At 44.3% G+C, this 57,671-nt stretch carries 60 protein-coding genes and 2 pseudogenes (1 of these 62 cut by a window edge); 57 read left to right on the top strand and 5 right to left on the bottom strand.

Annotation, left to right across the window (positions count from 1 at the left end):
• Positions 1 to 127 precede the first annotated feature (127 nt).
• The 27 genes and pseudogenes from NAF01_RS23900 to ftsZ all read left to right on the top strand — a co-directional run bounded on the left by NAF01_RS23900 (position 128) and on the right by ftsZ (position 24,929).
• Positions 128 to 574: a GNAT family N-acetyltransferase gene (locus tag NAF01_RS23900; protein WP_048010933.1), complete on the top strand. Its 447-nt coding sequence runs from the start codon at positions 128 to 130 to the stop codon at positions 572 to 574.
• 177 nt (positions 575 to 751) lie between these two features.
• Positions 752 to 1,795 carry an L-threonylcarbamoyladenylate synthase gene (locus tag NAF01_RS23895; RefSeq protein WP_250801371.1) on the top strand — a complete coding sequence of 348 codons (1,044 nt, stop codon included), beginning with the start codon at positions 752 to 754 and terminating at the stop codon, positions 1,793 to 1,795.
• A gap of 113 nt (positions 1,796 to 1,908) precedes the next feature.
• A complete protein-coding gene (locus NAF01_RS23890) occupies positions 1,909 to 2,460 on the top strand; it encodes a manganese efflux pump MntP (protein ID WP_048010930.1) in 552 nt (183 codons plus the stop codon).
• A 167-nt stretch (positions 2,461 to 2,627) separates the two neighbouring features.
• Complete coding sequence (locus NAF01_RS23885) at positions 2,628 to 3,068, top strand: low molecular weight protein arginine phosphatase (RefSeq protein WP_226618745.1); 441 nt, start codon at positions 2,628 to 2,630, stop codon at positions 3,066 to 3,068.
• 16 nt (positions 3,069 to 3,084) lie between these two features.
• Positions 3,085 to 4,380, top strand: coding sequence for a methyl-accepting chemotaxis protein (locus tag NAF01_RS23880; RefSeq protein ID WP_226618744.1), 1,296 nt, complete (start codon positions 3,085 to 3,087; stop codon positions 4,378 to 4,380).
• Between the two features lie 103 nt (positions 4,381 to 4,483).
• Positions 4,484 to 4,924, top strand: a complete 441-nt coding sequence (gene rpiB, locus NAF01_RS23875) for a ribose 5-phosphate isomerase B (RefSeq protein ID WP_048010927.1) — start codon at positions 4,484 to 4,486, stop codon at positions 4,922 to 4,924.
• Between the two features lie 23 nt (positions 4,925 to 4,947).
• Positions 4,948 to 5,514, top strand: coding sequence for a TIGR01440 family protein (locus NAF01_RS23870; RefSeq protein ID WP_197246484.1), 567 nt, complete (start codon positions 4,948 to 4,950; stop codon positions 5,512 to 5,514).
• Positions 5,515 to 6,157: 643 nt separating this feature from the next.
• Positions 6,158 to 7,678: a sigma-70 family RNA polymerase sigma factor gene (locus NAF01_RS23865; protein WP_250801369.1), complete on the top strand. Its 1,521-nt coding sequence runs from the start codon at positions 6,158 to 6,160 to the stop codon at positions 7,676 to 7,678.
• Between the two features lie 176 nt (positions 7,679 to 7,854).
• The gene (gene glyA / locus NAF01_RS23860) at positions 7,855 to 9,096 is read left to right on the top strand and encodes a serine hydroxymethyltransferase (protein WP_197217584.1); all 1,242 of its coding nucleotides are present in this window, start codon (positions 7,855 to 7,857) and stop codon (positions 9,094 to 9,096) included.
• A 430-nt stretch (positions 9,097 to 9,526) separates the two neighbouring features.
• Positions 9,527 to 10,156 (top strand): uracil phosphoribosyltransferase, encoded by a 630-nt coding sequence (gene upp, locus NAF01_RS23855; RefSeq protein WP_035327952.1) that lies wholly within the window; start codon positions 9,527 to 9,529, stop codon positions 10,154 to 10,156.
• 84 nt (positions 10,157 to 10,240) lie between these two features.
• Positions 10,241 to 10,393, top strand: a pseudogene (locus NAF01_RS23850) (UDP-N-acetylglucosamine 2-epimerase (non-hydrolyzing)); the annotation flags it as partial.
• A 15-nt stretch (positions 10,394 to 10,408) separates the two neighbouring features.
• A pseudogene (locus tag NAF01_RS23845) lies at positions 10,409 to 10,639 on the top strand (UDP-N-acetylglucosamine 2-epimerase); the annotation flags it as partial.
• 478 nt (positions 10,640 to 11,117) lie between these two features.
• Positions 11,118 to 11,714, top strand: a complete 597-nt coding sequence (locus NAF01_RS23840; RefSeq protein WP_222499239.1) for a hypothetical protein — start codon at positions 11,118 to 11,120, stop codon at positions 11,712 to 11,714.
• An 88-nt stretch (positions 11,715 to 11,802) separates the two neighbouring features.
• Positions 11,803 to 12,042, top strand: a complete 240-nt coding sequence (locus tag NAF01_RS23835) for a hypothetical protein (protein WP_076257111.1) — start codon at positions 11,803 to 11,805, stop codon at positions 12,040 to 12,042.
• Positions 12,043 to 12,208: 166 nt separating this feature from the next.
• The gene (locus NAF01_RS23830) at positions 12,209 to 13,498 is read left to right on the top strand and encodes a serine hydrolase (protein WP_163144272.1); all 1,290 of its coding nucleotides are present in this window, start codon (positions 12,209 to 12,211) and stop codon (positions 13,496 to 13,498) included.
• Positions 13,499 to 13,575: 77 nt separating this feature from the next.
• Positions 13,576 to 15,843, top strand: coding sequence for a S8 family serine peptidase (locus tag NAF01_RS23825; protein WP_250801367.1), 2,268 nt, complete (start codon positions 13,576 to 13,578; stop codon positions 15,841 to 15,843).
• Positions 15,844 to 16,137: 294 nt separating this feature from the next.
• Complete coding sequence (locus NAF01_RS23820; RefSeq protein WP_135149312.1) at positions 16,138 to 16,359, top strand: AtpZ/AtpI family protein; 222 nt, start codon at positions 16,138 to 16,140, stop codon at positions 16,357 to 16,359.
• A 5-nt stretch (positions 16,360 to 16,364) separates the two neighbouring features.
• Positions 16,365 to 16,739, top strand: a complete 375-nt coding sequence (locus NAF01_RS23815; RefSeq protein WP_197217595.1) for an ATP synthase subunit I — start codon at positions 16,365 to 16,367, stop codon at positions 16,737 to 16,739.
• A 21-nt stretch (positions 16,740 to 16,760) separates the two neighbouring features.
• Positions 16,761 to 17,474 carry a F0F1 ATP synthase subunit A gene (gene atpB / locus NAF01_RS23810; RefSeq protein WP_048007942.1) on the top strand — a complete coding sequence of 238 codons (714 nt, stop codon included), beginning with the start codon at positions 16,761 to 16,763 and terminating at the stop codon, positions 17,472 to 17,474.
• A gap of 75 nt (positions 17,475 to 17,549) precedes the next feature.
• Positions 17,550 to 17,762: a F0F1 ATP synthase subunit C gene (gene atpE / locus NAF01_RS23805; RefSeq protein ID WP_009332220.1), complete on the top strand. Its 213-nt coding sequence runs from the start codon at positions 17,550 to 17,552 to the stop codon at positions 17,760 to 17,762.
• A 149-nt stretch (positions 17,763 to 17,911) separates the two neighbouring features.
• The gene (locus NAF01_RS23800) at positions 17,912 to 18,433 is read left to right on the top strand and encodes a F0F1 ATP synthase subunit B (protein WP_048007943.1); all 522 of its coding nucleotides are present in this window, start codon (positions 17,912 to 17,914) and stop codon (positions 18,431 to 18,433) included.
• Complete coding sequence (locus NAF01_RS23795) at positions 18,430 to 18,966, top strand: F0F1 ATP synthase subunit delta (protein WP_035327929.1); 537 nt, start codon at positions 18,430 to 18,432, stop codon at positions 18,964 to 18,966. The genes NAF01_RS23800 and NAF01_RS23795 overlap by 4 nt, the downstream gene beginning before the upstream one ends.
• Positions 18,967 to 18,990: 24 nt before the next feature.
• The gene (gene atpA, locus NAF01_RS23790) at positions 18,991 to 20,499 is read left to right on the top strand and encodes a F0F1 ATP synthase subunit alpha (protein ID WP_035327926.1); all 1,509 of its coding nucleotides are present in this window, start codon (positions 18,991 to 18,993) and stop codon (positions 20,497 to 20,499) included.
• Positions 20,500 to 20,582: 83 nt separating this feature from the next.
• Positions 20,583 to 21,440 carry a F0F1 ATP synthase subunit gamma gene (locus tag NAF01_RS23785; protein ID WP_048007944.1) on the top strand — a complete coding sequence of 286 codons (858 nt, stop codon included), beginning with the start codon at positions 20,583 to 20,585 and terminating at the stop codon, positions 21,438 to 21,440.
• A gap of 258 nt (positions 21,441 to 21,698) precedes the next feature.
• Entirely contained in the window at positions 21,699 to 23,120 is a 1,422-nt protein-coding gene (gene atpD / locus NAF01_RS23780) for a F0F1 ATP synthase subunit beta (RefSeq protein ID WP_048007945.1), read from the top strand.
• A gap of 22 nt (positions 23,121 to 23,142) precedes the next feature.
• Positions 23,143 to 23,550, top strand: coding sequence for a F0F1 ATP synthase subunit epsilon (locus NAF01_RS23775; RefSeq protein WP_035327916.1), 408 nt, complete (start codon positions 23,143 to 23,145; stop codon positions 23,548 to 23,550).
• Between the two features lie 212 nt (positions 23,551 to 23,762).
• Positions 23,763 to 24,929 (top strand): cell division protein FtsZ, encoded by a 1,167-nt coding sequence (gene ftsZ / locus NAF01_RS23770; RefSeq protein ID WP_048007946.1) that lies wholly within the window; start codon positions 23,763 to 23,765, stop codon positions 24,927 to 24,929.
• Positions 24,930 to 25,326: 397 nt separating this feature from the next.
• Here the strand turns inward: ftsZ and NAF01_RS23765 are convergent, their stop codons facing one another.
• Positions 25,327 to 25,515 (bottom strand): hypothetical protein, encoded by a 189-nt coding sequence (locus NAF01_RS23765; RefSeq protein WP_048007947.1) that lies wholly within the window; start codon positions 25,513 to 25,515, stop codon positions 25,327 to 25,329.
• A gap of 452 nt (positions 25,516 to 25,967) precedes the next feature.
• Between NAF01_RS23765 and NAF01_RS23760 the strand changes: the two genes are divergently transcribed.
• Positions 25,968 to 26,195 carry a hypothetical protein gene (locus NAF01_RS23760; protein ID WP_163142322.1) on the top strand — a complete coding sequence of 76 codons (228 nt, stop codon included), beginning with the start codon at positions 25,968 to 25,970 and terminating at the stop codon, positions 26,193 to 26,195.
• Positions 26,196 to 26,257: 62 nt separating this feature from the next.
• On the opposite strand, the gene NAF01_RS23755 is transcribed toward NAF01_RS23760, so the two are convergent.
• Positions 26,258 to 26,980 (bottom strand): LysM peptidoglycan-binding and 3D domain-containing protein, encoded by a 723-nt coding sequence (locus NAF01_RS23755; protein ID WP_197246492.1) that lies wholly within the window; start codon positions 26,978 to 26,980, stop codon positions 26,258 to 26,260.
• Between the two features lie 532 nt (positions 26,981 to 27,512).
• On the opposite strand from NAF01_RS23755, the gene NAF01_RS23750 reads away from it, so the two are divergent.
• From NAF01_RS23750 to spoIID, 15 genes are all read left to right on the top strand, one after another.
• On the top strand, positions 27,513 to 27,887 hold the full coding sequence (locus NAF01_RS23750; RefSeq protein WP_035327896.1) for an NADH-quinone oxidoreductase subunit A: 375 nt from the start codon (positions 27,513 to 27,515) through the stop codon (positions 27,885 to 27,887).
• Entirely contained in the window at positions 27,878 to 28,390 is a 513-nt protein-coding gene (locus tag NAF01_RS23745) for a NuoB/complex I 20 kDa subunit family protein (RefSeq protein ID WP_035327895.1), read from the top strand. Before NAF01_RS23750 ends, NAF01_RS23745 begins: the two co-directional genes overlap by 10 nt.
• Positions 28,391 to 28,393: 3 nt before the next feature.
• Positions 28,394 to 29,641 (top strand): NADH-quinone oxidoreductase subunit C, encoded by a 1,248-nt coding sequence (locus tag NAF01_RS23740; protein ID WP_250801365.1) that lies wholly within the window; start codon positions 28,394 to 28,396, stop codon positions 29,639 to 29,641.
• 3 nt (positions 29,642 to 29,644) lie between these two features.
• Complete coding sequence (locus NAF01_RS23735) at positions 29,645 to 30,745, top strand: NADH-quinone oxidoreductase subunit D (RefSeq protein ID WP_197246495.1); 1,101 nt, start codon at positions 29,645 to 29,647, stop codon at positions 30,743 to 30,745.
• The gene (gene nuoH, locus NAF01_RS23730; RefSeq protein ID WP_250801364.1) at positions 30,745 to 31,752 is read left to right on the top strand and encodes an NADH-quinone oxidoreductase subunit NuoH; all 1,008 of its coding nucleotides are present in this window, start codon (positions 30,745 to 30,747) and stop codon (positions 31,750 to 31,752) included. Before NAF01_RS23735 ends, nuoH begins: the two co-directional genes overlap by 1 nt.
• 415 nt (positions 31,753 to 32,167) lie before the next feature.
• Positions 32,168 to 32,587, top strand: a complete 420-nt coding sequence (nuoI, locus tag NAF01_RS23725) for an NADH-quinone oxidoreductase subunit NuoI (RefSeq protein WP_035327886.1) — start codon at positions 32,168 to 32,170, stop codon at positions 32,585 to 32,587.
• Positions 32,584 to 33,105 (top strand): NADH-quinone oxidoreductase subunit J, encoded by a 522-nt coding sequence (locus NAF01_RS23720; RefSeq protein ID WP_048007953.1) that lies wholly within the window; start codon positions 32,584 to 32,586, stop codon positions 33,103 to 33,105. Before nuoI ends, NAF01_RS23720 begins: the two co-directional genes overlap by 4 nt.
• On the top strand, positions 33,102 to 33,416 hold the full coding sequence (nuoK, locus tag NAF01_RS23715; protein WP_227888411.1) for an NADH-quinone oxidoreductase subunit NuoK: 315 nt from the start codon (positions 33,102 to 33,104) through the stop codon (positions 33,414 to 33,416). Before NAF01_RS23720 ends, nuoK begins: the two co-directional genes overlap by 4 nt.
• A gap of 147 nt (positions 33,417 to 33,563) precedes the next feature.
• Positions 33,564 to 35,432 (top strand): NADH-quinone oxidoreductase subunit L, encoded by a 1,869-nt coding sequence (gene nuoL, locus NAF01_RS23710; protein WP_227888412.1) that lies wholly within the window; start codon positions 33,564 to 33,566, stop codon positions 35,430 to 35,432.
• Complete coding sequence (locus NAF01_RS23705) at positions 35,429 to 36,946, top strand: NADH-quinone oxidoreductase subunit M (RefSeq protein WP_197246497.1); 1,518 nt, start codon at positions 35,429 to 35,431, stop codon at positions 36,944 to 36,946. The genes nuoL and NAF01_RS23705 overlap by 4 nt, the downstream gene beginning before the upstream one ends.
• 6 nt (positions 36,947 to 36,952) lie before the next feature.
• On the top strand, positions 36,953 to 38,473 hold the full coding sequence (gene nuoN, locus NAF01_RS23700) for an NADH-quinone oxidoreductase subunit NuoN (RefSeq protein WP_250801363.1): 1,521 nt from the start codon (positions 36,953 to 36,955) through the stop codon (positions 38,471 to 38,473).
• A 527-nt stretch (positions 38,474 to 39,000) separates the two neighbouring features.
• Entirely contained in the window at positions 39,001 to 39,252 is a 252-nt protein-coding gene (locus NAF01_RS23695; protein WP_035327878.1) for a DUF1146 family protein, read from the top strand.
• A gap of 272 nt (positions 39,253 to 39,524) precedes the next feature.
• Entirely contained in the window at positions 39,525 to 40,265 is a 741-nt protein-coding gene (locus NAF01_RS23690) for a YwmB family TATA-box binding protein (RefSeq protein WP_197246503.1), read from the top strand.
• 33 nt (positions 40,266 to 40,298) lie between these two features.
• Entirely contained in the window at positions 40,299 to 41,609 is a 1,311-nt protein-coding gene (gene murA, locus NAF01_RS23685) for a UDP-N-acetylglucosamine 1-carboxyvinyltransferase (RefSeq protein WP_048007958.1), read from the top strand.
• 470 nt (positions 41,610 to 42,079) lie between these two features.
• Positions 42,080 to 43,111: a stage II sporulation protein D gene (gene spoIID / locus NAF01_RS23680; RefSeq protein ID WP_250801361.1), complete on the top strand. Its 1,032-nt coding sequence runs from the start codon at positions 42,080 to 42,082 to the stop codon at positions 43,109 to 43,111.
• A gap of 33 nt (positions 43,112 to 43,144) precedes the next feature.
• On the opposite strand, the gene NAF01_RS23675 is transcribed toward spoIID, so the two are convergent.
• On the bottom strand, positions 43,145 to 43,564 hold the full coding sequence (locus tag NAF01_RS23675) for a VanZ family protein (RefSeq protein ID WP_250801360.1): 420 nt from the start codon (positions 43,562 to 43,564) through the stop codon (positions 43,145 to 43,147).
• A 143-nt stretch (positions 43,565 to 43,707) separates the two neighbouring features.
• On the opposite strand from NAF01_RS23675, the gene NAF01_RS23670 reads away from it, so the two are divergent.
• The 7 genes from NAF01_RS23670 (at position 43,708) to NAF01_RS23640 (ending at position 50,864) form a co-directional block, all read left to right on the top strand.
• The gene (locus NAF01_RS23670; RefSeq protein ID WP_163142345.1) at positions 43,708 to 44,637 is read left to right on the top strand and encodes a stage II sporulation protein SpoIIQ; all 930 of its coding nucleotides are present in this window, start codon (positions 43,708 to 43,710) and stop codon (positions 44,635 to 44,637) included.
• A 357-nt stretch (positions 44,638 to 44,994) separates the two neighbouring features.
• Complete coding sequence (locus NAF01_RS23665) at positions 44,995 to 45,600, top strand: pyroglutamyl-peptidase I (protein WP_250801358.1); 606 nt, start codon at positions 44,995 to 44,997, stop codon at positions 45,598 to 45,600.
• Positions 45,601 to 45,896: 296 nt separating this feature from the next.
• Positions 45,897 to 46,079, top strand: a complete 183-nt coding sequence (locus NAF01_RS23660; protein WP_048008002.1) for a hypothetical protein — start codon at positions 45,897 to 45,899, stop codon at positions 46,077 to 46,079.
• A 148-nt stretch (positions 46,080 to 46,227) separates the two neighbouring features.
• Positions 46,228 to 46,530, top strand: a complete 303-nt coding sequence (locus tag NAF01_RS23655) for a DUF4212 domain-containing protein (protein ID WP_250801356.1) — start codon at positions 46,228 to 46,230, stop codon at positions 46,528 to 46,530.
• A 91-nt stretch (positions 46,531 to 46,621) separates the two neighbouring features.
• Positions 46,622 to 48,292, top strand: coding sequence for a sodium:solute symporter family protein (locus NAF01_RS23650; RefSeq protein ID WP_048007963.1), 1,671 nt, complete (start codon positions 46,622 to 46,624; stop codon positions 48,290 to 48,292).
• Positions 48,273 to 50,180 carry a DUF294 nucleotidyltransferase-like domain-containing protein gene (locus NAF01_RS23645; protein ID WP_434964690.1) on the top strand — a complete coding sequence of 636 codons (1,908 nt, stop codon included), beginning with the start codon at positions 48,273 to 48,275 and terminating at the stop codon, positions 50,178 to 50,180. Before NAF01_RS23650 ends, NAF01_RS23645 begins: the two co-directional genes overlap by 20 nt.
• A gap of 18 nt (positions 50,181 to 50,198) precedes the next feature.
• Complete coding sequence (locus NAF01_RS23640; protein WP_163142351.1) at positions 50,199 to 50,864, top strand: 3'-5' exonuclease; 666 nt, start codon at positions 50,199 to 50,201, stop codon at positions 50,862 to 50,864.
• An 89-nt stretch (positions 50,865 to 50,953) separates the two neighbouring features.
• Here NAF01_RS23640 and NAF01_RS23635 read toward each other — a convergent pair whose 3' ends face one another.
• Positions 50,954 to 51,586: a LysM peptidoglycan-binding domain-containing protein gene (locus NAF01_RS23635; RefSeq protein WP_250801354.1), complete on the bottom strand. Its 633-nt coding sequence runs from the start codon at positions 51,584 to 51,586 to the stop codon at positions 50,954 to 50,956.
• Positions 51,587 to 52,277: 691 nt separating this feature from the next.
• Here NAF01_RS23635 and spoIIID point away from each other — a divergent pair.
• The 7 genes from spoIIID to NAF01_RS23600 all read left to right on the top strand — a co-directional run bounded on the left by spoIIID (position 52,278) and on the right by NAF01_RS23600 (position 57,244).
• Positions 52,278 to 52,550 (top strand): sporulation transcriptional regulator SpoIIID, encoded by a 273-nt coding sequence (spoIIID, locus tag NAF01_RS23630; protein ID WP_009332173.1) that lies wholly within the window; start codon positions 52,278 to 52,280, stop codon positions 52,548 to 52,550.
• 518 nt (positions 52,551 to 53,068) lie between these two features.
• Positions 53,069 to 54,070: a rod shape-determining protein gene (locus NAF01_RS23625; protein WP_048007967.1), complete on the top strand. Its 1,002-nt coding sequence runs from the start codon at positions 53,069 to 53,071 to the stop codon at positions 54,068 to 54,070.
• A 206-nt stretch (positions 54,071 to 54,276) separates the two neighbouring features.
• Positions 54,277 to 55,116 (top strand): flagellar hook-basal body protein, encoded by an 840-nt coding sequence (locus NAF01_RS23620; RefSeq protein ID WP_250801352.1) that lies wholly within the window; start codon positions 54,277 to 54,279, stop codon positions 55,114 to 55,116.
• Between the two features lie 34 nt (positions 55,117 to 55,150).
• Positions 55,151 to 55,978 (top strand): flagellar hook-basal body protein, encoded by an 828-nt coding sequence (locus tag NAF01_RS23615; RefSeq protein WP_250801351.1) that lies wholly within the window; start codon positions 55,151 to 55,153, stop codon positions 55,976 to 55,978.
• A gap of 18 nt (positions 55,979 to 55,996) precedes the next feature.
• Positions 55,997 to 56,266, top strand: coding sequence for a DNA-directed RNA polymerase subunit beta (locus NAF01_RS23610; protein WP_159346421.1), 270 nt, complete (start codon positions 55,997 to 55,999; stop codon positions 56,264 to 56,266).
• 124 nt (positions 56,267 to 56,390) lie between these two features.
• Entirely contained in the window at positions 56,391 to 56,819 is a 429-nt protein-coding gene (fabZ, locus tag NAF01_RS23605) for a 3-hydroxyacyl-ACP dehydratase FabZ (protein WP_048007971.1), read from the top strand.
• Between the two features lie 134 nt (positions 56,820 to 56,953).
• Positions 56,954 to 57,244: a hypothetical protein gene (locus NAF01_RS23600; protein WP_048007972.1), complete on the top strand. Its 291-nt coding sequence runs from the start codon at positions 56,954 to 56,956 to the stop codon at positions 57,242 to 57,244.
• A 19-nt stretch (positions 57,245 to 57,263) separates the two neighbouring features.
• Here NAF01_RS23600 and NAF01_RS23595 read toward each other — a convergent pair whose 3' ends face one another.
• Positions 57,264 to 57,671, bottom strand: the 3' portion of a protein-coding gene (locus NAF01_RS23595; RefSeq protein ID WP_197217663.1) for a YwpF-like family protein. The gene runs 51 nt beyond the window's last position; only the last 408 of its 459 coding nucleotides appear in the window; its start codon lies beyond the right edge, outside the window — the gene reads right to left on this strand; the stop codon is at positions 57,264 to 57,266.

Below are 57,671 nucleotides of genomic sequence, written 5' to 3'. Positions count from 1 at the left end.
CAGCTGCCGTGTTTTATGTTTAAATCATAGTGTTTCGTCAAGGTGCTTCTGCTTTTCCGAAAATCTAGTTCTACTTTTTCTATTTTTTCATATTCATAGAGTGACAATAAAAAAATGGGGTGAAGAAATGGAAACAGGTGTAGTGAGATGTGCTCACGCTTCAGATGTGGAGAATCTGGCATCATTTCTGGAATCGGCAAACTTAAGTACGGACGGGATAAAGGAAGCAATTGAATACTTTTTAATTATGGAGAATGATTCCGGGGATATTAAGGCTACCCTGGGAATTGAACCCCATGGAAAGGTCGGTCTTTTGAGATCGCTTGTGATGACATCCACAGCAACTGAAAAAGATTTATTTATTTTGTTTGAGCAAATATTAATGCTGGCCAGGGATCGGGGCATGGAGGCATTGTATCTCGCATCGAATAAACGAAATTCGCTGGCCTTTTTCAGCCTGCTTGGTTTTAAAGAGGAAGAAACAGCACACTTGCCGGAAGTATTATTCAAGTCAGAGCATGTTAAACACATCCTGACTGTGGATAACTCTTTCTTTTTGAAATTATCCATGTGAATTGTGGGTATCTTGCCAAAGTTATACACAAATCCGTCTTATTTATACACAATTTGTGGATAAGACTTGAGTTATCCAGCTTCTTCTACTATACTTTCCAAAGGAATGTTCAAAAAAAATGTCGAAAACATAGGAATTTTGACAGTAAAAAAACATTTTTTATGAAGGTGGATAACAATGATTACAAAAAGATGGCCGGTGGATAACAGTGTGGATAAAGAAGATAGTTATTCACAGTGTTCACAGGCTGCCGATCTGCTGAAAAATAATGAAGTGGTCGCTTTTCCAACAGAAACCGTATATGGATTAGGCGGGAATGCGAAAAGTGATGAAGCGGTCAGTAAAATATTCGAGGCAAAAGGACGTCCGAGTGATAATCCACTGATTATCCACATTGCTGATAAAGCTCAGCTGAACGCTTTTATAACGGAAATTCCGCAAAAGGCGCAGACGCTGATGGAACAATTTTGGCCGGGACCGCTTACGCTCATTTTTACTCATAAGGAGGGCGTTCTTTCCCAGTATGCAACAGCGGGTTTATCCACAGTGGCTGTAAGAATGCCGGATCATCCGGTGGCCCTTGCGCTGCTGAAGAAAACAGGACTTCCCATTGCGGCACCAAGTGCGAACCGGTCCGGAAGGCCAAGTCCGACAACGGCTGACCATGTCTGGGAAGACCTGAATGGAAGAATTGCCGGATTAGTGGATGGAGGTCCGACTGGTGTTGGTGTGGAATCAACCGTTGTGGATTGTACGGGAGAAGTGCCGGTTATCCTAAGGCCGGGCGGCATTACAAGAGAACAGCTGGAAGAGGTTGTAGGAGAGGTCAGTGTTGACCCTGCATTAACGGATGAAAGCCAGGCGCCGAAATCTCCGGGCATGAAGTACCGTCATTATGCGCCGGATGCACCTCTTTATTTAGTAGAAGGAACAAGAGAGGATATCCAGCACTTTGTTGAGGATAAGAAGCAGGAAGGTCTTTCAGTTGGCGTTCTGACGACAGAGGAAAACCGGGAATTCTATCATGCTGATTATGTGTATGCCTGCGGGCAGCGAGAAAAGCTTGAAACCGTGGCAAGCGCTCTCTATGAAGCGTTAAGATATTTCAATACAACTGATGCTGATATTATTTTCTGTGAGATGTTTCCGGGTGAAGGCGTCGGGCATGCCATCATGAACCGCCTGATGAAGGCAGCTGGACACAGGATCATTAGCAGATAAACAAAGAAACCGTTTCGTCATGAAGCGGTTTTTTGTTTTGTAAAAAGGCAATAGCATTCTAAATCCGCCTGGACGTGCATATGCTGAATTAGCAAGTCCAAGGGGGCGGAAAAATGTCTGCAATGATTGGCGAAATTTTAACACTGGCTTTAATGGCATTCGCATTGGGAATGGATGCCTTTTCAGTAGGTCTTGGCATGGGGATGTACAAACTCCGCCTCAGACAAATAGCTAAAATCGGCATCACCATTGGACTTTTCCATGTCTGGATGCCTTTATTGGGAATGATAGCAGGCAGATTCCTTTCAAATACATTTGGAGCCATTGCCGGATATGTTGGCGGGGGGCTGCTCCTTTTATTAGGCGTGCAGATGATTTGGTCAAGCTTCAGGGATGAAGAGGACAGCTTAATTACGCCAGTGGGCATAGGGCTGCTGATTTTTGCATTGAGCGTCAGCCTTGATAGTTTTTCAGTCGGCCTAAGCCTTGGAATATACGGAGCTAAAACCTTCCTGGTACTCGTCTTCTTTGGAGCCGGTGCCACTATTCTAACATGGGCAGGCCTCCTCACCGGCAGAAAAGTCCAAAGCTGGATCGGCTCCTACAGCGAAGCTCTCGGTGGTGCCATCCTCCTCGCTTTTGGGGTAAAGCTCTTATTTTTATAAATTGTTTAAATGTTAATATTTTGTGAAAAATGAAAAGGGTGCCGGCTGCCCTTTTTCTTTTTTTGTATGGGGACTATAGGTGTTATAGGAAAATTGTCTTATAATGTAAGAAAAGTTTGGATAAAGTTTATTGAGTTTAAACCGATATAAAGGGAGGGAGAGTTTCTATGGCAAATGTATTATTTGTTTGTACGGGAAATACGTGCAGAAGCCCAATGGCAGAAGCCATTTTAAAAAGCAGATTGATTCCCGGTGTGGAAGTGAAGTCGGCTGGCGTATTTGCGGCAGATGGCAGTGAGGCGTCCGCGAATACGAAAAGTGTGCTGGAGGAGAACGGAATTTCGCTTCAGCATCAATCATCCAGTATGAGTGAAGATTTAATAGACTGGGCGACCTATATTTTAACGATGACTGCCGGCCACAAAAATACGATTCTGTCCATGTTTCCTGGTGCCGAGGGCAAAACCTTCACATTAAAAGAGTTTGCCGGAGCTGCGGGAGATATTATTGATCCATATGGGGGGCCGGTTGAGATATATAGAAGTACATTTAAAGATCTGAATGAAGCGATTGAACAAATCTTGGATCGCGTCAAGAGAGAAGATTAATCAGGGGGACAACATAATGGGGGAGAAAAAGGGCTATAAATTCGGCCTTAGGAAAAAGCTCGTATTATTCATCACATCGCTGGCCATCATTACATACACAACAAGTGCTGTATTTCTTTACTTTTTATTTCCAAGAATTGAAGAGATGCTTCCATTCGGAGAGGCTGTTTTTACTTTTTTAACCTTAGCAATGGGGATTTTCTGGTCAGGTGTTCTAGCCTTTTTTGCTGCAGGCTTTATTATCAAACCATTGCAGAAGCTTGAAAAAACGGCCCTCATGGCCGCCAATGGCGATATAGGCCAGGATGCAGAGCTTTCCAAGTCAGATGATGAGATCCGTTCATTAGGCATTGCATTCAATCATATGCTTTTCAATTTAAGGGATATGGTTCAAAAAATTGACGAGAACTTCAAAGAAACGAATGAAAAAGTCATCGCGATGTCTTCCGAGTCCTCAGCAGCTGCAGAGCAGGCAGACTCGATTGCCAGAACCATCAGCGAGATTTCCCAGGGAGCAGATAGTTCTGCCGTGTCCATTCAGTCAACAGCTGAATCCATGGAAGATGTCCTGCGCATTGCCCAGGAAGTCCAAGAAACAGCAAAAGCATCACAAAATGTTTCCGGTGAAATGGTTCAGGACCTGATGGAATCAAAGAAGGTGATCCATTCACTTATTTCCGGCATAGAAAAACTGGCCCAGGATAATGAGGAATCACTTCAGACAGTAAAGCGTCTTGAGCAAAATGCCGTAAAGGTAGAGCAGATTATACAGCTGGTCGGTGACATTGCAGCCCAGACGAATCTTCTTGCTTTAAATGCTTCCATTGAAGCAGCCCGAGCGGGTGACCATGGCAAAGGATTTGCCGTAGTCGCTGAAGAAGTGCGGAAGCTTGCAGATGAGAGTGCTAAAGCGGTCCAGGGCATCTCGGAGCTGATACAGAACATACAGGAAGAGGTCCGCAATGTTGTCACGCAAATCTCTTATCAGGTGGAGACTGCTAATAATGAAGTGAAAAAAGGCACGAAAACAAATGAAGTGATTGAGGAAATGGCGAAAGTGGTCAATGAAATGGCTGCTTCAGTGTCTGCCATTTCAGGACTGGTGGATTCCCAGATGGAAGGCATCCAGCATACATCCACCCAATCTCAGGAAGTAGCAGCCATTGCGGAAGAAACATCAGCAGGCGCACAGGAGGTTTCAGCTGCCACTCAACACCAGACTGCTGTCATCGGCAATGTGGAAAAGCTCGCCATCGAGCTAAAAGAACAGGCAGAAAAACTAAATAGCACCATAACGAAATTTAAATTATAAGGGAGCCCAAAATGCGGCTCCCTTTCTTTATATTTTCAAGGTTTTGTGTCAAAATAAGAGCATAATGTCAAAATAAAGCGGCTTCAAACTGGAGGGTTTCATTATGAAAATTGCAATCGCATCAGATCATGGCGGACTTAATCTCCGCGAAGAAATAAAAAGCTTAATGGATGAAATGGGCATTGAATATGAAGATTTCGGCTGTGAGTGCGAAACTTCAGTAGATTATCCGGATTATGCATTGCCAGTTGCCGAAAAGGTTGCAGGCGGCGAATTCGATAAGGGCATTCTGATCTGTGGAACCGGAATCGGAATGAGCATCTCTGCCAACAAAGTAAAGGGAATCCGCTGTGCGCTGGTGCATGATGTATTCAGTGCAAAAGCAACCCGTGAACATAATGACAGCAATATCCTTGCGATGGGTGAACGAGTAATTGGCCCCGGCCTGGCCCGTGAAATCGCAAAAGTATGGCTTTCAACAGATTTTGAAGGCGGCCGCCATGAAAACCGTGTTGGAAAGATTACTGCTTACGAAACGAAGTAAATCTTTCGAAGGGGGGAGCTTTTTTGATTGAACAATGGAAAACAGAACTTGATACAATCATACGTGAATTCAGCGAACAAGTTCCTTTAAGTGAGAAGCATCTTCTTGTAGTCGGCTGCAGCACGAGTGAAGTCGCCGGGAAAAGAATAGGCACAGCCGGAACGGAACAAGTGGCTGAATTGATTTTTGAGCGTCTGGACAAGCTCCGCCAGGACACCGGGGCTGAACTGGCTTTTCAATGCTGCGAGCATTTGAACAGGGCATTAGTCGTGGAGCGGGATGTAGCCGAGGCAAGAAATCTGGATGAAGTGGCCGTCATCCCTCACCGTGCGGCCGGCGGCGCGATGGCGACATACGCCTATGAACACTTCAAAGATCCCGTCATGGCCGAGTTTATCAAGGCTGATGCCGGTATCGATATCGGCGACACACTGATCGGAATGCATCTGAAGCATGTGGCAGTTCCAATCAGGACCTCCCAAAAATCAGTCGGCGAGGCCAACGTCACCATGGCTAAAACCAGGCCGAAACTCATCGGCGGGGCCCGGGCGATTTATGAACGGAACTCTGATAACGAATCTTGCAGATGATTTAATAATATTTTGCTGCCCCAATCACCTGGTGATTGGGGCTTTATTCTCCCGATTGGATCCTTGATTAGTTTCCGCCACTGGACGCCTGTTCGGACTGAAAAACCATAAATTATGGATTCAGAGTCCGAAGTCAGGTCACCTTCGGACACAGAAAGTAGAAATTGAGGATTCAGAGTCCGAAGTCAGGTCACCTTCGGACACAGAAAGTAGAAATTGAGGATTCAGAGTCCGAAGTCAGGTCACCTTCGGACACAGAAAGTAGAAATTGAGGATTCAGAGTCCGAAGTCAGGTCACCTTCGGACACAGAAAGTAGAAATCGAGGATTCAGAGTCCGAAGTCAGGTCACCTTCGGACACAGAAAGTAGAAATTGAGGATTCAGAGTCCGAAGTCAGGTCACCTTCGGACACAAAAAGTAGAAATCGAGGATTTAGAGTCTGAAGTCAGGTCAACTTCGGACAGAGAAAGCAGAAATCGCTGATCCTGAGTCCGAACCCATCATGCCATTTGGGTGACAGGCACCTATACCACTTAAGCAAACTGGTATAGGTGCCTGTCACTTTTTTTATATAACGTGTAACATTCAAGAAGGAAGAACGTGTATATAGTGCAGCTTTTAGTGAGAAAGGGGGGAGAAGCCGTTGAAGGAGAGCAGGCGGGATCGGCTGGATGATTTATATCGTCATTATGCCAGACCGCTGTATTACTATTTATATAAGATGTCAGGCTCTAAAGAAACAGCTGAAGATCTAACGCAGGAAACATTTATTAAGGCAACGGTTTCTCTCTCATTCTACAAACAGGAAGATGTAAGGGCATGGCTTTTTAAGGTAGCAAGGAATGCTTATTTGGATGAATGGCGGAAACGGCAAAGGAGAAATAAGATTCCTTTTGCCGGCTATTTATTTTCAAAGGGAGAAATGACCAGCCCTTACGGAATGCCTGAGGATTCAGCACTAAAGAAAGAATCGAATGAAAAAGTCGCAGACCTAATGAGCTGTCTGCCGGAACAATATCGTTCTATTTTATATTTAAGAGAATTTGAGTCTTTTAGCTATAGTGAGATCCGGGAAACATTGGATCTATCAGAAAATCAAGTAAAGGTGACACTGATCGGGCCCGGAAAAAGCTTGCTCAGCTTGCCGATGAACAATGGAGGGAAGAACATGACTGACTGGAACAAAGACCGCGAAAAGAAAATCATGGCTAAATACCGGTTTACCTTAACATTCAGAGTGGTTAAAGTGCTCGCTGCCTGCTTGTTTCTCTTCTGGGCATATATGATGGCCGTAAATATACTGTCAGACGCTGCCAATAGTGAAAGAAAGCATGCTTTTTACAGTAAGGTGGCACTGGATTGGAAGCACCCAAACATGCATGAGGATTTCGGAGGCATGATGAATAAAGAAGTAACGCCATTTCTGACACAGAAAATATCCTATCCGATCGCACGGAAAATTGGCCGGGAGTATCAGACAATTGGAGAGGTGAAGGTTGAGAAAAGGCTATTAAATTCATATTCCACCTTGAGTATTCAGGAATTTCAGCCGCAAAATGAAAGCATTTACCGTTTTTCCCTGCCTGAAAATCCGAATAGCGGAAAAAGGCTGGCAGCTGAAGGGGAACCTGCGGTCTGGACTTCTCTTGAAAAAATACACGAGGGGACAGTGGCGGAACTGGCATTTTCCACCCAGTCATTCATGAAGCCGGAAGAACTGCTGGAGCTTTTAAAGCCATATGACCTGGAAGTCCTTTGGATGCCGCTCTATACAGGAGAACTGAAAGAATTTAAGACGGGTTACGGCAACGGAGGAAACTCAATTGAATTAACTTCCATTTATGGTTTGGCCGGAGGAAGGAAAGCAGGCGATGATTATATGTCTGAATCGAAATTAGCCCTTAATGAGGAATTTATGGATGAAAATAAAAAGGTGATGCTGAAACAGATGGAGGGTCTCTTAAAAAATGAATCTCAAAGCTATTATGAGAACTTCCTCGGTCTTGACCAACTGAAAGAACGTCATCAATACCTGAAGAAAAATGGATTCATTGTCTATGGAGCAGTGGTTACCGGCCCGGTAAAAGAACTATTAAAGCTTAAAAAAGAAAAACAAATCCGTGCTCCATACCTTGGGGAGAAGGATTATTGGAACTGGGATTAAAAGGATGGTGACAGGTACCCATACCAATCTGCAAAACTGGTATAGGTACCTGTCGCTTTTCCGTAAAACATGCTAAAATAGAAAAGAATTTTCACAAAAAGATCGATACATAAAAATGGAGAGCTCTAGAAGGCTTTCCTTTATTAAAAGTGTGTTGGAGAAAAGGGAGGATTCTTATGAAGCATTTAGCACAGCAGGATGAGCAGGTTTTCAAGTCGATACAAGAAGAATTAGGACGCCAGAGAACAAAGATTGAATTAATCGCTTCTGAAAACTTTGTCAGTGAAGCGGTAATGGAAGCACAGGGTTCTGTTTTAACAAACAAGTATGCAGAAGGCTATCCAGGCCGCCGCTATTATGGCGGATGTGAGCATGTGGATGTAGTCGAAGATTTAGCCCGTGACCGTGCGAAAGAAATTTTCGGTGCAGAGCATGTGAATGTACAGCCGCATTCAGGTGCACAGGCAAACATGGCCGTATACTTCACTGTTTTAGAGCAGGGAGATACTGTTCTCGGTATGAATCTCTCACATGGCGGACATTTAACGCACGGCAGCCCTGTTAACTTCAGCGGCGTGCAGTACAATTTCGTCGAATATGGCGTGGATAAAGAAACACACCGCATTGATTACGAAGATGTCCTTGAAAAAGCCCGCACGTCTAAGCCGAAATTAATTGTAGCGGGTGCAAGTGCCTATCCGCGTGAAATTGACTTCAAGCGTTTCCGTGAAATTGCCGATGAAGTCGGTGCCATGCTGATGGTAGATATGGCTCACATTGCAGGCCTTGTAGCTGCTGGGCTTCATCAGAATCCGGTTCCGTTCGCAGACTTTGTTACAACTACTACTCATAAGACATTGCGCGGACCGCGCGGCGGCATGATTCTCTGCAAAGAAGAATATGCGAAGAAAATTGATAAATCCATTTTCCCTGGAATCCAGGGCGGTCCTTTAATGCACGTCATTGCGGCAAAAGCGGTTGCCTTCGGCGAAGCACTTCAGGATGATTTCAAAACCTATGCAGGCAATATCATTTCGAATGCCAAAAAGCTGGCTGAAGCATTGCAGGCTGAAGGAATTGATCTTGTATCACAGGGTACAGACAACCATTTGCTACTGGTTGATCTCCGCTCCCTTGGCCTAACAGGGAAAGTAGCAGAGAAAGTCCTTGATGAGGTCGGCATTACAGTCAACAAAAACACGATTCCTTTCGATCCGGAAAGCCCATTTGTCACAAGCGGCATCCGCATCGGTACAGCGGCTGTTACATCCCGCGGATTTGGCGAAAAAGAAATGAAGGAAATTGCATCCATCATTGCCTTCACACTTAAAAATCACGAAGATGAAGGGAAGCTTCAAGAAGCAGCTCAGCGCGTAGAAGCCCTAACAGGCAGCTTCACTTTATATCCAGAACATTAATCAATCAGCCGGTCTCAGCTTGAGGCCGGTTTTTGTGTGGTTATACAAGAAAATTTTTCAACTTCAAGAACTGTCTAGCTCCAGCGCCTACCCCCTCGAGGTCACAAGCTTGTCTAGTTGCGGCTCCTAGGGACTCGGGGTCATAAGCCGTTTCCTTCCAGAAGGAAAAACGCCTTCTTAAAGGAACCGTCTTATGCCTGTCGTCCCTGGGCAGTCGCCTCCACATTTCGGGCAATCCCCCAAAAGGCAAAGAACGCCTTTCCGGAGGCTCGTCTTGTGCTTGTCGGGGGTGACCAAGGCGCTTCCGCTTTTCTTATATAATGACTTTTATTTTACAAATACGAATCATAGTTGCCGATGGAATTGTTTTTCTGTAAAATTAGACGAAGTGTGGTTCGACTAATCTGCATAATGAAAAGGAGAGATACTCATGGCAAAGGTTTACGTTTTTGATCATCCATTAATTCAGCATAAACTTACATACATTCGTGAAAAAAGCACGGGAACAAAGGAATTCCGCGAGCTTGTCGATGAAGTAGCAACACTGATGGCATTCGAAATTACCCGCGATATGCCTTTAGAAGAAATCACAATTGATACACCAGTCAGCACGATGAAGTCCAATGTGCTTGCAGGTAAAAAGATAGGGATCATTCCAATTCTGCGTGCAGGAATTGGAATGGTTGACGGCATCCTGAAGCTGATTCCAGCTGCAAAAGTGGGCCATATCGGTTTGTACCGTGACCCGGAAACCCTGCAGCCGGTTGAATACTATGTGAAGCTTCCAAGTGATGTGGAAGAAAGAGATTTCATCGTAGTTGACCCTATGCTTGCAACGGGCGGCTCTGCGGTTGAAGCCATCCATTCTCTTAAAAAGCGCGGAGGCAAAAACATTAAATTCATGTGCCTGATTGCAGCTCCTGAAGGCGTAGAAGCTGTGAAGGAAGCTCACCCTGACGTTGACATCTATATCGCAGCATTAGACGAAAAATTGAACGAAAAAGGCTATATCGTCCCTGGATTGGGCGATGCAGGCGACCGTTTATTCGGAACAAAATAATTCCTTTTTGAAGCACCTTATCCCTTTTTTAATCATAGAAAGATAAGAGGTATTTATCTTTTATGTAAGGGGAAGGTGCTTTAAATGTTTTCCTCAATAAGAGTAATGACAATTTTCGGGACAAGGCCGGAAGCCATTAAAATGGCCCCTCTTGTTCTTGAACTTCAAAAACATCCTGAGCATTTTGAATCGATTTTGACTGTGACGGCACAGCATCGCGAAATGCTTGATCAGGTATAGCGTGATACAACGGAAAGGCCTGAAGGAATTGAAGCAGGTACCCTTAAGCTTGCCGGCATTGAGGAACAGCCAATTTACGAACTGGCAATGGAACTTCTGACTGATGGGGCAGCTTATGAAAAAATGGCTAAAGCTGTAAACCCATATGGAGACGGAAATGCTTCCAGGAGAATTTGCGATGCTATCCGCTACCATTTTAAACAGACGAATGATCGGCCGGAAGAATATAAACCGCAAAACTAATAGAAATGCACCTCTCTTAAGTCGAGGTGCATTTTTCTGTTCTATTTTCAAAAAGGGGAGGGGAGAAGCGGGCCTCATTACCTGAAAAACAACATGGTTGATATGTTGGTGGTTGGATGGTTGAAATTGAACAGAGAAATCTATTTTATTTTTATGTTAAAAGTCTCTTTCCCCGTAAAGCTGGAAAAGTTATGATAGAGTATAGAAGAAACAGAAAACAGGTACGAACAGAAATAGTAAGCGGTTAACAGGTTGATGGTTGGATGGTTGTTTCCAAAATGTTGATATATCCACGTTTCCAAAGAGTTTAGAGTGATCAAATGACGTACTCATGGTTAAAGAAATGGCGGCAGTAATGACATCGTTAATCGCAGAAAATGACCATGGTGGTTTTGTTGGCGGTTAGGTGGTTAGTCATGGGTAATGCCCGGCAGGAGCTGGGTGATCGGCAAGATACCAAGAAAGGTGCTGAAGGACGTTGGCAAATCAGTATTTGACAATGAAGGAGCTTAAAGAGGCACTTCCGGACATACCTGAGAATAGCTTAAAGCGTTATTTGCAGGAGCATGCAGAATACATAAATTATCGGAAGGAACATAATCGCTATAAAATCCAGGCTTCCGAAATCGAAAAGCTTAAATTTATCCGGAAATTATATTCAGATGGGCTTAAAAAAGAGGAAGTTACAGCAAAGCTTGAGGATGCAGGAATTCCGGTTATCATTACTGTGGAGGATGAGGAAGAAAGCAGCTCCACCTCGCTGATGAATGTGAATTCCGAACTGACAGATATGAAAAAGCTTGTCAGCTTCCTTGTGCAGCAAAACGAGCAATCCCGTCTTACCCAGAATAAAATCAGGGAACAAAACAAACAGCTGATACATGAGGTGCACGAGTTAAAACTCACAATTGAAGATTTAAGAAATGCCCATGCACAAGGCTATGAAAAAGAGAGCGAAAAAGTTACTTCCCTCTATGAAAAACTGATGGCGACACAAAAGTCTGTAGAAGAAGTAGCCGGCGCATTAGAGGCTGAAAAAAGCAAAAGCATCTGGCAGAAGATATTTGGAAAGTGAAGGAATGCCCAAATTGCAAGATTAACGTTTAGACTGCTGTCTGCGGGGTATTGGCATAATGATTTTATATACCCGGGAGGTCGAATAAATGAGAGCATTAGCCGTTTTAGAAGGAGCATTGATTGTCTGGATCATCATGCTTGTGGGTTCATTAATGGGAACCTTCATGTCTGAAGGTTTTATCGCCCTGGTATTTAAGCTGGCAGAAGGAAAAGGAATTCTGCTTACAGTATTACTGATAGCCGCGACTATAGCGGATATGTGGAGAGATAAAAAGCGGGACCATTTAATTCAAAAAGGAAAACTGGAACCGAATCAGCTGTTTTAATACATAAAGGGAGAAAGCCATCATTCATTTGATGGCTTTTTTTATAATCTTAAAGTACTATTTTCTGAAAATACTAAAAACTATATTGATAATCAATTGGAAGATAGATAGAATTAATTATACAGAATATTGTATATTGGTCAGTTTTTTAAAAGGAGATGAAGATTTGAAAAGGTTAAGGTTATTGTTAATCGTATTCACATTAGTTTTAAGTTCTGCAGCTTTTTCTGGAAATTTCGTGAATGCCAAGGAACGGTCCGGACAAAAATTAAGTCAAGCCCATCCGCAAAAGGCGGGCTTTGATCCGGAGAAATTGAAGGGTATTGATAAAGCCGTTACGGAGGCTATTGCGGATGGTGTTACACCTGGTGCAGTAGTTCTTGTAGCCAAGGATGGAAAGATTGTCAAAGAGGAAGCGTACGGATATGCACAAAAGTATGATATGGGGGAATTACTCGAGAACCCCAGAAAAATGAAAAAGAAAACAATGTTCGACCTTGCTTCCGTTACGAAGGTAATGGGAGCAACCCAGGGCATTATGAAACTTGTCAATGATGGGAAACTCTCAGTAAATGACAGGGTATCTGATTTTATTCCTGAGTTTGCCCAGCATGGGAAACAGGATATTACAGTAGCTGACCTGCTGACACACACCTCTGGTTTAACTCCCTGGAAGCCGACATACCTTTACGCTGATAATTCGGAAGAGGTACTGAATTATATAAACAAGTTGCCCCTTGAATACCCGACTGGCACAGACAGAAGATATAGCGATTTTAGCTTTATGATGCTGGGTTTTTTGATTGAAGAGATCAGTGGACAGAAATTGGATAAGTACTTAGAAGAAAATATTTATAAGCCCTTAAAAATGCATGATACGATGTTTACTCCACCGGACCATTTCAAGAAAAAGATTGCAGCTACCTCATGGGGAAATCCTTATGAGTATAAAATGATTGATGACCCTAATTTCGGGTACTATGTTGAAGAAAGCCCGGACATGTTCAAATACTGGAGAAATTACACCTTAGTCGGAGAAGTTAATGACGGGAATAGCTTTTATGGAAATAAAGGGGTTGCAGGCCATGCCGGTTTATTTTCGACAGCAAGGGACCTTGCTGTATTGGGCCAGACCATGTTAAATGGCGGAACATATGGGAAAACAAAAATGTATGATCAAGAAGTGATTGATACCTTTACCTCTCCTCAGCGCTTTGGCCAGGGATATGGCTGGGAGCTGGATAAAAGCTGGTATATGGGAGATCACTATTCTGACAAAGCTTTTGGCCATACTGGTTTTACTGGAACACAGGTTATTATCGATCCAGAGGAAAACCTTCAGATTATCCTGCTGACAAATAAACAAAACAATGGCCCTTTACCAAGCGGATCATACCGGAGCACAGGCGCTCTTTCCAAAGAAGTAGCCAATATTGTTTATGAATCCTTGAACTAGCCGTAATATTATATAGATTTACGCATACAAGGCATCTATTCAGCCCACCCTAAAACAAAAAGAGGGTGGGTTTTCTAATGAAAATATTCTTACTGTCCATAACAGTCTTATCCTTGTTTTGGAGTCAAACTCCCGTTTCAGCACGGACACTTTCACACCCGCCTATACCGGAAGAGTCACCTGATATAGAAAAAGTGGCCATTGTAGTACTGAAGGATCCAAAAAATGAACAGGAAATAAAACAAATGATAGAACAAAATCCTGATCTGCAAATCAGGCATACATTCAATCAGGCATTAAACGGCTTTTCAGTAAAAGGAAAGCCATCAGCACTGCTAAGCCTGAAAAGAATAGAGTCAGTCTCTGCTGTTTCACCGGTTAATACCTATCATGTTCATTCCAATGACAATATTAAGCTGATTGGCGGCCTGAATGCCAGAGGCTATTATGATGAAAATAATCAGCGCCTTACAGGCAAGGGTGTGAAAGTAGGCGTGATCGACACCGGCATTGATTATAATCATCCTGACCTGCGGCGAAGCTATGGCGGCGGTCGCGATTTGGTGGATAATGATAGAGATCCGATGGAAACAAAGGCTTCCGGGGGACAAGGCACACTGCACGGCACTCATGTCGCGGGCATCATTGCGGCAAATGGCAGGATCCAAGGGGTCGCACCTGAAGCAACCATCATCGCCTACAGGGCTCTTGGACCAGGCGGAAGCGGAACAACAGAACAGGTGATTGCGGCCATCGAACAGGCCATAAAGGATAAAGTGGATGTGTTAAACCTTTCATTGGGAAATAACGTAAACGGGCCTGACCTTCCGATAAGCATGGCCCTGAATAAAGCAGTTGAAAAGGGAATAACGGCTGTCACTTCATCAGGCAATTCGGGACCGAATATTTGGACGGTCGGTTCTCCGGGAACAGCGTCGAAGGCTATTTCTGTCGGAGCCTCTACACCAACAATAAAGGTGCCATTTTTAAGCATAAACGGACGTGAAATCCGCCTTGATCTGCTGCAGGGTTCAAAGGAATGGGAATTTGACCGCTCCTATGAAATGATTGATGGAGGACTGGGACATCCGGATCAATTGAAGAATGCGGAAGGAAAAATAGTACTAATAGAAAGAGGGGAATTGACGTTTACAGATAAAGCTGTCCAAGCCATGGAAGCAGGAGCAGAGGGTATCATTATCTATAACAATACAAAAGGCAGGTTCTTCGGAAATTTGGACAGCGAGGTTCCCATTCCGGCAGCGGCGCTTTCAAAGGAAGAAGGAGAGGAGCTCAAGAAGCTCATGAAGGAAGGAAGGCTCCTTGCCCGGACATATATAATAGAAGAAAGGGACATACTGGCTGACTTTAGCTCACGCGGACCTGTTACATCCACTTGGGAAATTAAACCGGATGTCGTGGCACCGGGAGTCGCCATAAATAGCACCATTCCCGGCGGCTACCTGCCGCTTCAGGGAACAAGCATGGCCGCACCGCATGTAGCAGGTGCTTGTGCGATCCTCAAACAGGCTCACCCCGACTGGGGGCCGGAACAAATCAAGGCGGCACTTATGAATACTGCTAAACTTATTAAGAACGCGGATGGACAAACATATAGAACTTATGAGCAGGGGGCCGGCAGGATACAGCTTGATCAGGCGCTGACAGCAGAAACGCTTGTCTTCCCGGCATCCATGCAATTCGGGAAATTTCAGATCGCAGACAGGCTGCATGACCACAGCAGTTTCATAACGGTTGAAAATATAAGTGAAAAAACGCAGTCTTATTCCTTTTCCGTACCCTATAAGGAGCAGGGCATCAATTGGGAAATGCCTATGACTTTTCAATTGAACCCGGGTGAAAAGAAAAAGGTCGAAATAAAAATGTCAGCTGATCCGACCCTTTTACAGAAAAAGATCCATGACGGGTACCTTCTATTGAAAGCAGGTGCAGAGAGTATTCATATTCCATACCTCTATGTGCTTGAAGAGCCTGATTACCCAAGGGTGATGGGATTCGGAATCGGCAAAGGAGATAAGCCCGGCACGTATCGCTATGAGGTGTATCTGCCTGGCGGGGCGGAAGAATTCGGAATTGCGATGTTTGATTCGGAAAGTCTCCGGTTCATGGGATTTCTGGATTGGAAAAGAAATACCGGCAAGGGGCAGCTGCTGCAGGAAATCCCTGCTGAAAAGCTGCCCGGTCCTGGGCTGTACCTGGCAAAAGTGTTTGCCAAAAAGGCCGGAAGGGAAGACTGGATCGAAACTTATCTATTTGTGAGACCGGATGGCCAGCTGGGGGACCCGGAGCCTTCAGCAGAATCAGAAGAGAGTACAAGTAAGTAGAAATAAAGCGTTTTCAGGGGCGATGCAGAGTCTCGCTCCTTTTTCAATAGAAATCCGAAAATTAAATGTGATAAATATGTGAACATACCATATTTTTACCTTTTTGTTTGTGAACTTTTTCACTCCAAACGCATTGACATTGACAAAGCCCTATTGTATGCTTACAAAGGGTAAAAGATGATAGGGTTTTCAAAATGTTTTTGCAGACATATTTCCCACTTCTGCATGATGTTTATATGTTTATTTACGGCCTCAAACCCTCTTACCATTCTCTTTAAGGGAGGATGCGTTTTTATGCGTCAAAAAGACCGCAACCCATTTAAGGCGATGGCCTTAATGTCCGCCATTCTTTCCCAGTTAGTAGGTTCCACGCTCATTGGCATTTTTGCTGGAAGATGGCTCGACACCAAGGCAGGAACTGAGCCTTTATTCCTTTTAATCGGCTTGTTCATTGGGCTGGGCGCCGGGATTTACGCCATGCTTCGCCTAATCCAACATTTTTTCACAGGAGAATGAACATCATGCCGGAAATCAAAGCAACTTTTCAGAGACAGCGAAATTACATATTCCTTTTGTTGTCTGTATATGTTCTCGGCTGGGGTTTTACACCTTATCAATCTATTTTTCTTGGCTTGATCTTTGGTACAAGCTTAAGTCTGTTCAATTTGTGGCTTATTTCACGGAAGGCGCTGCAATTTGGAGAGGCGGTCGAGAGAGGCGAGAAGGTGCGTTCACTTGGAACGGTATCCAGGATGGCTACAGCAGTATTTGCTGTCATGATCGCTCTGGAATATCCTGAAAAGATGCATCTGATCAGTGTGGTATTTGGATTAATGACATCCTATATTGTCATTATGATAGATTATTTTCTTCAATCTTTTCATTTACGTAAATAGCGGGAAGAGAGGTGAACACTATTGCATCATGAAGCTCCTATAGTGGACTTTTTAGGATTGAATTTTAACTTATCAAACGTACTGATGATTACAGTGGCAAGTGCTATTGTCTTCATTATTGCTTTGCTTTCAACCCGTCGATTGGCCATGAAACCAACGGGGATGCAAAACTTCTTCGAATGGGTTATGGATTTTGTTAAGAATATCATTAACAGTACGATGGACTGGAAGACAGGCGGAAGATTCCATATCCTTGGATTAACCCTGATCATGTATATTTTTGTTTCAAACATGCTCGGACTTCCGTTTGCGATCACTTATGATCACACTTTATGGTGGAAATCGCCAACAGCCGATCCTGTTATCACCTTAACATTAGCGGCAATGGTAGTCGGGCTTTCGCATTACTATGGCGTAAAGCTTAAAGGAGTAGGAGAATACGGCCGGGATTTTATCAGGCCAATGCCTTTCTTGTTCCCATTGAAAATCATTGAAGAGTTTGCAAACACTCTGACATTGGGACTTCGTCTCTACGGTAACATCTACGCAGGTGAAATCCTGCTGACGTTGCTAGTCGGAGGACTCGCACATGCCGGTATAGGCGGAATGCTTGCCGCAGTTATACCAACACTCGTATGGCAGGGATTCTCAATCTTTGTCGGATCTATCCAGGCATTCATTTTCTGTATGTTAACAATGGTTTATATGGCACACAAAGTGAGCCAGGACCATTAATATATACCTGTTCATTTTATGGACAAAACATTTTAAACAAATAAATTTTCATACAATTTAAGGAGGAACTCAATAATGGGTCTTTTAGCAGCAGCAATTGCAATCGGTTTAGCAGCACTAGGTGCCGGTATCGGTAACGGTCTTATCGTATCAAAAACAGTTGAAGGTATGGCTCGCCAGCCAGAAGCTCGCGGTATGCTTCAAACTACAATGTTCATCGGGGTAGCACTAGTTGAGGCCGTTCCGATCATTGGCGTTGTTATCGCGTTCATGGTTATCGGCGGTTAATTAATACTGTACCAATCGTTCAAAAATGGCGAAGATCATTCCATGAACCTTCGCCATTCCTTTATGTTTTTTTACCGTAAACTAATTCGGAATCATGCATATGACTCCGTTTCATAAGTGGAACAACTCTTGAAGGGAGTGAATCGAGGGTGTTAACAAACAGTCTAGTATTAGGCGCTGCAGGCGGCGGTTTTAACGGCGGGGACATTTTGTTCCAGCTGGTCATGTTCATTATCTTGTTGGCATTGCTGAAAAAATTCGCGTGGGGTCCGTTAATGGGCATTATGCAGCAGCGTGAAGAACACATTGCCGGTGAAATTCAAGCGGCTGAAGAAAGCCGTACAGAAGCAAAGAAACTTTTAGAAGAGCAAAGAAATCTTTTAAAAGAAGCGCGTACAGAAGCACAGGGCCTTATTGAAAATGCGAAGAAACAAGGCGATGTGCAGCGTGAGGAGATCGTTGCGGCTGCCCGCACTGAGTCTGAGCGCATTAAGGAATCTGCAAAGCTTGAAATCGAGCAGCAGAAAGAACAGGCGGTTGCCGCTATCCGCGAGCAGGTCGCTTCATTGTCTGTCCTAATTGCTTCCAAGGTTATTGAGAAGGAACTAAGTGCAGCTGATCAGGAAAAGCTGATCAATGAATACATTCAAGAGGCAGGAGAAAAGCGATGACGGGCTCCACAGTAGCAAAGCGCTACGCGTTGGCTCTTTTCCAGCTTGCGAATGAACACCAGCTTCTTGACCAAATGGAAGAAGAGCTTCGTGCAGTGAAAGAAGTAGTAAACCATAACTCAGATTTAAAGTCTGTTTTGAAATCTCCAAAGCTTTCAATTGAGAAGAAAAAAGAGATTTTAAAAGAAGCATTTGCATCTGTGAACACGTTTGTACTAAACACGTTAATGATATTAATTGAACGCCACCGTGAAGATCATATCTCTGATGTGGCAGATCATTTTATAAGCCTTGCGAATGACAAAAAAGGAATCGCGGATGCAAAAGTATACACTGTCCGTCCGCTATCTGAAGCAGAGAAGGAAGCATTATCTGTGTCATTTGCAGCTAAGGTTGGGAAAAAATCACTTCGTATTGACAATATAGTTGATACTAACTTGCTCGGCGGCATCAAGCTTCGAATCGGAAACCGGATTTTCGACGGCAGCTTGCGCGGGAAGCTAGAGCGTCTTGAACGTCAATTGTTAGGCTAAGATTCGTAGATAGGGGTGAAACTCATGAGCATCAATGCTGAAGAAATCAGTGCGCTGATAAAAAAGCAAATCGAAAACTATCAGTCGGAAATTCAAGTGAGTGATGTAGGTACGGTTATCTCTGTTGGTGACGGTATCGCTCGTGCTCATGGCCTCGACAATGTCATGGCTGGAGAACTTGTTGAATTTTCAAACGGCGTTATGGGTATGGCACAAAACCTTGAAGAAAATAACGTCGGTATTATCATTTTAGGACCATTTACAGAAATCCGTGAAGGCGATGAAGTACGCCGTACAGGCCGCATCATGGAGGTACCGGTTGGTGAAGAACTAATCGGCCGCGTAGTAAACCCTCTTGGACAGCCAGTAGATGGCATGGGACCAATTAACACAACAAAATCACGTCCGATTGAAAGCCCGGCACCAGGTGTTATGGATCGTAAATCCGTACACGAGCCGCTTCAAACAGGAATCAAGGCGATTGACGCACTTGTTCCAATCGGCCGCGGACAGCGTGAGTTAATCATTGGTGACCGTCAGACAGGTAAAACATCCGTTGCAATCGATACAATCCTGAACCAAAAAGACCAGGATATGGTATGTATCTATGTGGCAATCGGACAAAAAGAATCTACAGTTCGTAATGCAGTAGAAACACTTCGTAAGCAAGGTGCGCTTGATTACACAATCGTTGTAACAGCATCTGCATCACAGCCTGCTCCAATGCTATACCTGGCTCCTTACGCTGGTGTAACAATGGGTGAAGAGTTCATGTACAACGGCAAGCACGTTCTTGTTGTGTATGATGACTTAACAAAGCAAGCTTCTGCTTACCGTGAGCTTTCATTGCTATTGCGCCGTCCTCCAGGCCGTGAAGCATATCCAGGGGACGTATTCTACTTGCACAGCCGTTTATTAGAGCGCGCTGCGAAGCTAAGCGATGCGAAAGGTGCAGGTTCAATCACTGCGCTTCCATTTATCGAAACACAAGCAGGCGATGTTTCTGCTTACATTCCGACAAACGTTATCTCAATCACTGACGGACAAATTTTCCTTCAGTCTGACCTATTCTTCTCCGGTGTACGTCCGGCGATCAACGCAGGTCTTTCTGTATCACGTGTAGGTGGATCTGCACAGATCAAAGCAATGAAAAAGGTTGCAGGTACACTGCGTCTTGACCTTGCTTCATACCGTGAACTTGAATCATTTGCCCAGTTCGGTTCTGACCTTGATAAAGCAACACAGGCTAAACTTAACCGTGGTGCCCGTACAGTAGAGGTTCTAAAGCAGGATCTTAACAAGCCGTTAAAAGTTGAGAAGCAGGTTGCAATCCTTTACGCTCTAACTCGCGGCTTCTTAGATGACATTCCTGTACAGGATATTCGTCGTTTCGAATCTGAATTCCTTTCATGGTTAGACCATAACCGCAAAGATTTGTTAGACCATATCGTGACTACAAAAGAACTTCCTTCTGATGACGATATGGCATCTGCGATTAACGACTTTAAGAAAACTTTCGCAGTATCCGAATAATAGAGCAGTAGGGGCGGGGAGTGAATCTCCCCCTTCCGCTCGCATTCGGTTCTGACAAACTTGTATAAGGGTGGTGAGAACCTGTGGCATCATTACGCGATATAAAAAATCGTATAACTTCTACGAAGAAAACGAGTCAAATTACAAAAGCAATGCAGATGGTATCGGCTGCGAAAATGAATAAGGCGGAAATGAATGCAAGGTCATTCGTGCCTTATATGGAGAAAATCCAGGAAGTTACGGCAAGCATCGCTTTGGGAAGCAAAGATGTCTCACATCCAATGCTGACCAGCCGCCCAGTCAAGAAAACTGGTTACCTCGTAATCACTTCTGACCGCGGACTTGCGGGAGCTTATAACAGTAACGTTTTGCGAAATGTCTACCAGACAATTCAAAAGCGCCATAAATCACCGGATGAGTATGCAATCATTGCAGTTGGACGTGTGGGCCGTGACTTTTTCAGAAAGCGCAATATGAACGTCATTCTGGATATTGTTGCTGTTGCGGACCAGCCTGCATTTGCTGAAATCAAGGATATTGCCAGCAAAACAGTTGGCATGTTCGCTGATGAGACATTTGATGAATTATATATGTACTACAGCCATTATGTCAGCGCGATTCAACAGGATGTAACAGAGAAGAAGCTTCTTCCGCTTACGGATATCTCCAGCTCGAAAAAGCTTACATCTTATGAGTTTGAACCTTCCGCTGAAGAAATTTTAAAAGTATTGCTGCCTCAATACGCTGAAAGCTTAATCTACGGAGCGCTTTTAGACAGTAAGGCAAGTGAACATGCTGCAAGGATGACAGCGATGCAGAATGCAACGGATAACGCTAAAGAGCTTATCAACTCGTTAAGCCTAAGCTACAACCGTGCACGTCAGGCAGCCATCACGCAGGAAATTACCGAAATCGTCGGCGGAGCAGCCGCGTTAGAATAAAAACGAAAAGCGGAAGCGCCTATTCAGATGATCGTCAACTAAATACCGCCACGTCCTGTGGCGAACGTTGACGTCAGCACATCCTGTGCAAGTCCGACAAGCATAAGACGAGCCCTTTTGGAAGGTGTTCTTTCCTTCCGGAAGGGATTGGCTTATGACCTCGAGGGGCTAGGCGCTGGAGCTAGACACAAACGAAATGCGGAGAACGGGTGCTGCCTGTACTCTCCCATTACGTGAAATGAAAGAGGAGGGAAAAAGATGAACAAAGGACGCGTTCTTCAAGTTATGGGTCCGGTTGTTGACGTAAAGTTCGAAAGCGGCCAGCTTCCTGAGATCTATAATGCATTGACTGTTACAAACCCAGCGCGTAACGAATCTGAAGTTGACATCAACTTAACCCTTGAAGTTGCCCTTCATTTAGGTGATGATACAGTCCGCACCATCGCAATGTCTTCTACTGACGGCTTACAGCGCGGAAGTGAAGTTGTTGACTCGGGTGCTCCTATCTCTGTACCAGTAGGTGATGTAACACTTGGACGTGTATTTAACGTGCTTGGTGAATCAATCGACTTAGATCCTGCAATCGCTGCAGATGCCCGTCGTGATTCTATCCACAGAGAGGCTCCTAAGTTTGAGCAGCTTTCTACTGAAGTAGAAATCCTTGAAACTGGAATTAAGGTAGTAGACCTTCTTGCTCCATACATTAAAGGTGGTAAGATCGGTCTATTCGGTGGTGCCGGTGTAGGTAAAACCGTTTTAATCCAGGAATTGATCAATAACATCGCTCAGGAGCACGGCGGTATTTCCGTATTCGCCGGTGTTGGAGAGCGTACGCGTGAAGGTAATGACCTTTATCATGAAATGACGGATTCAGGCGTTATCAAGAAAACAGCGATGGTATTCGGCCAGATGAACGAGCCGCCGGGAGCGCGTATGCGTGTTGCCCTGACTGGTTTGACTATGGCAGAATTCTTCCGTGATGACCAGGGACAGGACGTTCTTTTCTTCATGGATAACATCTTCCGTTTCACACAGGCAGGTTCAGAGGTTTCAGCCCTATTAGGCCGTATGCCATCTGCCGTTGGTTACCAGCCGACACTTGCTACTGAAATGGGTAAATTACAGGAACGTATCACATCTACTAACGTAGGTTCTGTTACGTCCATCCAGGCGATTTACGTACCAGCCGATGACTATACGGATCCGGCTCCGGCTACAACTTTCGCCCACTTAGATGCAACAACTAACCTTGAGCGTAAGCTTTCTGAGATGGGTATCTACCCTGCGGTGGATCCACTTGCTTCCACTTCCCGTGCATTGTCACCGGAAATCGTTGGCGAAGAGCACTACTCAGTTGCACGCCAAGTACAGCAGACATTACAGCGTTACAGAGAACTTCAGGATATCATTGCGATCCTTGGTATGGATGAGCTTTCTGATGAAGACAAGCTAATCGTAGCACGTGCGCGCCGTATCCAGTTCTTCTTATCTCAAAACTTCCACGTTGCTGAGCAGTTTACTGGCCAGCCAGGTTCATACGTACCTGTTAAAGAAACAGTTAAAGGCTTCAAAGATATTCTTGAAGGCAAGTACGACCACCTGCCAGAAGATGCATTCCGACTTGTCGGGCGAATCGAAGAAGTAATCGAGAGTGCAAAGAAAATGGGCGTAGAGGTCTAATTCTGGACCAGGAGGGTAAAAAATGAAGACGATTAAAGTCAGTGTTGTTACTCCCGATGGCCCGGTGTATGAATCAGATGTGGAAATGGTAAGCACAAAAGCTCAAAGCGGTGAGCTTGGAATTTTACCTGGACACATTCCAATGGTTGCACCGTTACAAATTGGAGCCGTTCGTTTAAAAAACGGCGGAAAAACTGATTTCGTCGCAGTAAGCGGCGGATTCCTTGAAGTCCGTCCGGAGCAGGTAACGATTTTAGCGCAATCTGCTGAACAGGCAGATGAAATTGATGTAGAGCGTGCCGTTCGTGCCAAGCAGCGTGCTGAACAGCGCCTGAATGAGCAGAAGCGTGAAAACATTGATTTCCGCCGTGCAGAGCTTGCACTACAGCGTGCGATCAACCGTATCGAAGTTTCGGAAAGAAAGTTCTAATAACAATTCACAACACCTCCTGGCCTAGCTGGGGGGTGTTTTTGTTTCAGAAATATTTACCACCCAAATTTTAAGAAAATTTCCCCAAAAAAGAGATAAATCACTCGAATTCTTTTATATAGGCCTTTACAATAGAAGAGAGTAAACCTTTAAGGTTACTCTCTTTTTTAAAGCTATCATGCAAGTCTATTTGAATAAAAGGAGGAGCCGCAATGCTGGAGTTTGATACAAATATAGACCAATACGCTACGATCAAAGTCATCGGAGTCGGCGGCGGGGGGAATAACGCTGTAAATCGGATGATCGAACATGGAGTTGAGGGAGTAGAGTTTATCGCTGTCAATACAGATGGACAAGCTCTAAATCAATCAAAGGCAGAAGTAACCATGCAAATCGGTGCAGCCTTAACAAGGGGCCTGGGTGCTGGGGCTAATCCTGAAGTGGGCAGAAAAGCAGCTGAGGAAAGTGAAAGCCAGCTTCGTGAAGTACTGAAGGGTGCTGACATGGTATTCGTTACTGCCGGAATGGGCGGCGGAACCGGAACAGGTGCTGCTCCTGCTATTGCACGCATTGCACGTGAAGTGGGTGCACTGACCATTGGTGTCGTAACCCGCCCTTTCAAATTTGAAGGACGCAAGCGTGCAGCCAATGCTGATGCAGGCATCGAAGCCATGAAAAAAGCTGTGGATACGCTAATTATTATTCCAAATGATCGCTTATTGGAGATTATTGATAAGAAAACACCTATGCTTGAAGCGTTTATGGAAGCGGATAATGTTCTTCGCCAGGGCGTTCAAGGCATTTCAGACCTGATTGCCGTTCCGGGTTTAATCAATCTTGATTTTGCCGATGTCAAAACAGTAATGTCCCATAAAGGAACAGCACTGATGGGGATTGGAATTGCCACTGGGGAGGACCGTGCGGCAGAAGCAGCCCGTAAAGCCATTTCAAGCCCGCTGCTTGAAACGTCCATTAACGGAGCCCGCGGCGTTATCATGAACATTACAGGCGGAGCAAATATCAGCTTATATGAAGTGCAGGAGGCTGCAGATATTGTTGCTTCTGCTTCAGATGAAGAAGTGAATATGATTTTTGGTTCAGTCATTAATGATTCCTTAAAGGAAGAAATTCTTGTTACGGTTATCGCTACCGGCTTCAATGAACAAGAGGAGTTAAGGGCGAAACCGAGTACAAGACCATCTGTAGAAAAAGAATATGAACATACATATCATTATGCAGAAGAACCAAGCAATCGCCGGCCGGTCAGAGAGCCCCGGGAATATCGGGAACCGGTGCAGGATAACTATCGTGTGCAGGCTGACCCGCAGGAAGAGTCACTTGATACACCGGCGTTCCTTAGAAACCGCAGAAGACGCTAATGATAGAAACAGGCTGCCACAAAGAGGGCAGCCTGTTTTTTTAGGTGAATTTTATCGCAGTCTAACGGGCAGTAAGACCCCCACTTCAAGACTCAGAGGAATCAAAGGAGGATAAGTGGGGGTCAAACTGCCCGTAAAGGCCCGATTGGTGAGATACAGTGAAACTTGCCGACGCGCAGGCAGAGGCTTAGTTGAACCAATCGGGTTCGTAGTGTCGATTGATCGAAGCGCTAGCGGAGATCTTAGCGACACTAGAACGCGACTAACAATAAGTGGGGGATAAGGAAAACCCCCACTGATTGAAGTTTCACTTTATAGATGGTTGATATGTTGGTGGGTGAGTGGTTGATGCTGATACATGAAGAAAGGACAGGCATTTGCCTGTCCTTCATCTATTTTAATACTTTGTCTGGTCATATAGGGTTAATTGATCTAAATTCTTATGCACGGTTATGAGCTTTTTAAGAAGGCTCATGAACTTTTGTTTATCTTCAAAAGGAGTGACATCCAGCTCCCTTTTTAGCTCATTGCTTTTAGTAACGAGCTCATCGAATTTTTGAATAGCCGGGCAGTTGTTTTTAGTCATAAGTAATTCTCCTAATCTAAGCTCTTAATATAACTTTATCACAAAAATAAATTTCAAAGGAAACAGCTATATTTCATTTATATTAAAAAGGAATCGCCATCTTAACTATTTTGTTAAAAGTGTCAGATTTTGTTGAAACCTAGAGAATAGAGTCATATAGTAGCAACATGCTTAGAAAAGCGGAAGCCTTGCCCACGTAAGAACACATACTAAGATCGCCACGTCCTCCCAAAAGCTGCCGCTTTCGGTCGTGCGATGTATCGCTGACGTAGCTTTCCTTGTCCTGTGGCAGCGTCTGTATGACCCGCATCCTCCCAAAAGCTGTCGCTTTTGCTCGTGCGATGTTAATGCTGACGAAGCTTTCCTTGTGGAGCTAGACAGTTATCGACGTACAAAATTGAATATTTGGTTTTAATAATAGACAAGGTTTAGAAAACCAGGGGGTGAGATCCTTGTCGACTGTATTATTTGGAACGGTAGAATATTATGAAAGAGAATTAATCAGCTATTTTACAAATAATCATATAAGCAATAAGGATGATGCTGCCATGAAAGTATTCCTTATGCTTGAAGCGGAGATATTCAATGTGTTCTTATTTGACGAAGCGATCCGGATTAGGTGTATGCAAAATCTATTAAAAGCTTTTTGCCGGGTATCTGAAACACACTTGATCAATTAGCAGCCTATAAATGTATAGAGCAATTGAAAAAAGAGGTCCCTGCAGTGAGAGACCTCTTTTGTTTAATTTAGAATAGTAACCTTTACATCTTTTCTTCCCCACTGCAGTGCATCCTGCTCTCCAGGAATAAACACATCAATTTCATGTCCATTAATTCCGCCGCCAATATCCTCGGCAGTTGCATAGCCATATCCTTCTACAAATACTTTAGAACCCAAAGGAATTACGTCCGGATCAACTGCAATTACTTTTTCATCCGGGTTATCGATAAGATTGACTCCTGTTTTTGTAATGCCGATACATCCTTCACAGCTCGCTGTATAGGCAGTTGCAGTAACAGTCAGAACTTTGCCTTCTTTTGCTGCAGGCTCATTGGTGTTTGCTGCTTTTACGACGGTCTTAGGATTAGATGCTTCTTTTTTCAATGATTCATTTTTATAGATGATTAGCTCTAATCCAGGTTTTATAAAATCGGATTTCAGCTGATTCCACTTCTTAAGGTTATGTACACTTATATTGTATGTTTTGGCAATATTCCAGAGAGTATCACCGGATTCTACTATGTATATTTCTTCAGGTGAAACATCAAGCTTGTCATTTGGGTGAATCAGATCCCCGGATAGGCCATTCCAGTGTTTAATATCCTGAACGGACACTTCGTGTTTTTGTGCTATGGACCATAGGGTATCCCCTTTATTTACAGTTACTTCTTCTGCATATGCGCTTACACCTGCTGTGCTCCAGATGATTAAGCTCGCGAGCAGATAATAAAAATACTTTTTCATGTTAAACCTCCTATAAACTTAGTTGACAGTTATTATGCTAGCACAGAAAATTCTGAGTAAAAGAACAGAGAGGTTATAATTAAATTACGCACATTTCAGGAAAATAACGAAGAAATGGTAAAACATCATAATGTTCATACTGGATGGACGAAAAGCCTTAGATATAGTCATATTTGATATATTAGAGCCTTAAGATGGTTTAAATAGAAAGTTTTTCCTCTGTGTGCAAGAAAGAAAAAATTCTCTTGGTGTGTTACATATCTCACTGACAAAGAAGAAAAGTTGTTTTTTAATGGTAGATAAATATAAAGAAGAATTTAATGGATATTGACAGGGGGCAAGCTCATATAATCTAAGGAAGATGTGTCAAAAGTGGCTATGTAAATTCTCTTCCGGAGATCCAATTATGAGTCCATTGAGAATTTCCAATAATAGTCTGAGGTTGTGTCGACACATGGGAGAGTAGGGTGTATAATGGTTACGGTTACATGTTTAAATGTTGTGAAAATTTTCAGCATTGGAGGGGATGGGCATGGAGCTTTGGAATTTATACCAGAATAACTATTTGATAGTTTTCGTGTTTTTGTGCCTGGGCGTATTGCTGCCTGTGGTGGCTTTGTTTTTGGGAAAGCTTTTGCGGCCCTATAAGCCATATGATACGAAGTATACCACATATGAGAGCGGGATTGAGCCATTCCATGATTCGAGGGTGCAGTTCAATGTCCGCTATTATATTTTTGCCCTGATGTTTGTCATTTTTGATGTGGAAACAGTATTTTTGTACCCGTGGGCAGTGGCATATGAGAAGCTTGGTATTTTTGCATTGATTGAGATGCTGATTTTTGTATTTATGCTAATAATTGGACTTGTTTATGCATGGAAAAAGAAGGTGCTGAAATGGATTTAAAGTTGGATAATATTACACCGGAAGAAATGGAAGAACTGCAGCGCAATGTGTTTATGGCAACCTTGGAACAGATTAAAGCGTGGGCGCGGAGTAATTCATTGTGGCCAATGACCTTCGGGCTTGCTTGCTGTGCCATTGAAATGATGGGTGTAGGTTCATCGCATTACGATTTGGACCGTTTTGGATCTTTTTTCCGGACATCTCCCCGTCAGTCTGATGTCATGATTGTTTCAGGTACAGTAACAAAGAAAATGGCGCCTATTGTCCGCCGTCTTTATGATCAGATGCCTGAACCAAAATGGGTGATCGCGATGGGATCCTGTGCAACTGCGGGTGGGCCATATGTGAAATCTTACTCAGTAGTTAAAGGGGTCGACCAGATTGTCCCTGTTGATGTATACATACCAGGATGCCCGCCGAACCCGGCAGCATTGATTTATGGAATTAATAAGTTAAAAGAGAAAATCCGTTATGAGGCTAAGACTGGGAAGAAGGTGATCTAACCTATGAGCGGAGAAAAAGATCTTGAACAGCTGAAAAAAGAGGCTGCAGCAAAAGCGAAGGCAGCGGCCCTGGCTAAAATGAAAGCGAAAGAGCAGGGAGAAACAAAGGAAGAAACCCCTGCAGAAGACATGGATCTGGCGAAGCAAAAAGCCGCCGCAGCCGCGAAGGCAAAGGCAGCGGCCCTGGCTAAAATGAAAGCGAAAGAGCAGGGAGAAACAAAGGAAGAGACACCTGCAGAAGACATGGATCTGGCGAAGCAAAAAGCCGCCGCAGCCGCGAAGGCAAAGGCAGCGGCCTTGGCTAAAATGAAAGCGAAAGAGCAGGAAGAAACAAAGGAAGAAACACCTGCAGAAGACATGGATCTGGCGAAGCAAAAAGCCGCCGCAGCAGCTAAAGCCAAAGCTGCAGCCGCCGCAAAGGCGAAAGCAGCAGCTCAAGCAAAACAAGCAGGCGGGGATGACGAAAAGGCAAAAGCGATTGCAACAGCAAAAGCCAAGGCCGCCGCAGCTGCAAAGGCGAAAGCAGCAGCTCAAGCAAAACAAGCAGGTGGGGACGATGAAAAGGCAAAAGCGATTGCAGCAGCAAAGGCGAAAGCCGCCGCCGCAGCAAAAGCAAAATTAGCCGCAGCAGGCAAAGCAGACGGAGCAGCAGATGATGAAAAGGCAAAGGCAATCGCAGCAGCGAAAGCAAAGGCCGCAGCCGCAGCAGCCGCGAAGGCGAAAGCTGCCGGAAGCAAGGCTGACACTGAACCAGCTGCAGAAAAAGCTCCATCCGTTAATCAGCCATACCTTGATAAATATGTAAAGGTAATTGAAGAAAATCTGGGATCTGATGTTCTTGAAGAGTACTATATCAATAATCTCTCCAAGGAAGTGCCGACTTTGGTTGCCAGAGCTGAATCATATTTTAAATTGGCAGAATTCCTGAAATATAATGAACAGCTTGGCTTTGATTATTTATCCGAGCTTCATGGCACCGATTTTGAGACCCACATGGAAGTGTATGCTCACTTATACTCATACAAAAAACGTCAATCTGTTGCACTGAAGGTTAAAATTGACCGTGATGAGCCGGTAATTGATTCACTGCAGCCGTTATGGGCAGGAGCCAATTGGCCGGAATGTGAGACATATGATTTGCTGGGCATCCGATTCAAGGGACACCCTAACTTATACCGGATTATGCTGGGGGAAGACTGGATCGGACATCCGCTGCGAAAAGACTATGAACCGTACGATGTGGAGGTGTAACCAATGTTGCGAACAGAAGAAATGCTATTGAATGTTGGACCTCAGCATCCAAGTACCCACGGTGTTTTTCGCCTTGTTCTGAAAATTGACGGGGAGATCATCAAAGAAGCGCAACCGGTCATCGGCTACCTGCACCGCGGAACGGAGAAATTGGCTGAAAACCTGCAGTATACGCAAATTATTCCTTATACAGACCGAATGGACTATCTTGCCGCCATGACGAATAATTATATCCTTGTCCATGCGGTGGAAACGATGATGGATTTGAAAATTCCGGAACGGGCAGAATATCTGAGGATCATTACGATGGAGCTTGGCCGGATTGCCAGCCATCTCGTATGGTGGGGTACATATTTACTGGATATTGGGGCAACAAGCCCATTCCTGTATGCATTCAGAGAGCGTGAAATGATCATCAATATGCTGAATGAGATCTCTGGAGGCCGCCTAACGTTTAACTATATGCGTGTCGGCGGCGTTAAATGGGATGCTCCTGAGGGCTGGATTGATAAAGTAAGAGAGTTTGTTCCATATATGCGTGAACAGCTCAAAGGCTACCACCAGCTGGTAACCGGAAACGAAATTTTCATGAACCGTGTCAAAGGGGTAGGAAAATATACGAAAGAGGATGCTTTAAACTACTCGCTGAGCGGTGCAAATCTGCGCTGCACAGGTGTAAAATGGGATCTCCGCAAAGATGAGCCATACTCCATTTATGACCGCTTTGATTTCGATGTGGCGGTTCAGGACGGCGGGGATGCGTGGGCCAGGTATCATGTGCGTATGCAGGAAATTGAAGAATCATTAAAAATCCTTGAACAAGCGGTGGAGCAATTCCCGTCAGAAGGCGATATTCTGGCAAAAGTGCCAAAAATCATCAAAGCGCCAAAAGGGGAAGCGTTTGTCAGAATCGAATCTCCAAGGGGAGAAATCGGCTGCTATATCGCCAGTGATGGAAAGAAGGAACCATACCGGATGAAATTCCGGAGGCCTTCATTCTATAATCTTCAGATTCTCCCGAAATTGCTTGAAGGCGAAAACATTGCGAACTTGATTGCTATTTTAGGGGCAATTGATATTGTCCTTGGGGAGGTGGACGGTTAATGGTAGAAGAACTTCTCCATTCCGAAGCAGGTCTGCTGAATTTCGGTATTTTCTTCTTGCTTGCCACCGTTTTACTGCTAGTCGTTTTGGGATTTGTTACTTACGCCATTCTGGCGGAGCGTAAAGTCATGGGATTTATGCAGCTGCGCCACGGGCCGAATCAGGTCGGCGGACGCTGGGGGCTGCTGCAGACTGTTGCGGACGTATTAAAGCTTCTTTTAAAAGAAGATACCATTCCTAAGCTTGCAGACAGACCGCTGTTTATTCTTGCACCGGTTATTGCATTTGCACCGGCATTCATGGTGCTGGCGACAATTCCATTTACAGACAAACTGCAGTTTGCTGATATTGGAGTTGGATTGCTGTATTACATCGCCATTTCCGGGCTGACAACAGTCGGTATTGTCACCGGAGCATGGGCTTCCAATAATAAATATGCATTGCTTGGCGGAATGCGTGCCGCTGCACAGATGATTTCATATGAAATTCCACTCGTAATGTCTGTATTAGGCATTATCCTTTTAACAGGCAGTCTAAACCTGAATGAAATTGTTGAAGCGCAAAAAAATGGCTGGTTCATTATTTGGCAGCCTATTGCTTTCATCGTATTCCTGATTGCTTCCACAGCGGAGCTAAACCGTGTTCCATTTGACTTGCCTGAAGCGGAATCAGAGCTGGTAGCCGGTTTCCATGTTGAATATTCCGGCTTCCGCTGGGCATTCTTCATGCTTGCGGAATATGTATACTTCTTTGCCATGGCTTCATTGACAACCGTATTATTCCTTGGCGGGTGGCTGCCGCTGCCGTTCCTGGAGTTCATTCCGGGTGCCGTCTGGTTTGCGCTAAAGTTTACGGCTGTAATCTTTATCCTGGTGTGGTTCCGTGTTACATTTCCGCGCCTCCGTGCAGACCAGCTCATGGAATTTGGCTGGAAGGTCCTGCTGCCGGTAGCACTTGCGAATATTTTCTTAACAGCTTTGCTGAAAGAATGGCTGAATATATTTTAATGAGGAACAGCCTCATAACTTCGAGAATTGTCCAGCTCCAGGCGCCATCGGCTCTCGGGTCTAAGCCAATCCGTCCAAAAGGTTAAAAAACAACCTTTTAGCCGGCTCGTCTTATGCTTGAGGCCCGCAGGACAAGGAAGGCTTCGTCAGCATAAACATCGCACGACCGAAAGCGACAGCTTTTGGGAGGATGCGGGTCATGCAGACGTTGCCACAGGACGTGGCGGTTTTAGACTGCGTTCCTTATAAGCGGGCGCCTTACGCATTTCTAAAGTTGTCTAGCTACAGCGCCTACCCCCTCGAGGTCACAAGCCAATCCTCCAGAAAGGCAAAGAACGCCTTTCCGTGAGGCTCGTCTTGTGCTTGTCGGGGGTGGGCAAGGCGCTTCCGCATTTCTTAACAAGGGGTGAAAAACATGCTTGGTTTAGCGAAAGGATTATCGTATACCCTTAAAAACCTGACACGCAAAAAGGTAACGTATGATTACCCGAATGAGCCGCTTCCGCTTCCGGACCGGTTCAGGGGAATTCAAAAGTTTTACCCTGAAAAATGCATTGTCTGCAATCAGTGTGCAAATATTTGTCCTACCGATTGTATCGAGCTGACAGGGAAAAAACATCCGGACCCTGCCAAAAAGGGGAAAATCATTGATACCTATGATATCAACTTCGAAATTTGCATCCTTTGCGACTTGTGTACAGAGGTATGCCCAACCGAAGCGATTATCATGACCAATAATTTTGAACTGGCGGAATATAGCCGTGATGAGCTGTTTAAAAACCTTGAATGGCTCGATGAAAATGATGAAAATATACGGAAGGTGAATAAAGCATGACGTTTTCAGGTGAGTTTTTAGCGTTTATGTCTCTAGCTTTAGTTGCGGTCATCGGCGGCGTGCTTTTATTGAACCTTACCAAAGTTGTGCATATGGTTGTCGCTCTTGTATTTACATTTGTAAGCATCGCCGGAATTTACGTGCTGCTTTCAGCTGAATTCCTGGCCGCGGTCCAGATTTTGATTTACTCTGGAGCGATTACCATCATCATGCTGTTCGGGATCATGCTGACGCGCCATAACGACACAAGCGAGCCTAAAACCGGCCGCTGGCGTAAGCTGTTAGTATTCGTGGGGGTTCTTGGCTTTGCTTTCGCGGTCTACATCGGAATTTATAACCTTGATTTGCCGTCAGCGCCGAATGACCTTCATGTCAATAATACAGAGCAAATCGGAATTGAGCTTTACTCAAAATTCATTATTCCGTTTGAAGTAACATCTGTCCTATTATTGGTCGCTTTGATTGGTTCCGTTGTTTTGGCTAAAAAAGACGATGAAAAGGAGGCAGAAAAGGAATGAGTACAATTCCCGTTCAAGCTTACCTGGCATTGGCTTTAATCCTCTTTTGCATCGGTCTGTATGGTGCTTTGACTAAGCGCAATACTGTGATTGTCCTGATCTCAATCGAACTGATGCTGAATGCGGTTAATATTAATCTTGTGGCATTCAGTAAATATGGCATCACACCGTCCATTACCGGACAGATTTTTACGCTATTTGTTATTGCGGTTGCCGCAGCAGAAGTGGCAGTAGGAATAGCAATTCTGATTTCACTTTACCGTAACAAAAAGAGCGTTAACATTGATGAAATGGATGCTATGAAGCACTAAATATACTGTAAAAATGCAGCCGCGCTGGCTGAGAATAGAGAATTGAAAAGGCGGCCATAAGTGGCTCCCGCCTTAAAGGACCTGTTCATAAGGTCCCAATCTGGCACGCCGTGCTCTAGGGTGTGTTCAAAAAAGGGGATTGTGATAATGATGGAGAATGCATGGATCATACCGCTTTTCCCGCTTTTATCGTTTTTGTTCCTTATTTTATTCGGCAAACGGCTAAAAGAAGCGAGTGCTTATATTGGGATTCTGTTTACCCTGGCATCGCTTGTCTATTCCTTATTGGTGCTATTTGACCGGTTTTCGGCACCAACTTATAAAGCAGAAGGCGTTTGGCTGACTATAGGGGATGTTCAGTTAACAGCGGGTTTTGAAGTTAATCAGTTAAATGCACTGATGCTGGTGATTGTTTCACTTGTCAGTTTCCTGGTACATACGTATTCGAAAGGCTATATGCAGGGGGATGACCGTTTTCCTGTTTTCTATGCCTATTTAGGGTTATTTACATTTGCCATGCTGGGCCTTGTCATCTCGCCTAATCTGCTTCAGACGTATTTCTTCTGGGAGCTTGTCGGACTTGGTTCCTTCCTGCTGATCGGTTTCTATTTTTACAAAGAGGAAGCAAAGGCTGCGGCCAAAAAGGCATTTATCATGACGCGTATTGGAGATGTCGGCCTTTTGATCGGAATGATTCTATTATTCTGGCAGGCTGGCAGCTTTGAGTATGATGAGATTTTTGCAGCAGTTGACGCGGGTGCCATTTCAGGCACAATGATTACATTAACAGCGATTCTTATTTTTGTAGGGGCTGTCGGAAAATCGGGCCAGTTCCCGCTGCACACATGGCTTCCTGACGCAATGGAAGGGCCGACGCCAGTCTCCGCATTAATCCATGCAGCGACAATGGTAGCGGCAGGTGTGTATTTAGTGGCGGCGCTATTCCCGCTGTTTGCAGCAAGCGAAACAGCACTGATGACCGTTGCTGTCATTGGGGCCTTCACAGCCATCTTTGCAGCAAGCATCGGTCTGGTTCAGAAGGATATAAAGCGGGTACTCGCTTATTCAACCGTCAGCCAGCTCGGCTATATGATGCTGGCACTGGGTTCTGCCGGATATGTAGCCGGCGTGTTCCACTTAATGACGCACGCCTTTTTCAAGGCTTTGCTGTTCCTTGCAGCAGGAAGTGTCATCCATGCCGTTCATACACAGAACATTGAACATATGGGCGGTCTGTGGAAAAAGCTGCGCGTAACCGGCCCTCTGTTCCTGATCGGAACACTGGCGATCAGCGGTGTGCCATTATTTTCAGGGTTCTTCAGTAAAGATGAAATATTAATCGCTGCCTGGGCACACGGGAACACGGTGCTGTTCTGGCTTGCGGTAATTGCCGCATTCTTTACGGCATTTTATATGTTCCGCCTGTTCTTTATGGTTTTCACTGGTGAAGCAAGAAGTGAAATGAAAAATGTTCATGAATCGCCAAGTGTTATGACATTGCCAATGGTAGTGCTTGGGGTTCTGGCTATAGTAGCTGGATATGTGAATACACCATGGTTTGGAACATTTCTAGGTGATTGGCTGGTAGAAGATAACCATGCCCTTGGCCATGGCCATATTGAAGGGCCTGCCTGGATTATGATTGTTGCAACTGCAGTATCCCTGCTTGGAATTTTCCTTGCCTGGCTAATGTACGGCAAACGCTCACTTTCACGCGATTGGCTGACAAGCAGAATGCCGCTTTCATACAACGTTCTGTACAATAAATACTATATCGATGAATTCTATTCGCTGACCGTAGTGAATGGGGCGAAATTCATCAGCTCATTCCTGCGCTTCCTGGAAGTATTCCTGGTTGAAGGCCTTGTAAAGAGTGTAACTGGAATCATATCTGCTCTCGGAAAACTTGGTTCTAAATTCCATAATGGCCAGATTCAGACGTATGGAACAGTGGCGTTTGTCGGCCTGGCTATTTTAGTTGTCATCTATGCGTTTACAGGGGGGTACTTAAAATGAACTTAGCTTATTTTCTATCCATTTTAGTTTTCTCCCCGCTGCTTGGTATTTTAGTGTTATCTTTCCTGCCGAGAACGCAGGAATCATTGATCAAGACAGTTGGCTTCCTGGCCACGCTTCCTGCGCTGATATTGGCGCTGATTGCCTATTTTCAATACCGGGCAGGTGCTGGTCTGGAACAGCTGAATGAAAAAGTAAGCTGGATTCAGTTTGGCGATTCCGGCCAGCTTGGAAATCTTTTTTCCATTGATTATGAATTGGGGCTGGATGGATTCTCACTTATCATGATTGTCCTGACAGCTGTACTTTCTACACTTGCAGCGATTGCTTCTATTCATATTAAAAAAGAATGGAAGGGCTACTTCATGCTGTTTTTGCTGCTTGAAGTCGGCATGCTGGGTGTATTTGCCGCTGAAAACCTGATTCTTTTCTTTATTTTCTTTGAAATCACATTAATTCCGACCTTCTTCCTGATTGGGAAATGGGGTTACTATGAAAAAGAAAATGCTGCATACAGCTTCCTGATCTATAACGGGCTTGGATCTGCTGTTCTGCTGATTGTCATTATGGTACTGTTTGCCCGTACTGGCACAGCCAATATTGATGCTTTGATGGCCGCAATGAACGCGGATAATCCGCAGCTTGTTGCGCCAATCTCTGAAAATATGAAAATGGGCATGCTGATTGCGCTTTTAATTGCATTTGGTGTGAAGCTCCCAATTTTCCCGCTGCACAGCTGGATGGTGCGGGTCCACGTACAAGCTCCGCCATCAATCGTCATGCTGCATGCCGGAGTGCTTTTGAAAATAGGGGCATTCGGTTTAATCCGCTTCGGAATGGGAATATTTCCTGAGCAATTCCAAAGCCTTGCTGTATGGCTGGCTGTCCTTGGAGTCGTGAATTTACTGTATGGAGCGTTCCTGGCGTTTGTTCAGACCGATTTTAAAATGGTGCTAGCCTACTCTTCTATTTCCCACATGGGAATCGTTTTAATCGGATTAGGAGCATTAAATGAGGCAGGAATACAGGGGGCGATTTTCCAGGTGGTTTCTCACGGTTTAATCGCAGCACTATTATTCTTCCTTGTGGGTGTCTTTTATGAACGGTTTCAAACCTCCAATATTCAAAATCTCGGTGGTTTGGCAAAAGGGATGCCGATTACGGCAGGCTTCCTTCTTGCTGGGGCCATGGCCTCCCTTGGCCTTCCTGGCATGTCAGGGTTTGTGAGTGAATTTATGGCCTTCCTTGGCCTGTTTAAAGAAATGCCGATTCTCGCTGCAGTCGGTACAATCGGAATCATTATGACAGCTGTTTACCTGCTTCGCGCGGTACTGGGTATCACATATGGCAAAGCGCATCGGGACTTTGCCGGCATAACGGATATGAAAAAGTTTGAGTTCGTGCCTGTCCTGGTCTTAGTCGGCTTAATTGTCCTGATTGGTGTTTATCCAAGTGTGCTGAGCGAACCGCTGACCTCAACACTTGAAACGATCATGCTTGGGATAGGAGGGTGATGAAGGATGGATCTCGAAACATTATTATCTTATGAATGGGGCATAATGACGCCGGAGTTCATCATCCTTGGTGTTGCGACCGCTCTTTCATTAATGGATTTGTTTATGCCGAAATCCCAAAGCCGAAAAATTCTTGGCTGGGTCGGCTTTGCCGGAATACTCGCGGCTCTTGTTTCCTTACTGGGCCTTATCGGGCATAGTCCGGAATCCATTTTATTTGATACGTTCAGGCTTGATTCCTTTGCAAAAGCTTTTAAGCTGCTGCTCTTAATCGGATCTGCGATGGTACTGCTGATTGCCATTGGCTATGAGCCGAATGAAGGATTGGAAGAATTCAGGGGGGAATTTTTCTATCTGTTCATGGCTGCATTGCTTGGGACAATGATCATGTCTTCAAGCGGAGATTTAATCACCCTGTTTGTAGGGCTTGAGCTTCTTTCCATTTCGTCCTACATTTTGGCAGGCATGAGAAAAAGAAGTCTGCATTCAAACGAATCGGCCATGAAATATGTGATCAACGGCAGTATTGCCACAGCGATCACTTTGTTCGGAATGAGTTATGTATACGGTTTAACTGGAACTACGAACTTAAAGGAAATGTCCGGATTTTTGACATCCATCTATAATGAACAGCATATTTACCTGTTAGGCCTTGCATTCTTTATGATCGTGGTGGGACTTTCTTTTAAATTGGCTACAGCGCCATTCCATATGTGGGCGCCGGATGTGTACCAGGGTGCACCTACACCTGTAACAGCCTTTTTAAGCGTAGTTTCCAAAACAGCCGGATTCATCATTGTTATCCGCATTCTGTTTTCAATTTTTGCGAATGCGCCATCCGGTGATGTACAGGGGCTTCCGATGATCCTGGCTCTTCAGGATTACATTGCCTTCCTGGCAGGAGCCACGATGATTATTGGGAACTTGATTGCGCTAAGGCAGCGGAATATCAAGCGTTTGTTTGCCTATTCCAGCATCGCTCAGGCCGGTTACCTGCTGGTTGTGATTGCGAGCATGTCACTATTCATGTTTGATACGCTCTGGTTTTACCTCGGTGCTTACTTATTCATGAACCTAGGCGCTTTCGCGATTATCCAGCATGTGACACATAAATCGGGTTCAGAAGATATCAGCCAATTTGCCGGGCTTTACCGCCGCACACCGTTCCTGGCCATCGCAATGGCTATCTTCCTGCTGTCACTTGCAGGTATTCCGGGGACAGCCGGGTTTATTGGCAAACTGAATATTTTTATGGGTGCATTAGTGCCGAATGAAGGTCATTATGTACTGGTATCAATTATGATTGCCACAACAGTCGTTTCATACTTCTACTATTTCGGTGTCATGGTGCAAATGTTCTTCAGGCCTGCAGCTGATGCTGATACAGGAAAAGTTAAGATTCCAGCGGCTTTAACAGCTGTTATCGGTATCAGCCTGGCAGCCACCATCTTGTTCGGAATTGCACCAAATATCGCATTTGATTTCCTGCAGAGCAATTTCAATCAGTTTACTGATTTCTTTCAATAAGCGTGTTTAATCTAAACAAACATAAGTTCTTCCACTGAGTTGATTGGAACGGAGGCCACTTGATCCTCGAAAAATGCTAACGCATCTTCTTCGTGCGGTGCTTATTCGTGGAAGCATATTCAATGTCCTGCGGGAGGAGAGGGAGCGGGAGACCACCCAGGCGAAGCCGGGGAGGCTGCCGTTCCTCCCCGCAGAAAGCAAGTGGCCGCAGTGGAAATCAACGGACAGGATTTTTAAGGTAAAAAGCTTTTTAAAATGGGGGTTTTAAAAAGCTGTTACGAAAAAGGGGACAAAAGGGGTATAAATAGGAGGGGGAAATCTCCCCTTCTTTTTTGTTTGCCTTGGTTTAGACTTCGGGTTTATTCGACAATTCGATATAATGGACTTAATAAACTGCGAAAAAGAAAGAAACTTAATTTTCAAAAAATATCCAGTCATGAAACTTACCTGATAGTATAAACGTCAAATGGTATTGTAGCGCAAAAAGCAGGTAAGCGAAGTGGCAATGAATTAAAGGAGGGAAGAAGATGATATCAGGATTTGGGCAGCAGGCACTCATCAGCATTATGTCTCATTTGGTGTTTATTGCGCTGGCCTGGTGGGCGCTTCAGGCATTGCGGTTTGAAACCCTTTTGCGGGCGAATCATGTTTTTCAGGCACGTGTATTGTATGTTCTGCTTTCAATTGTAATTGGATCTTCCGTCAGCAACTTCTTTCTCGACTATCTTTTATGGTCCCAGCAGCTTCCGCTTATACTGCAGAACATCACCTTTCTTTAAGTGATGTATATGATAGCCATATTTTTTATAAATATAGGTCTTCATACATGTTTTCAATTTGACAATTATTGAGTAAAATCTTTTTGTTGCTTGTTTTCCTGCATACATACTATCTTGTGAAATGGTTTTCAAAGTATGCATAAAAAAGCAAAAAAAGCATCGGAAATAACAGTGATTTTGCAGCCTTTTCAGTTTGTCAAAAAGTGACGACAATTCCCAAGTATGCTCACTCTGTCCTTGGTAACAATGGTACTAAGGGGAGGAGTTTACAGATGAAAAAATTATTCATTACATTATCTATTATTGCCATTATTGGTTTCATGATGATAAACATTGGGAATAAGACGACTGTAGCCAAAGGGGAGCTTGACCTGTTAACGATGGCCTCGGTTTTACAGGGCGAGAATATTTTAATCAAAGATTGGACTTTGCATGCGAGAGAAAAAATGGAAAACCAAAACCTTCAGGAAGTAAAAGCATTCACTAATGAACTGCAGTCTCAATATCCTGATTGGGAATGGAGCTTTCAAAAAACAGAAAAATCATGGGAAGCAAAAGCTATTATTAAGCAGACAGATGCTCAGTCAGAAGCAGTAAAAATTTTATCAACCCCCACAAATGGTCAAGTTCAGACGTATGTGATTTATGAGGCCAAAGGTCAGGGGTGGAAACAAGAACAGAGCAAACTGGCTGCAGAACTAAATAGTAGGATTTCTGACATTTTTCGAGGAAATGCCACAATTTTCTCTTGTATCCAAGGCGAATTCAATGATAAGATTAATAAGTCTTTGCCTGATACTGCAAGTCAGCTACTGGACGCTTTTAATGCGACAGAAATAGAAGCATTAAAAGAAGACCAATTTATTTCAGCATCAGCAAATTCGCCGCTTTTTGGTGAATTCATTGAGACAAATGGCAATGAAATGAACATGCAGCTTGGATTACGGACAAATGGAATGGGCGCCAAGACAAACATTGTTATTGGCACACCCATCATAACGATTGAATATTAATATAGAGAAATTGGACGCGGAGGGGAATACACTTTGGATAAAATCATCGTCCGCGGCGGAAATAGGTTAAGCGGTACTGTCAAAGTTGAAGGAGCAAAAAACGCTGTTTTACCGGTTATCGCCGCAACACTGTTAGCAAGTGATGGCAAAAGCGTAATTCGTGATGTCCCAACACTCTCCGATGTATATACTATTAATGAAGTATTACGCTATTTAAACGCCGAAGTGGAGTTTGAAAATAATACAGTAACAGTAAATGCATCTCGAGAGTTGAAGGTAGAAGCACCATTTGAATATGTACGCAAAATGCGTGCTTCAGTTTTAGTCATGGGATCTTTATTAGCAAGAAATGGCCGTGCCCGTGTGGCATTGCCAGGGGGCTGCGCAATCGGTTCCCGCCCAATCGATCAGCATTTAAAAGGCTTTGAAGCGATGGGTGCAAAAGTAAAGGTTGGTAATGGCTTTATTGAAGCGGAAGCACCTGAAGGCCGCTTGCACGGAGCAAAAATATATCTCGATTTCCCTAGCGTTGGTGCTACGGAAAACATTATGATGGCTGCAACATTAGCTAAAGGCACAACGGTTTTGGAAAACGTAGCAAAGGAACCTGAAATTGTGGACCTGGCTAACTTCCTTAATAAAATGGGAGCCAAGGTTAAGGGAGCAGGAACGGGCACGATCCGCATTGAAGGTGTGGACGTACTGTTTGGTGCAGAGCACAACATCATCCCTGACCGCATTGAAGCAGGAACTTTCATGGTAGCAGCTGCCATTACAGGCGGAGACGTTCTTGTAAAAGGTGCTGTACTTGAGCATTCTGCTTCATTAATCGCCAAGATGGAAGAAATGGGTGTTACCTTCATTGAAGAAGCTGAAGGCATCCGTGTTATGGGTCCAGACAAGTTGAAGGCCGTTGATATTAAAACAATGCCTCATCCTGGATTCCCGACAGACATGCAATCACAAATGATGGCCCTCTTGCTTCACGCTCAGGGTACAAGTGTGATTACGGAAACTGTATTCGAAAACCGTTTCATGCATGTGGAGGAATTCCGCCGCATGAACGCCGATGTTAAAATTGAAGGCCGTTCTGTGATCATGAACGGACCAAGCAATCTGCAGGGCGCAGAAGTAGCTGCGACAGACCTTCGTGCAGCTGCAGCCTTGATCCTTACTGGATTGGTGGCAGAAGGCGTAACACGCGTAACAGAGCTGAAGCATCTTGACCGCGGATACGTGGACTTCCACGAAAAGCTTGCCGGATTGGGAGCAGATATCGAACGTGTGACAGAAGTGGAAGAAACATCTGTTAATAATGGCCTTGTTTCTGACATGAACGCCTAAATAATGCCAATCAAGGCGGCCTTTAAGAGTCGTCAAAATAGTCGCCTTGCGCGCATTTCAAACTGAAACCGCAGAATCGAGCTGTCAGAAGACTGACAAATCGATTCTGCGGTTTTTGCTATGCTATTTTTCGTTGGAGCGCTTAATCAATTTGGATTGTGCACTTAAATAATTTTATCTGCACATAAATCAGGTCTAACCGCACATAAAAAAACTTATCCGCACATAAATTGTCCCTATCCGCACACAAAAAGAAAAAACATAGGGATTCACTGTTAAAAAATAGCTGGAAATCTACTGCTTTAAAGAGGAAAAAATAAATCTTTAAGTAATAAACCAGCAAATTTACCCCTATTCTGCACCTTCCCCCAACTTCCGAAGCAAATATTAATCTATTGTCATATTAGCTTGTCCATAGCCATAAACATGAATTGAGTTCGAATTATTTATTTGCTATGGAGGCTTAAAACATGACAAAATTCAAACCTTTCATCGTACTAGCCGCACTGTTGTTTGCCGTCACACTCATCGTTCCCTCCCTGCTTGTGATTCCTTTTACAGAAGGAAATGTCAGCGGGAAGCTTGGTGAGGAGCTTAAGACTGATGCCAAGAAAGAGACGGCGGCAGAAATTCCTCAGGGGCCAGCCATAGAGGTAGGAGTCTACCGCCTTGCACAGAAAAAGCTGGAGACGGTACCGCTTGAAGATTATATTGTCGGAGTGGTAGCATCGGAAATGCCGGCCGAGTTTGAAGAAGAAGCTTTAAAGGCGCAGGCATTAGCGGCAAGAACCTTTATCGTGAAACAAATGATGAACAAAGATAGCGTGGAACTTCCTGAAGGGGCATTAGTGTATGATACCGTAACCCACCAGGTTTATAAAAGTGAGAGTGAACTTAAGCAAATTTGGGGATCAGATTACAAATGGAAAATTCAAAAGGTTAAAGATGCCGTAAACTCAACAAGGGGCCAGATCCTCACCTTTGACGGCTCGCCGATAACAGCTTCCTTCTTTTCAACAAGTAACGGCTTTACCGAAAATTCCGAAGCCATCTGGCCAAATTCCGTTCCTTATTTAAAGAGTGTAGAAAGCAAATGGGACCTGCAGTCGCCGAAGTTTAACGGCAGAGAGGTATTTTCTGTACAGGATTTTGAAAGGAAATTGGGTGTGAAGCTTCCAAATGACAGCACCATCGGCACAGTGACTGAGCGAACAGCCGGCCAGCGGGTTTCAAAAGTGGATATTAACGGGAAAGTAGTCAGCGGAAAAGACATCAGAGAGAAACTGGGCCTGAAATCAACAGACTTTACCTGGGAACGCAAAGGTGACAATATCATTATAAACACTCAGGGCTACGGCCATGGAGTCGGCATGAGCCAATACGGCGCAAACGGCATGGCAGCTGAAGGAAAGAACTACAAAGAAATCGTTGCCCACTATTATAAAGGAGTGGAAATTGCAGCTTCTGACCAACTGCTGACGAAAGTAACGGCTAAAAAATAAACGAAAGAGCTGGTTCATAGAGAATCAGCTCTTTTATTTTGCCCTTTTAAAGAAACCAAGTAGCTTACCAAGCCTATCAAACCGCCCATAAAAAAGAGCCCTGCTGATAAAATACCAGCACACCGCCACACCTGTAATATCCTTAACAGCGTCAATCACAGTAGCAGACCTGTACGGTACAAATGACTGATGGATCTCATCGAGAACCCCGTAGAAGCACGCAAAAAAAACCAAAAGAATATTCACTCCCGGCGTCAGCTTAACGGCAGTCAACGCTGCCAGAACCAGAAGAACATATAAAATACCAAACTCAATCAGATGCATAGATTCTTTTATAAACCGGTCTACTGCCAAATCCGGCAGCTCCACCACAGCATCAGCCGGCATGCTGGACAGGATCCATATTAGCGCCATATACAGGAAAGGCAGCACCCGTATTATCCACTTAACCATTCTTCAGTAACTCCTTTAAAAATATTTTCTCAGATCATGCATAATCCAAAAACGTTTGTCGAAAAATAAGCCCAAAAAATTTTTTTTGAGAAATGTATATAATCCTCTCAATCTGTTCAGACTGATTGCTGAGGTGATGATAAATGAGAGAGGAAGAAAAGAAACGATCTTCTCAAGATTCCAGCTTTAAACGCTTTATGAAAAAGCGGTGGGCATTCCCAGCAATCTACATTGCAAGTGCAGCAATCATTCTAACCGGTGTTCTTTGGTACCAGACTAGCGACAACGCTACAGACACTGACAGCTACGATTACGAAGCCACTGATATTACCGGCAAAAAGTACGACGAGCCAGCATTGGAAGTTAACCGTGCAATGGAAAACTTCGTAATGCCTGTCAAAGACCCAGACTCTGCTGTCATTCAAAAACAATTCTATGACTATGACGGCAAGGCTGAAGAACAGGAAGCTGCTCTAGTATTTTACAATAACACATACCATCCGAACACAGGTATTGATATTGCCACTAAGGATGGGGAAACATTTGATGTCCTTGCTGCATTAAGCGGAAAAGTTACCAAGGTAGAAGAAGATTCACTGTTGGGTAATGTCATTGAAGTGGAGCATGACAAAGGAATTGTAACACAATATCAATCTGTTACAGAGATGAATGTTGAGGTTGGCGACCAGGTAGAACAAGGTGATGTCCTTGCAAAGGCAGGCGAAAGCTTGTTTAATGAAGAAGCAGGCGTACATGTACACTTTGAAATCCGCAAAGACGGAACACCGGTCAATCCGCTTGATTTCTTCAATAAGCCGCTAAGCTCTTTACAGGAGCTTGACACAGCTGACAAAGCAGATGCTGAAGAAAACAGCGGTGCAACTGAAGAAAATGATGAGGCTGCTCCTTCTGAGGACAAGTCCTCTGAAGAATCTGCAGATGAAAATGCCGGAAATACGGACGAAGACGAATCTGCTGATACAGAAGAAGACCCAGCTGGAACTTCTGAAGACGAAGGTCAAACTGACGACCAAGTTGAAGAAGACACTGCAACTGAATCAACAGACGCATAATAATAGGGAGTCTGCCAAAATGGCAGGCTCTTTTTTGGTGATGTCTAGCTCCACAATGGACGCTTCGGGAGCATAAACATCGCAGGACTAAAAGCATTAGCTTTTAGGAGGAGCGCCTACCCCCTCGAGGTGAGGCCCCCAGGACAAAAGCTTCGTCAGCTTAACATCGCACGACCGAAAGCGGCAGCATTTGGGAGGACGTGGCGTTCTTAGTCTGCGTTCGTTCGTGGGAGGCGCTTCCGCTTTTCTTTTGACAGGTACCACCCTGTTTTTTTTCGAATAAACATTATTTCGACAATTCTGCCATTATCCTGTATAATATTTCGATAAACGAAGTGTTATACAGGGGGAGAAGACATGAAGAAGCTGCTGTTAACCGGTTTTGAACCTTTTCTTGATTTTCCGATCAATCCTACCGAAAAGATTGTGAATGCATTAGATGGCAAAACGGTTGGAAACTATGAGATTATAGGACATCTTCTGCCGGTTGATTTTAATCGTGCACCAAAGAAAATAGTAGAGGAAGTGGCCGGGAAGAAGCCGGATGCAGTGATTTCTCTCGGGCTGGCTGCCGGGCGGACAGCCATCACTCCTGAGAGAATCGCAATCAATTGCCAGGACGGCGAGCCGGATAATAGCGGAGTCGCACCTGAAGACAAGCTGATAGAGGAAAGTGGTCCCGATGGCTATTTTTCCACCCTGCCGATCCGGCGGATGGTAAATAGACTTAAGGAAGCAGGATATCCTGCAGCAATCTCAAACACAGCGGGAACTTATCTATGCAATAACGTTATGTATTCCGTGCTTCACCTGCTAAAATCGACAAACACTGAAATACCAGCGGGGTTTGTGCACATACCTGCATCCCATGCACTGGCGGCTGCCAGTAAAAAAAGCATGGCAAGCTGGTCAGATGCCGATCTGCTGGAGGCAATTACGCTGATCATAAAAGAATTGGACTAAGGAGCCGAATTGGCTCTTTTTTTCTGGACATTTTTCATTATTACTATAGTGTTTTCCTCTAATACCCTAAAGCCTTCACCAACTATTTTTGCTGAAAAAACCTTATATATCAAAGTCTTTCAAAAATATTTATATTTTTTTCCAGCATGTACTTGACCTGAAAAAGATTTTTGTACATAATGAAGTATGAATTTTCTTAAAATTAAATGAAATCAGAAAATGAAGTATTCATTTTAAAACTTAAAGCGGAAAGCAGCAGGAAAATGACAGCGCTTTCTAAAAAGGGGGAAACCGAATTGCTTCCGTTACTGGCTATGATGATCATTACAGGTACTTGCCTTTTTCTTGCTTTAAGGAAGAAAAGGCCAATCTTCCTGGCAGTCCCATTTCTATCCATCTTTGCTTACTTCCTCGTTCAAATCATCCTTGTTCCCGCACCTTTCATGGATACAGTCAAATTTATTTTCAGTTTAAGGTAATGGTTTTGTCCGGATCCGGAAAATGGATCCGGTAAAATAGCAGCGATTCGGCTGCACATATCGCAATATAAGGAGTGATTTCTGACCAATAATATCTTTTCATCAAAATTAAAACTGCAAACATATCATTTTTACCGGGGGTGGAGTTTTGAAGAAAATCGATAAAAAAGTAGCGGACAGTTATTTCCGTGAAAAGACTCGGAATATGATCATTTATTTTGCTATTGGCTTTCTTGTCTCTTTTGGCGTGGTCTTCTTTGCAGAACCATTAAGTGATATAACCATTAACGGATTCCCATTCCATTACTTTATGGGCGCACAGGGAGCAGTACTGACATTTATCATTCTGCTGTTTGTTAATGCAAAAATGGGAGATGCGATTGACCGGAAATATGGAATTGATGAAAACAAAAATGAACAAATCAGTTCAGGAAAAGTTCTTGATCATTAATTAACGAAAAAATGAGCGGCTGTTCAAGCTTCCGCTATACAGAGAGAGAAAAGGGGCGTCAAAAAATCGATCGAAAAAAAGGGGGATGTTCTTGGATACACAGTTTTTGGTCTCATTATCTATCATTTTAGCTACATTTGCTTTGTATATTGGCATAGCCATTTACAATAAGGCAAAAGAAACTTCTGAGTTCTATGTTGCCGGCCGCGGAGTGCCGCCGATCTTCAATGGAATGGCGATTGGTGCTGACTGGATGAGTGCCGCTTCCTTTATCGGGATGGCGGGAACAATCATGCTTCTGGGCTATGACGGTCTTGCCTATATTATGGGCTGGACGGGCGGGTATCTGCTCTTAACCTTCCTGCTGGCACCACAGCTGCGGAAATACGGCCGCTACACGGTTCCTGAATTCATCGGCGACCGCTTTGACAGCCATACTGCACGAGTGATTGCAGCCCTTTGTACAATCATCATCAGCTTCACCTATTCGATTGGCCAGCTTTCCGGTTCCGGAGTAGTTATTGGCCGTCTTTTTGAAATTGATGCAAAGCTTGGAACCATGATCGGTGTCGTTCTGATTGCCTTTTATGCTGCATTCGGAGGCATGAAGGGGATTACTTGGACGCAGGTTGCTCAGTATGTCATTTTAATTATTGCTTACTTAATTCCGGTCATTTTCATGGCACTGCAATTAACAGGGAACCCTATGCCATGGATTTCCTACGGTGAACTTGTCGGTAAAATGGGTGAGCTTGACCGCGAGCTTGGGATCTCTGAATACTTTGCGCCATTTACCAATGGAACGAAGTGGCAGTTCCTTGCCCTTATGTTTACACTCATGGCTGGTACAGCAGGACTTCCGCACGTAATTGTCCGTTTCTATACGGTATCAACGATGAAGGCAGCCCGCTGGTCGGGAGCATGGGCATTGCTGTTCATCGGCTTGCTTTATCTGTCTGCACCTGCATACGCAGCATTCTCCCGTTTCATTTTAATGACACAGGTTGCCGGAAGCAAAATAACGGAGCTCCCAGCCTGGACGAAAACCTGGGTGGATACAGGCAAGCTTCAGGTAGCGGATGGCAATGGCGATGGAGTCCTGCAATGGAAGGAACTCATTATCTCGAATGATATCGTGGTTATGGCGACACCTGAAATTGCCAATCTTGGGATGTTTGTCATCGGTCTGGTGGCAGCAGGGGCAATGGCTGCTGCGTTATCAACGGCCGGAGGTTTGATGATTGCGATTTCTTCCGCATTTGCTCACGATATTTTTTACCGGGTGCTAAAACCGAATTCAACTGAAAAAACACGTCTCTCCGTTGCCCGCTGGTCCATTGTCATCGCGACTCTTTTGGCCGGCGTGATCGCGCTTAACCCGCCAGGAGCCATTACGCAAATTGTTGCCTGGGCATTTGCGCTCGCAACAGGGACATTCTTCCCGGCGCTCGTTCTGGGTGTCTGGTGGAAGCGTTCAAACTCACAGGGTGTTATTGCCGGCCTGCTGGTCGGGTTAGGTGTTACTTTGGCGTACATCTTTGCAGCTAAATATGGCGGATTTACAATCCTGGGAATCATTGATACAGGTGCCGGCGTGTTTGGTGCTACAGCTGCATTTGCAGCTAATATCATTGTTTCTCTAATGACAGCTGCTCCTTCGCAAAAAATTCAGGAGGAAGTTATGGATCTTCGCTATCCGGAGCAAATGGTATATAAAGATGGTGAAGTATGGATGAACGATGATGGATCAAAATCTGTATAACCTGTACAATTTGGAGGCTGTGCGGTTTCACCCCTTTTTTCATGGGGTGGAATCTGACACGGCCCTTTCACTTCTAGCCATGTGTGAAGTACGCCACTACAAAAAGAATGATATGATCCTGAAAAAAAATAAACCGCGTGAAGGCCTTCTGCTCCTTTTAGAAGGTCTTTCAGAGGTATTAGTGAAAAACGATCACAGCGGGAGGGAGGAAGTGCTCGAGGTGGTCCAAACAGGAGAGCTGATTGGATTCTCCAGCCTCGCTGATTTCCTGGGTGTTTCCAAACAGACCCCGGGAGAGTTGGTTGAAGTCAAGGCTTCCAGTGAGGTAAGAGCCATATTCATTCCGTTTGAAGTGGTGAGAAAAAGATGGGATGATCCCGCAGTTCATGATTACCTGCTGACTCAGGTAGCCGTCAGATTGAAGGATGTATACACATCACTTGCAGAACAGGTCAAGCTTGCGACAGATTATGGGGAAAACGATGCATTCATGATCCGGGTTCAGGATGTCATGAGCAGTGAGGCAGCCGCAGTCAGCACTGCTGCAACCATTCAGGAAGCTGCCCGGCTCATGCTTAACAGAAAGATTAGTTCAGTTCTCGTTATAGAAAAGGACAGCTTAAAAGGAATTATTACGGAAAGCGACATTGTGGAAGGGGTGGCAGCTGAAGGGGCAGATATAACTGCTCCAGCAAGCACCATCATGACAGCGGGTCCAGTCACGATATCACGGTCCGCTTATTATTATGACGCCCTTTCACTGATTCTTTTTAAGGGAATAAAACACCTGCCCGTAATGGAAGATTCAAAGGTCGCAGGGGTTGTGACGTTATCAGATTTGCTGAGAAAGAAAAATGAGAATGTGATAAAGACCGTTCAAAAAATTGAAAAAGCCGATCGGGATAGCCTTCCGCAAGTGAAAACCGGCATCTATGAGTTAATTGATTCTTTAATAAAAGATCGTGTTCCTATATTAAAAACGCTTGAGATCGTTACAAAGCTATACGATCGCATGAGCGGCAGAATTGTAGCACTATCTATTTCTGAACTGAGGGAAAAAGGCTTGCAGCAGCCATGCGAATTTTCTTTCTATCATATGGGCTCCAGCGGCCGTGGAGAGCAGTTCATGCTCACAGATCAGGATCATTTCCTGGTTTATGAAAGCCAATCGGAGGAAGCCGGCGATTTTTTTGAAGAGCTTGGGAAAAGGATCACTTCTAACATGGAGAGTGCAGGTTACGCACGGTGCAAAGGTCTCATGATGTGCAGTGAGGAGAAATGGCGGGGATCGCTGGCAGTATGGGAGGAGCGGCTGCGAACCTGGATGCTTCAATCCACTAATGACAATTTATTGTTAGCGCAAAACTTTTTCTCCTATCGGTTCATTGCGGGGAGTGAAGGGCTCAATGCAAAATTTGAAGCAATGGTTCAGGAGCAGATGAAAAGGTCCAGAATTTTTTTGTACCGGCTGGCACACCTTGAAAGGGAACATCCTATTCCCACGTTGGATCAGCCGCTCAGGTCCCTATTTAAGCTGCAGCGCAAAAGCATGGATATGAAAAAAGAAGTTTTATTTCCCTATCACCATAGTCTGCAGATACTGTCCCTAATACATGGGAAACTATCAGGCACACCGCTTGAAAAAATAGATTTTCTGCAGGAAAGGCAGGTATTCTCAAAGGAGTTTGCACACGATTTGAGAGGGTCTGTAAGCACTATACTTACGTTGTATGTCACCCAGCGCTGGCAGCAGGAACAAAACGGTGCCGCTCCATCTTCCGTTGTCTCATTTTCCAGAATGTTTACTCGTGAAAAAGAAGAATTGATTCTAAGCTTAAAGACCTTAAAGGAGCTGCAGAGCCAGGCAGTTGCAAGATTTTCATTATAGCTTTAAAAGGAGGCTGGTATGTTTTTTCTCAGAAAAAATGTGTCATGTTCGTTAAGGTATGAAACTATTCCGTTATCCACTCCCCTGGAAGACCTGAATTTTATTGTCTTTGATACGGAAACAACAGGATTTCAGGTTTCTGCGGCAGACCGAATCATTGAAATTGGCGCCGTCCCGGTAAAAGGATTTCAAGTGCAGGAAAAGGACCTTTTTCAGACATATGTTAACCCAAAACGACAAATTTCTCGGGAAATAAAAGAATTAACCTCTATTTCCGATGAGCTGGTAAAGGATGCCCCGCAGGCCTTGGAAGCTATTCAGAGTTTTTTTGAGTATGTCGAATCAAGGGAGGCGGTATGCCTGATTGGGCATTATGTAAGCTTCGATGCCTTGGCTGTTAAAAGTGAATGTAAACGTGAAAAGCTTTCGTTAAAAAATTTCCTGACCATTGATACGCTGGATCTGATTGGCTTTATCGCTCCGTCCTGCGATATGCGCGACCTTGAGAGGTATGCCATGGCATTCGGCACCCGCATTTATGACCGGCATCGTGCCGCCGGGGATGCTTTGACGACCGCTTATCTATTTGTTGAGCTGCTTTATCAATTTCAGCAGAGGGGCCATAAAACCTGGGGGGAGTTGATTAAAGCAACTGACAGTCAAATGAGGTCACTGCATTATTAAGCGTCAGACATATGTGGTTGGAATGTTGATGAGCGGGTGGGTGATGTGGGTAACGAGGAAAAGCCGGCTGAATCCGGCTTTCCATCCCTTTATTGAATATTGATCAGAGCATCGTCCTTGTAAACCACAAGGATTTTTTTTCCTGACATTTTCTGATAAGACGTTGCTGTTCCATACGGTACCTTTAATGTGAAATAATCATCTCCGTTTTTAAATTCCACCGTAAAATTGTCTGCAGCACCGGTGATGATTGCGTTTGTTCTGGAAATATCCCCTTTAATGGTCAATTTTTGATTGATGAGGACCATATCCCTTTTTAATTTGTTCAATGTTTTCAGTTCATTGACACTCATACGGTAGCGCTTTGCGATTCCCCAAAGTGTATCGCCAGGCACCACGGTATAAACGGCTGTCTCAAAGGAATCTTCTGTATGTCGTTCAATCCGAACCTCCAATTTTTGGCCGGGCTGGATCTTGTCAGACTTAAGGTTGTTAACCGCTTTCAATTCTTTAACAGTCATATCATGGTCTCTGGAGATTTTGTATAAGGTATCTCCCTGCTTCACTTTATAGAATCCTGTCAAAGCTTGGGCTTCTTTTGCTGAAGCGCTAAAACCCGCTGACGCAATTACTGCCGCAAAAACAGTGCTGGCTGCCGTCATTCCTCTAGCTTTCATCTTCTTTCTTTTATCATTTTGAATTCTTTCCTTGCGTGTTAGCATTCTATATTCATCCTATCCTTTGGAATATTATGGTTTCATAACCAATTAAATGAATTGTTTTCCGAAAAAAATAGTACGGGATAACGATCCGCTTCACAATAGGGAGGAGTTCCTGGCTCTTTTCCCTTGTTTCCGAAAATCCATATAGTTCAATGCGCTCGGTAATTCCTAGATATATGCAATTATCTGATGCAAATGAAATAGTTTGCTGACATCGAAATGAATTAACAGGGAATGAAGAATTTTGTCGAATGTGCGGGGAAAGTCCTGGATCTTATCCATGGAACAATTGAAATTAGGAAAGTTGTCACTGGTCTTTAGACTGCTTATTTTTTAAATACCCCATAGAATTTTTTGAAAACATTTCTTATTTTGACTTCCAGATGTCCTATTTTCAAAAAATTTAAACAAAACCTTGTCCTTATTGCGTTTTTCGTGCATATTCCCTCAACCAAGCTAATAAACTGTTACAAACCTTACAAAGAGAATGTATGAGGTGAGGGATCGTTTTACTAAACTAATGAATATGTTGAGGACATGTTTAATTATCGCAAACTGAAAGCAAGCATTTCAGGCGCATGTACGATTAACTTCAATTAATCAGGAATCCATGCGGAATACAGTTAAAATCCAGACAGAAAGCGAGTCTCATTTCACACTTCTCACATCCAAATTGGGGAGGGCGAGTGGTGTGCACGATTACATCAAAGAGAGAACTATCAAGATTGGAAAGTATATCGTGGAGACGAAAAAAACGGTTCGCGTAATCGCGAAGGAGTTTGGCGTATCCAAAAGTACAGTCCATAAAGACTTGACGGAAAGACTGCCTGAAATCAATCCTGAACTGGCAAACGAAGTAAAGGAAATCCTGGATTATCATAAATCGATCCGCCATCTTCGCGGCGGTGAAGCCACTAAAATGAAGTATAAAAAAGAAGAAATGGAAGAAGAGCCAGTTAAATGAAATGAAACAAATGGCGCCGATAAAGGCGTCAAAGGTTAAAGACTGCCATTTTAAAAAGTGTCACGGCTAATTTTCAAAGCTGTACATGAACCTCAATTGCGGCTCCGGGGGCTAAAAGCTCATAAGCTGTTTCCATAGCCTGAAACCTTGGCTTTGCTCTATGGATTTAAGCCCCTTTTCAAGTCGCCTGCATCCTTTTCCCCATTTCGACAAAAACCCGCAAAAAGTCTCACAAATTCTGTCAAAATGTTACTGCTTTCACAAGGAATGTGATAAAATATAAAATTAGGATAGAACTTGGTTCGTAAAGACTAGGACTCCTAAAGAGACGCCAGGCAAAATCATTTCTTTTATTAAAGAACTGATTTTTTTGCGTGGCTTGAACTGCTGTTGCGAATAATGATTTGATCATCTAACTAAAAATTAATAAGCGAAGTTCGCTTTAAGAATGCCTAAATAGAGAGAGCCTTCAAAGGTGCGGACAGAAGCTGGCCATGTTGCAAGGAGGAAAAAAAGAAATGTTTGCTAGGGATATTGGGATTGATTTAGGAACAGCCAACGTGCTAATCCACGTTAAAGGCCGCGGTATTGTGCTGAATGAACCATCGGTAGTGGCAATTGACCGAAATACAAACAAGGTGCTGGCCGTAGGAGAAGAAGCACGCCGCATGGTTGGTCGTACGCCGGGGAACATCGTGGCAATCCGACCGCTAAAAGACGGGGTTATTGCCGACTTTGATGTAACAGAAGCGATGCTGAAGCATTTTATCAACAAATTGAATGTTAAAGGCTTCTTATCAAAGCCGCGCATTCTGATCTGCTGCCCGACAAATGTGACAGGTGTTGAACAGAAAGCGATCAAGGAAGCGGCTGAAAAAAGCGGCGGCAAAAAGATTTACCTCGAAGAAGAGCCAAAGGTTGCAGCTATCGGAGCAGGCATGGACATCTTCCAGCCGAGCGGTAACATGGTTGTCGATATCGGCGGCGGAACAACGGATGTCGCGGTATTATCAATGGGAGACATTGTGACGTCTTCATCCATAAAAATGGCCGGAGATAAGTTTGACAACGAAATTCTTCAATACATCAAAAAAGAGTACAAGCTTTTAATCGGCGAAAGAACAGCTGAAAACATTAAAGTAACGATTGGGACTGTATTCCCTGGCGGCAAAAACGAAGAAATGGAAATCCGCGGCCGCGACATGGTGTCAGGTCTTCCAAGAACCATTACAGTTCGGTCAGAGGAAGTTCAGGGTGCTTTGGCAGAATCCGTTGATGTCATCATCCAGGCTGCTAAAAGCGTGCTGGAACGCACACCGCCTGAATTGTCTGCAGACATCATTGACCGCGGGGTAATTTTAACAGGAGGCGGCGCACTTCTTCACGGAATCGACCAGCTTCTGGCGGAAGAGCTGAAAGTCCCTGTCTTAATTGCCGAAAATCCGATGGATTGCGTAGCTGTCGGAACTGGCATTATGCTTGATAATATTGATAAGCTTCCGAAGAAGAAGCTTGTATAACTTAGGGACCCGCCATTGGCGGGTTTTTCTTTTAGGCTCATCTGAAAGGTTTTATCTGTAAACATTTTTCCATTTCAGCCGATGAAAAAAAGGTACAGCTTTTTTCAAAATCTGACTCCATTCTTCAAATTTTTAATGTTTATTGTCGGAAAGTTTTTTATAATAGAGCTAGAAAAGATTGTTCGGAATAAATAGAGGTGAAAAAGATGTTTAGAGGTTTCTACACGGCTGCTTCCGGAATGCTTGCACAGCAGCGGAGAACGGAAGTACTGACAAATAATATGGCGAATGCCAATACACCCGGCTTTAAAGCAGATCAGACGAGCCTGAGGTCTTTTCCGGAAATGCTTCTCAAGCGCATGGGCCAGCAGACCGTGCCGACTGAAAATGGACTAAACTTTCCTTTTAATAATGAAGTCGGCAGACTGACTACGGGGGTTTATATGCAGGAGACGCTTCCGTCCTTCATGCAGGGAGATATGAAGGAAACTGGCCTCGGTACTGACCTGGCATTGCTGGATCTTAATTTGCCGGTGAATCCGGAAACAGGCTTAAGAGGGACTGTTTTTTATAACGCAGCTGGAAACGACGGCGAACCCCGCTATACGAGGAATGGGAATTTTACCATCGATGCCGGGGGCTATTTAACGACAGCAGGCGGATTATATATTTTAGATGATGCGGGTGAGCGGATTCAGCTCTCCAGTGACCGTTTTACAGTAAGTGAAGATGGTGTGATTACCGGTGAGGCGGGTGAAACAGCCAGACTAGGCATCACTTTTGCCCAAAATCCCGAAAGTCTGAGAAAAGAAGGCGACGGACTTTATGCAGCGACAGAAGAGAGCATCCTCGAAAATGCCTATAATGCACAGAATGTCCAATTCAAGCTTCAGCAGGGCTATCTGGAGCGTTCCAATGTGGATGCTTCCCGTACAATGACGGATATGATGGCCGCCTATCGCTTTTTTGAAGCAAACCAAAAGGTTCTGCAGGCATATGACCGCAGTATGGAGAAAGCCGCAAATGAAATCGGGCGGATCGGGTAATGACCTGCCGCAGACCCGCTAAGGGGGAAAAACAATGAATCGTACGATGATCACGGCAACAAATACTCTGGCCCAGCTGCAGAAGCAGATGGATATTGTCAGCCATAATGTGGCCAACATTGATACAGCGGCCTTTAAAAGACGGGAAGCCAATTTTACTGATTTGCTTTTTCAGCAGTTCAATAATCAGCGGAATCCGGCTGCCGAGGCAGGAAGACTGACACCGGCAGGCATCAGGCAGGGCGTGGGTGCAAAGATGGCGCAGTCCCAAATCGTCATGCAGCAGGGTTCTTTAAAGGCAACAGACCGGCCGCTCGACTTTGCTTTCACAAAGGAAGGCCAGTATTTCCGTGTGCTGGAGCAGACGGAAGATGGAGCAGCGGTGCGTTTTACCAGAGCAGGCGCTTTTTATTTAACACCGGTTTCAGATAATGAGACCATGCTTGTGACAGCGGACGGACTGCCGGTTCTTGATGAAAATAATAATTCGATTATAATAAATGGACAGGCTAAAAATTTTAAACTAACTGATACAGGGAGCTTTTTGGCAGAAGCAGCCAATGGTGCCATCCAGGAATACAATCTTGGAGTGGTCCTGATCAACAAGCCTCAATTCCTGGAGCAAAAAGGCGATAATCTTCTTGGCCTGCCGGATGGAATAGACGGCGAGGGGATTTTTACAGAGCTGAACGGTGCACTTCGCGGACAGATTGGAATGGCCCAGGGTTCCCTGGAACAGTCCAATGTGGATTTGTCCAAGGAAATGACAGAATTAATCAACCTCCAGCGGGCTTATCAGTTTCAGTCCAGATCCGTCTCCATGGCTGATCAAATGATGGGACTGGTCAATGGAATACGTTAGATAAAAAGGGGAAATAAAATGTCAGTAAACAACAGTAATCAAGAAGCAGTCAAGACGCGTGAACAACTGAAAAATGAACGCAGCAAAGATGAGTCACCGCGTAAAGGGCGGGTTCGCATCCGTCTCATTCCGATCTGGCTTCGGATTATTATTGTCGTGCTTTTAATTTTCCTGAGCGTTACGGCAGGAGCCGCGGTCGGGTATGGTGTCATTGGCGGCGGCGAAGTAAAGGATATTTTTTCAAAGTCCACCTGGATGCATATAGTTGAACTGGTGGAAAAAGAATAGAAAATGGAAAGGAGGGCTCAAAACCCTTCTTTTTTTGTTGGCACTTTGCGTATCATCAATTTTTTAGTAAAATAAATATAAGCTATTAGTATCTGGTACTAAATAATGCATGGGAGCGATACATATGAAATTAAATGTAGAAGAAATCAAAGAAATCATCCCTCACCGATATCCATTCCTGTTCGTGGATTCCATTGAAGAGCTTGAGCCTGGAAAAAGAGCTGTCGGCAAAAAAAATATAAGTGCCAACGAGGAAGTGTTCAATGGGCATTTCCCTAATTACAATGTATTCCCGGGATGCCTGACGCTTGAAGCCTGTGCGCAGACAGGTGCTGTGGCACTGCTGTCACTGGATGAATATAAAGGCAAACTCGCCTTTTTTGCCGGTGTGGAAAAATGCCGCTGGAAACGCCAGGTGCGGCCCGGCGATACACTCATCATGGAAGTCGAATTGCTCTCCGTCCGCAGAGGAATAGGAAAAGGCAAAGCCCGTGCGACCGTTGATGGCGAAGTCGCGATGGAAGCGGAAATTATGTTTGCGATTGAAAGATAAGAGTTGGTAATCCCGTACACAATGTGCGGGATTTTTTCTGTAAAAAAAGATGCAAGTTGTTTCGGTTTTTGGGAAATATAAAGGAAGACCAATGCATCAGGTCAACAATACATCTTTTGAAAGGAGCTTTAACGATGAATAAAAAGCTTTTAACACTTATCGGAGGAACCGCTCTTTCCGCCATGCTACTGGCAGGCTGTGCTACTGACAACCAGGAGCCGCCGCCGGAAGATGATACAATCACTGAGGATAATAATGGTGATGTAAATGATGGCGATATGACGAATGATCTGAATGAAAACACAGATGACAACGACATCAACACAGATGACGACGGCGACATGATGGAAGACAACAACGAGCCGGGCGAAGATGCTGTGGAAGATAAGCTTGATATGCAGGATGAGGATAATAAAGATCAGTAATAGTTAAGAAAAACTCCCGTCATGACTGAGCGGGAGTTTCTTTATTTTCCTTTTTAGCAGTGGCAAGGCGCGGCTTGCTTTGCATCTTAACCTTGAATTCATCGAGGAGATTGTCGCCGATATAGCCCTTGTCCAAGAGGTCCTGAAGCAGCAATTCGGCGTAATCATTTTTCGTTCTTTTGAGTGATCCCTCAAAAAGGATGCTGATATGGTTTTCCAGTTCGCTGATAGAGGTAATTTTAGTTTGGAATGCGGCTGGATCGTTTTCTTTTTTGGTAATAACAACTTGGATGGTCAGCTCATCATTATCATCAGCGCGCTTTTTGAAATACTCAAGATAGGATTTATCAATAAATGCCTCCAGAAGCCAGCTGCTCTTCTCATCTTCTTTATTGATAATCAATCCATCATCCAGTTCAATATCAAT

The sequence above is a fragment of the Cytobacillus firmus genome (genome assembly GCF_023657595.1).
In the GTDB taxonomy this organism is placed as follows: domain Bacteria; phylum Bacillota; class Bacilli; order Bacillales; family Cytobacillaceae; genus Cytobacillus; species Cytobacillus firmus_B.
This window is presented reverse-complemented; position numbering and strand designations above follow the sequence as displayed.

Coding starts and splice junctions, on each gene's coding strand:
- NAF01_RS23635 (WP_250801354.1), bottom strand. CDS start 51,586: ATGCTAACACGCAAGGAAAGAATTCAAAATGATAAAAGAAAGAAGATG.
- NAF01_RS23825 (WP_250801367.1), top strand. CDS start 13,576: ATGAAAATATTCTTACTGTCCATAACAGTCTTATCCTTGTTTTGGAGT.
- NAF01_RS23820 (WP_135149312.1), top strand. CDS start 16,138: ATGCGTCAAAAAGACCGCAACCCATTTAAGGCGATGGCCTTAATGTCC.
- NAF01_RS23745 (WP_035327895.1), top strand. CDS start 27,878: ATGGATTTAAAGTTGGATAATATTACACCGGAAGAAATGGAAGAACTG.
- rpiB (WP_048010927.1), top strand. CDS start 4,484: ATGAAAATTGCAATCGCATCAGATCATGGCGGACTTAATCTCCGCGAA.
- NAF01_RS23615 (WP_250801351.1), top strand. CDS start 55,151: ATGAATCGTACGATGATCACGGCAACAAATACTCTGGCCCAGCTGCAG.
- NAF01_RS23695 (WP_035327878.1), top strand. CDS start 39,001: ATGATATCAGGATTTGGGCAGCAGGCACTCATCAGCATTATGTCTCAT.
- NAF01_RS23620 (WP_250801352.1), top strand. CDS start 54,277: ATGTTTAGAGGTTTCTACACGGCTGCTTCCGGAATGCTTGCACAGCAG.
- NAF01_RS23750 (WP_035327896.1), top strand. CDS start 27,513: ATGGAGCTTTGGAATTTATACCAGAATAACTATTTGATAGTTTTCGTG.
- NAF01_RS23900 (WP_048010933.1), top strand. CDS start 128: ATGGAAACAGGTGTAGTGAGATGTGCTCACGCTTCAGATGTGGAGAAT.
- NAF01_RS23675 (WP_250801360.1), bottom strand. CDS start 43,564: ATGGTTAAGTGGATAATACGGGTGCTGCCTTTCCTGTATATGGCGCTA.
- NAF01_RS23600 (WP_048007972.1), top strand. CDS start 56,954: ATGAATAAAAAGCTTTTAACACTTATCGGAGGAACCGCTCTTTCCGCC.
- nuoK (WP_227888411.1), top strand. CDS start 33,102: ATGAGTACAATTCCCGTTCAAGCTTACCTGGCATTGGCTTTAATCCTC.
- NAF01_RS23735 (WP_197246495.1), top strand. CDS start 29,645: ATGTTGCGAACAGAAGAAATGCTATTGAATGTTGGACCTCAGCATCCA.
- nuoH (WP_250801364.1), top strand. CDS start 30,745: ATGGTAGAAGAACTTCTCCATTCCGAAGCAGGTCTGCTGAATTTCGGT.
- nuoI (WP_035327886.1), top strand. CDS start 32,168: ATGCTTGGTTTAGCGAAAGGATTATCGTATACCCTTAAAAACCTGACA.
- NAF01_RS23705 (WP_197246497.1), top strand. CDS start 35,429: ATGAACTTAGCTTATTTTCTATCCATTTTAGTTTTCTCCCCGCTGCTT.
- NAF01_RS23690 (WP_197246503.1), top strand. CDS start 39,525: ATGAAAAAATTATTCATTACATTATCTATTATTGCCATTATTGGTTTC.
- nuoN (WP_250801363.1), top strand. CDS start 36,953: ATGGATCTCGAAACATTATTATCTTATGAATGGGGCATAATGACGCCG.
- NAF01_RS23815 (WP_197217595.1), top strand. CDS start 16,365: ATGCCGGAAATCAAAGCAACTTTTCAGAGACAGCGAAATTACATATTC.
- NAF01_RS23885 (WP_226618745.1), top strand. CDS start 2,628: ATGGCAAATGTATTATTTGTTTGTACGGGAAATACGTGCAGAAGCCCA.
- fabZ (WP_048007971.1), top strand. CDS start 56,391: ATGAAATTAAATGTAGAAGAAATCAAAGAAATCATCCCTCACCGATAT.
- NAF01_RS23765 (WP_048007947.1), bottom strand. CDS start 25,515: ATGACTAAAAACAACTGCCCGGCTATTCAAAAATTCGATGAGCTCGTT.
- atpE (WP_009332220.1), top strand. CDS start 17,550: ATGGGTCTTTTAGCAGCAGCAATTGCAATCGGTTTAGCAGCACTAGGT.
- ftsZ (WP_048007946.1), top strand. CDS start 23,763: ATGCTGGAGTTTGATACAAATATAGACCAATACGCTACGATCAAAGTC.
- spoIID (WP_250801361.1), top strand. CDS start 42,080: ATGACAAAATTCAAACCTTTCATCGTACTAGCCGCACTGTTGTTTGCC.
- upp (WP_035327952.1), top strand. CDS start 9,527: ATGGCAAAGGTTTACGTTTTTGATCATCCATTAATTCAGCATAAACTT.
- NAF01_RS23835 (WP_076257111.1), top strand. CDS start 11,803: ATGAGAGCATTAGCCGTTTTAGAAGGAGCATTGATTGTCTGGATCATC.
- NAF01_RS23895 (WP_250801371.1), top strand. CDS start 752: ATGATTACAAAAAGATGGCCGGTGGATAACAGTGTGGATAAAGAAGAT.
- NAF01_RS23755 (WP_197246492.1), bottom strand. CDS start 26,980: ATGAAAAAGTATTTTTATTATCTGCTCGCGAGCTTAATCATCTGGAGC.
- nuoL (WP_227888412.1), top strand. CDS start 33,564: ATGATGGAGAATGCATGGATCATACCGCTTTTCCCGCTTTTATCGTTT.
- NAF01_RS23720 (WP_048007953.1), top strand. CDS start 32,584: ATGACGTTTTCAGGTGAGTTTTTAGCGTTTATGTCTCTAGCTTTAGTT.
- NAF01_RS23640 (WP_163142351.1), top strand. CDS start 50,199: ATGTTTTTTCTCAGAAAAAATGTGTCATGTTCGTTAAGGTATGAAACT.
- NAF01_RS23665 (WP_250801358.1), top strand. CDS start 44,995: ATGAAGAAGCTGCTGTTAACCGGTTTTGAACCTTTTCTTGATTTTCCG.
- NAF01_RS23670 (WP_163142345.1), top strand. CDS start 43,708: ATGAGAGAGGAAGAAAAGAAACGATCTTCTCAAGATTCCAGCTTTAAA.
- NAF01_RS23890 (WP_048010930.1), top strand. CDS start 1,909: ATGTCTGCAATGATTGGCGAAATTTTAACACTGGCTTTAATGGCATTC.
- NAF01_RS23740 (WP_250801365.1), top strand. CDS start 28,394: ATGAGCGGAGAAAAAGATCTTGAACAGCTGAAAAAAGAGGCTGCAGCA.
- atpD (WP_048007945.1), top strand. CDS start 21,699: ATGAACAAAGGACGCGTTCTTCAAGTTATGGGTCCGGTTGTTGACGTA.
- NAF01_RS23645 (WP_434964690.1), top strand. CDS start 48,273: ATGGATCAAAATCTGTATAACCTGTACAATTTGGAGGCTGTGCGGTTT.
- atpA (WP_035327926.1), top strand. CDS start 18,991: ATGAGCATCAATGCTGAAGAAATCAGTGCGCTGATAAAAAAGCAAATC.
- NAF01_RS23625 (WP_048007967.1), top strand. CDS start 53,069: ATGTTTGCTAGGGATATTGGGATTGATTTAGGAACAGCCAACGTGCTA.
- NAF01_RS23775 (WP_035327916.1), top strand. CDS start 23,143: ATGAAGACGATTAAAGTCAGTGTTGTTACTCCCGATGGCCCGGTGTAT.
- NAF01_RS23610 (WP_159346421.1), top strand. CDS start 55,997: ATGTCAGTAAACAACAGTAATCAAGAAGCAGTCAAGACGCGTGAACAA.
- NAF01_RS23880 (WP_226618744.1), top strand. CDS start 3,085: ATGGGGGAGAAAAAGGGCTATAAATTCGGCCTTAGGAAAAAGCTCGTA.
- glyA (WP_197217584.1), top strand. CDS start 7,855: ATGAAGCATTTAGCACAGCAGGATGAGCAGGTTTTCAAGTCGATACAA.
- NAF01_RS23795 (WP_035327929.1), top strand. CDS start 18,430: ATGACGGGCTCCACAGTAGCAAAGCGCTACGCGTTGGCTCTTTTCCAG.